Source organism: Streptomyces sp. NPDC028314 (genome assembly GCF_055565795.1).
This window is the reverse complement of record NZ_JBVHTP010000001.1, coordinates 278007-334289: the sequence shown is the minus strand read 5'-3', so window position 1 is coordinate 334289 and position 56283 is coordinate 278007. Positions and strand designations below refer to the sequence as shown.

Below are 56283 nucleotides of genomic sequence, written 5' to 3'. Positions count from 1 at the left end.
GCGCAGCCGGGACGCGTACCCGAACAGCTCGGCCAGCGGAACGGCGGCGGTGATCGCCGTGGTCCCGGTCCGCGTGGCCGATCCCGACGCGCGCCCGCGCCGCGCCGCCAGATCGCCGAGCACACCGCCGACCGCCTCGTCGGGGACGGTCACCACGACCTCGGCCACCGGCTCCAGCAACTCCATCGCGGCGGCGCGCAGGGCCTCGCGCAGCGCGAACCGCCCCGCCGCCCGGAACGCCATCTCCGAGGAGTCCTTGGGGTGCGTGGCTCCGTCGGTCAGGGTGACCCGCAGCCCGGTCACCGGATGACCACCGAGGGGCCCCTCGGTGAGGGCGTCCCGGCAACCCGCCTCCACCGCGCGCACGTACTCCTGCGGCACCCGGCCGCCGACCACCGCGGACCGGAACACGAAACCGTCGCCGTCGCCGTCGCCCTGGATGCCGAGAGCCTCGACATCCAGGACCACATGGGCGAACTGGCCCGCGCCGCCGTCCTGCTTGACGTGCCGGTACACCAGCCCGGACACCCCGCGCGCCACCGTCTCCCGGTAGGCCACCCGAGGGCGGCCCACGTCGACGTACAGCCCGTGGCTGCGGCGGATCTTCTCCACCGCCACCTCCAGATGCAGTTCGCCCATCCCCGACAGCACCGTCTGGCCCGTCTCGGGATCCGTCCGTACCGCCAGCGACGGGTCCTCCTCGACCAGTCTGGCCAGCGCCGACGAGAGCCGGCCGACGTCCACCCTGCTGCGCGCCTCGACCGCCACGGACACCACCGGCGCGGCCACCGTGGGCGGTTCGAGGACCAGTGGTGCGTCGGGTGCGCACAGCGTCGCCCCGGCGCGGGCGGACTTGAGCCCGACCACGGCGACGATGTCCCCGGCCACCGCCTGCTCGACCTCGGCGTGCCGGTCGGCCTGCACCCGCAGGATCCGGCCGATCCGCTCGGTGCGGCCGGCGGTCGCGTCCAGCACGGTGTCCCCCTTGCGCATCGTTCCCGAATACACCCGCAGACAGGTCAGCCGTCCGGTGGCCGTCGCGTTCACCTTGAAGGCGAGCGCGGCGAACGGCGCCGCCGGATCGGCGGTACGTTCCTCCGCCGGCCCGCCACGGATCCCGCGGATCCCGCGCACCGGCGGCATGTCGGCGGGGGAGGGGAGGTAGGCGACCACGGCGTCGAGCAGCGGCTCCACCGCACGGTTGCGGTACGCGGAGCCGCACAGCACGACCACGCCCTCACCACCGCGCGTCACCTCGCGCAGCGCCGCGACCAGCGTCGGGGTGGAGAGCGCCGACGTCGCGCAGTACTCCTCCAGCGCGGCCGGATGCAGCTCGGCGACCTGCTCGTCGAGCAGCCGGCGACGCCGGAGCGCCTCTTCGAGGAGGGCCTCGGGCACGGCTCCCACCTCGAACGCCTCGGGACCGACGTGCTCGCCCCAGACGAGCGAGCGCATCCGTACGAGATCCACGACCCCGGTGAAGCCGTCCTCTTGCCCGATGGGGAGCTGGACCACCAGCGGAACGACGTGGAGCCGGTCCCGCACCGAGGCGACGGCCGAGTCGAGGTCGGCGCCGATCCGGTCCATCTTGTTGACGAACGCGATGCGGGGCACCTTGTGCCGGTCTGCCTGCCGCCACACGGACTCGCTCTGCGGTTCCACCCCCGCGACGGCGTCGAAGACCGCGACGGCGCCGTCGAGGACGCGCAGCGACCGTTCCACCTCGTCGGAGAAGTCGACGTGGCCCGGCGTGTCGATCAGGTTGATCCGGTGACCGTCCCAGGTGCAGCTGACCGCCGCGGCGAAGATGGTGATCCCGCGATCGCGTTCCTGCGGGTCGAAGTCGGTGACGGTGGTCCCGTCGTGGACCTCGCCCCGCTTGTACGTGGCGCCGGTGGTGTAGAGGACGCGTTCGGTGAGGGTGGTCTTCCCGGCGTCGACGTGCGCGAGGATGCCGAGGTTTCGGACGGTGGTCGTGGTGTTGGTGCGCATGGCCCAGGGCCTTTCTGGCGGCTTGGTCTTCAGGGCGGCGCGATTTCGGGACGGCACGGCGGTGACTGCCGTGTCCGACCTGCCCGCGGCGGCGACAGCGCCGCCCGGGTACGCAAACGGACGGGCAGGCAGACGGCGGGGCAGGCAGACGGACGGGCTGGCTCAGGACGCCGCGCGACCGCCCGCGGCCGGGACGTGCCCGGGCAGGCGGCTGGGTCGGCGGGCTGACCAGCCGGAAGGCGGGTTCAGGTCCGCTTCGTCGCTTCGTCTCGGACATCCGGTGACGGCCGCGCAGCGGTCACCGGGAAACCGAAGACACCAGGATCACGTCGTACCGCGACCGGGGAACGCAGACGGCGATGCGGTAACACACGGCCCGGCTCCCCTCGTTCGGTTCGTTCGACGAAACGCGTACCGTGATCGGTCGCGGCACGCAGGAGCGAGTGTAGGGACCCCGGCCGGGACACGGCATCGGATTTTTCCCGCTTCCGTCGGTACGCCCCCGCGCGGTGCGCCGGCCCCGGCATGGGCGACCTGGCCGCGGGGCATCAGTACCGGGTGAAGTCCACCGTGTACTGGGGGCGTTGGTACGAACGGCCGCTGTCGGTGTGGTTGCGCGCGCTGGTCGTCCTGGCCGCGGGGCTCGGTCTCCTCCTCGCCGCGCAGCCCATCGCGGACGGCTACCGGGCGACCGTCGTCTACCGGCACGCGCCCCTGTGCGACGGCGAGGGGTGCGTACGCGCCGAGACGGGCGAGGTCCGCGACCGGAAGACCGGCGAGCACTGCACGTCGACCGGCACGGGCGGCAGCGCGGCGGGCGGCGCTCCCGTGACCATCGGCGGCGGAGCCGGCGGAGCCGGCGGCGCGGGCGGCATCGGCGGGGCTCCCGTGACCATCGGAGGCACCGGCGGGTACGCCGGCGGAACCAGTTGCACGACCTACTTCAGCCTGAGGGTCGCCTGGAGCGGCGGCTCCGACTGGTTCGACGTCAGCCGGAAGGCGTACGAGGAGGCCAAGGCGGGTGACCCCGCCCGGTTGCGCACCTGGCGGGGCCAGGTCGTCCGCCTGGAGGCAGCCGGACAGACCAGTACGTACGCGCCCGCGTCGCAGACGGGCATGTGGCCCTGGATGGCGCTGGGCTGGTTCCTCCTGTGCGCCGCGGCGTGGGCGCTGGTGAGCGGCAGGCCGACCGCGCTCGCGGCCTTGGCCTTCGCCTGGCTGTTGCTGGCCTTCCTGATCTCCTTCGCCGGCCCGGCCGTCCTGGTGTGGTCGCCCGCCGTCTTCTGGGGCGCGCTGTCCGTCATGACGATCGGCATGGCGATCGGGGCGCGGGCGGTCGACGGGTAGTGACCGCGGCTACGGCCTACGGGACAGCCCTTAGGTTCCGGGCTTGCGGCCGTAGACATAGACGTCGTCACCGTTCTTGAGCATGTTCCAGTACGCCTTGGCGTCCGCGGGCCGCATGTTCACGCAGCCGCCGGACCCCGGCGGGTTCCACATGCTCTTGTCGACGGAGTGGAACGCGATGCCGCCGTCGAAGAACTGGGAGTAGGGCATGGCGACGTTGTAGATCGTCGACCAGTGGTTGATGTTCCGGTAGTAGATCTTCTTCAGGCCGGTCCGGGTCTCGGTGCCGTCCTTCCCCGTGCGCACCGGGACCGGCCCGTAGACGAGCTTCCCGCCGTCCTGGACCCAGCTGAGCTGGCGGGTCAGGTCGACGCAGGCGATCCGGCCCAGGTTGACGGGGCATGTGCCGTCCCTGTTCGGGGTGTTGCCGGCCGCCCGCTGGTCCAGCATCGTGCTCATCGTCTGCCAGGTGAGCGGCCCCGCGTACCCCGCGGTCGGGGTGATGCCGTGGGTCGCCTGGAACGCTCTGATGGCGTTGCAGTCGGCCGCCGACTGCCGGCCGTCGACCGGTCGCCCCAGGAACTGCTCGACCTGGCGCTGGTAGGGCCCGGTGGTCACATTGCAGGAGTCGGCCTGCGCCGTCCCGCCCCCGGCGACCACCAGCGGCGCCGCCAGCGCCACCGCCGCCCCGACCACTGCCGCCGCCCGCCGCCTCGTACGTGTCCGCATGCTTTTCAAGTCCGCCTCCCGAAGGGGTTCTTCCCTGCCGGGAGGCGGAATGTGCCGGATTCCGTGCCGGGTTGGGCTCGGGGTTCCGTAATTCACCTGGTACCGATGTCGTAGGTGCCGGTCCTCGGCGGGACTGGAATCTGCCGATGCACGGACAGCCCTCAGGTGGCTCGAACCCGTCCGAGGAGTACCGGGCGGCCCGGGGAGGAGACGGCCTAGGAGGGGCTCCCGGCGGGCGCGGTGATGCGGCGGACGGCTTCCACCACCGCCGCGCGGTGCCGGGCGAGCCGGTCGTCCGCCCAGTCCGTGCCCGGGCCGCCCGCGGCGGGGCCGCCCACCGCCCCGAACCAGGCCTGGGACAGTCCCATCACCAGCGTGAGGATGTCGGCGGGGTCGATCGCCGGGTCGACGCGGCCGGACTGCTGGGCCTCCGCCACCACCGCGATCTTGCCGCGGTAGGACTCCGCCTCCGCGTCCGTGACACCGGGGCGTTCCAGTTGCTTCCACAGCACGAGCCGCATCAGAGCCGGCTGCTCCACGAGGTGGTCGAAGACGGCGCCCGCGTAGCCCGGCAGGTCGTCGGCGCTGAACGGCACGGACTCCGAGCCCGTCTCCAGTGCGCGCTGGAGCACCGCGTCGAAGAGCTGCTCCTTGTTGCCGTAGTAGACGTAGATCAGCCGTTTGTTCGCCTGGGCGGCCTCGGCGATGCGGTCCACCCGCGCGCCGGCGATGCCGTGCGTCGCGAACTCGGAGAAGGCCGCGTCGAGCAGACGTGCCTTGGTTGCGCTGGAATCCCGTGCCATGCCCGGCAGCCTAACAAGTAACTATCTGGTTATTGACAAGCGGCGCGGGTGCGGTGCATGGTGAATCTATCCAGTTAGTTACTTACCGAGGAGTACTTCATGGAGATCCGCGCACTGGGCGGTCAGGGACTGAAGGTCGGCGCCGAGGGCCTGGGCCTGATGGGCATGAGCGCCCACTACGGAGCCACCGACGAGGCCGAGTCCCTCGCGACCATCGACCGGGCCCTGGAGCTCGGCGTCACCCTGCTCGACACGGCCGAGGGATACGGGCCCTTCCGCAACGAGCAGCTCCTCGGCAGGGCCCTCGCCGGGCGCCGCGGGGCGGCCGTGATCGCGACGAAGACGGGCGTCGAGTTCAGCGACGAGGGTGCTTTCCTCGGCCACAACGCGACCCCCGAGTACATCCGCCGGTCGGCCGACCGCTCCCTGCGCCACCTCGGCACCGACCACATCGACCTGTACTACCTGCACCGCGTCGACCCGAACGTGCCCATCGAGGAGAGCATGGGCGCGATGGCCGAGCTCGTCACGGCGGGCAAGGTCGGGCACGTAGGCCTGTGCGAGGTCGCGCCGGCCACCATCCGCAGGGCCCACGCCGTCCACCCGCTGGCCGCCGTGCAGACCGAGTACAGCCTCTTCGAGCGCGGCATCGAGCACGACGGCGTCCTCGACACCCTGCGCGAGCTCGGCATCGGACTCGTCGCCTACTCCCCGCTCGGCCGCGGCTTCCTGTCCGGCGCCATCACCAGCCCCGACGACTTCGAGGCCGATGACTTCCGCCGTACGGACCCCCGCTTCCAGGGCGCGAACTTCGACCGCAACCTCGCCGTCGTCCAGCAGGTCCGCCGACTGGCCGCGGACAAGGGCGTGACGCCCTCGCAGCTCGCCCTGGCCTGGACGCTGCGGCAGGGCGCGGTACCCATCCCGGGCACCAAGCGCCGCCGCTACCTGGAGGAGAACGTCGCGGCCACCGCCGTGACGATCACCGACGCGGACCTGGCCGGCATCGACGCCGTGGCCCCGCACGGCGTGGTCTCGGGCGACCGGTACGCCCCGGAGCTGATGGAGGCGCTGAACGGCTGAACGGCTGAACGGCCGAACGGCCGAACGGCCGGCCCGGCCCCCGGGGCTTTCCGTACCGCCCGCCCGGGCCCCGTCGCGCGTCCCCGCCGCTACGCGTCGGGCCCCGCCGATCGACGGGGCCCGACTGCGGTGTGCCCCGGGGACGGCGCCCGCTGCGGCGGTGGCCGGGGCACGGCGCCCCTAGGGTCTACTGCTTCTTCTACTGCTTGTTCTTGGCGAGGTCTTCCTGGAAGGCCTTCGCGCACGTGGGGCCGTTGTCCGTGGCGATGAACGTGACCATCTCCAGGACGCCCGACTTGCCGTGGTGGCTCGCCTTGATGCTCCAGCCGCTCTTGTCCAGCGTCTTGATGACCGACGCCTGCTGGTCGAAGGTCCGCGACTCCTTCCAGCCGCCCTTGGTCAGGGCGGAGACGGTGTCGTCGTAGGACTTCTTCGAGTCCGTGACCTTCTTGGTGTCCGCGGTCCACGAGACCATGCAGGACTTGAGGGTCGCCGGCACGTCATCGCCGGGCTTCTCGGCGAAGCCGGCTCCCGTGGCAGCGCCCTCGATCTCCTTCTTCACCGCGGCGGCATCCAAGGTGCCCCCGGAACCCTTCCCCGCTGCCGGGGCCGAGGATCCGGTCTTGGGCGCCTCGCCGCCCTTGCCCTTGTCCGTACCGGCTTCGCTGCCACAGCCCGCGACCAGCAGCACCACACCGGCAGCCACGGCCGCCCACTTCGCCTTGCGCACTACTCTCCCCATTGCAGACGCACGCGGGCCCGATGCCCCCGTGCTGATCAAGAGGGCAGTCTGTCAGAGCGCGCTGACAGTCGAGCCGCGGCGCGGCGCGCGCACCGCCGGCACCCAACCTCCCGCGCCTCGGCCGACGGTGACCTTCGCGATGCCGACCCGGGGAGATATGGCCATCGGTCACGACCGGCCACTCCATACCCTTCGTGCCCGGTCGCCCTGCCGGTAGCGTCATCCGGTACGCGGCTCCTGGGAGGGGTGTTGGAAGGATCTGTGGGTACCGAGCCAGGCGCAGCGGCGCGTCCCGGCGCGGCTTTCGGCGATTTCTACCGGGCCGAGACCGCGCCACTGGTCGTCCTCCTGTGGGTCCAGGGCGCAAGTCCGGTGAAGGCGGCGCGCGTTGCTCAGGACGCGATGGCGGCCGCACGGTACCTGACCGACCGCCTCGACGCCGGTGCGCACGCTCCGGACCTGCGGACGTGGACGTACCGGGCCGCTGCCGCGGCCCTGGAGCGGTCCGCCGCGGCCGGTGCGGAAGGGGCCGAACCGCCGAACGCCCTGCTTCCCTCGGGGATTCAGGGCGAACCGGACCGGGGCCGATGGCCGGACGTGCGTGCCCGGCTGGCCGAACTCAACGCACGGCAGCGGCGCGTGGCGGCGTTGATGATGCTGGCCTGCCCTCCCGGTGAGATCGCCTACGAACTCGTTCGCCCGATGAGCCGGGTCCACCGCACGGTGCGCTATGTGGGCAAGGTGTTCGCGGACGTCGACAGCGGAGCGCCGGACGGCCGGCTCGGCAGCCTGCTGGAAGGGCTGGCGGCAGCGCTCGAAGGCGCCCTGGACCTGGACGCCGGGCTGGCCGGGACCAGCGGCTCCGGTGCGCGCGGCGGACTCGCGCGTGTCCTTCCCCGTCGCTGGGGGCTCGATTCCCGCTTCCGCGTGCCGCCGTACGGGGCGCCCGCGCTGCCCGCCCTGGCCGGCCTCGCCGGTCCCACGGCCTCGGAGCTGCGGACCTGCGCCGCGGACTTGGCAGCCCGTGACGCCCCGTTCCGGATGGCGGCGCGCAAGGCGGTCCCCATGGCCGAACTGGCCGCCGTCCGCCTCGGCGCGCTCCTCGCCCTCCACACCGACCGGTTCCGCCAGGATGCCGAACGGTCCGGGTACCGCTCTTCCGGCGTCGAGTTCCCGGCCGCCGACGCCCAGGCGTTCGCCGCGGCTCTCGCGCGGGACACCGCCCGTGCGACGGCGATGTTCCACGCCGATCCGGGACCGGGTTCCGAGGCCCCGCGCAGAGCCGCAGGCCTCGGGTCCTGGCTCGACGACGACGAGCCGTTCTCCAACGAGGTCAGCTACGCGGGCATCGAACTGGCCGCGGCACTGGCGCAGTTCCGGCGCCAGACCCTGTCCTCGGCCCTCCGGGCGGACGGCCCGCCCGGCGGCGGCAGCTCCGGACTCCGGCAGGCACTGGAGGGCGCGGAGATCACGGCCCACCGGGCCGTCGTACAACTGGATGCGCTGCGCAGCGACCTGTCCGCTGCCGAGTCGACCCTCCCCGAGGGCGTCTACGTGGACATGGCCCGTGACTTCGCCGAGCACGGGGCCTTCGCGCGCGACCTCGTCGAAGGCATCGACGCGGTGGAGGAGGTCCTGTCCGATGCCGTCGCCCTGGACCTCGGCTCGAGCGATCTTCGCGGAGTCCCGCTGGACGGGCTGAGATGGTCCGAAGCCACCCGGTGGCCGAACGGCTGGGAGGAGAGGATCCGGCTCAGTTCCGTACGCACGGCCGCCGACCGCTTCACGGTCCTGTCAGGCCCGTGGGCTGCGGGTTCCGGCTGATGCGACGCGGCGGGCCCGACGCCGGGAGCGGGGCCGGAGCGACGGGCACCGGACGACGCCCTCGAAGAACGGGCCCGGCTCACCGGCCAACACGCCCGACGCCGGGGCCCGTGCCTTGTAGTATCGGTGCCCATGTCGAAGCCTGACGACTTGCTCGTCGCCATCGCCGCCGCGGTGGAATCGGAGCAGACCAATCAGATGTCTCTCACCGTCCTGGTCCAGGGCGCCGTCATCACCGGGCGCCTCGCTCCCGAGACCGTATGGCGCCGGCGCGTGGCCGAGGTCCTCACGGACTCGGACCGGCTCAGCCCGTTCGCGGGGCTGTTCGCGGACTCCGAAACCGCGGACGGCTCCCCGCGCCGTGAGCCACCCGCCTACCTGCACTTCCACGTCGCCAGGATCCTCCAGGGCACCGTGGGCATCCCCGAGACCGGAGGGATGTACCGGATCGCCATCAAGGACGTCAGCGCATGGAGCATGGGTGACTTCAGCTATTCCGAGACCTGACCGCAGCTACTCCGAGACGGACCGCGCGGGCCGCTGACCCGCGGTGCGGTCCCTCGGTCCCTTCCCCGGCCCTCGGGTGACCGGCTTCCCCGGCCCTCAGGTGACCGGTTCGGGAGCCGGCACCGGCCCCGGCAGCGGGCCGGGCTCGGGGTGCGGATCGGGCCGCGGCCCGGGCTCCGGACGAGGGTCCGGCTCGGGCTGCGGGGGCGCCGGCGGCACGGGATCGGGCCCGCCGGGCCCGGGAACCGGGCCGGGAAGCGGCCCGGGCTGCGGTCCCGGACCGGGCCCCGGTGCGGGGGTGGGGTTGGGGGGTACCGGATCGTTGGGGGGCGTACCCATGTCTCCTCCTCGTAGGGCCTCGTGTCGGGTAAGGGCCCTTTCCCGGCGGCTACCCGCGCGAGGCCGGGCGACACGTCAGGCGCGGTTTCGGCCCGGCAGGGCCGAGCGCACGCGCTGCGTCACGCGGTGCAGCTGCGGGTACCGCTCGCGCTGCAGACGGGAGTGGTTGTCGAGCTCCTCCATGAGGCGCTGGGACCGCTTGTCCACGCCGAGTTCGTCGAGCACCCGGTCCGCCTCGGTCAGCAGCGCGCCGTACAGCTGCCACAGCCCGGGGTGGACGAGGGACTGCTCCGCCAGCAGGACCCCGAGTCGGTCGCGGCTCTGCCGGGCCGTCTCCAGCTCCCGCGTCAGCCTTGCCTCGGCCTCCTCGGCGTTGGCGCTGACCTGCGCGGTGATCAGTACGGCGAAGCTCTCCACGGCGATGGCCAGGTGGCCGTACAACTCCTGCAGGGCCAGCGTGACGGGCGGCGGGAAGAGGGTCTGCGTGGTCCGTGCCTTCGCGAGATCGGTCAGCGTCCGGCAGGACACGCGCAGCACCACCGCGCAGATCTCCAGGGTGTCGAGCCCGGTGCGCAGCACCAGCCGGAAGAGAAGCCCCTCGCGCACCCTGGGGTTCAGCCGCAGGCTGTCCTCGGCCTGCCGGAGCGCGCCGTCGACCAGCGCGATGTCGTTGTCCAGGCGGCGGGCCTCGTGCAGGCGGGCGGCGGCCTTCTCCACCGTTGCGGGCCCGTCCAGTTCGTCGCAGATGTGGGCCAGCAGGGTACGCATCCGCCCGGCGAGCCCGGTGATCGCCTCGGAGGCGGGCCGGACCCACACGGGCGGCACGAGCAGGACGTTGAAGAGCAGCCCGACGGCCGCGCCGATCAGCGTCTCCAGCACCCGGTCCCAGGCCGTGTCGGCCACCCGCGTCACGCCGAGCACCAGCATCGCGCTGATCGCCACCTCGGGGACGAACTCGCCCGCCTTCACCACCCGGCCGATGACGAGCGAGGCCAGGATGATCAGCCCGAGGCTCCACCAGGTCAGCCCGACGAGCACACTGAAGCCGATCGCGATCAGCACTCCCGCGACGACCGAGTTCACCCGCCGGATGCCGGTGGTCAGCGTGGAGTAGAGCGTGACCTGGACGACCAGGAGCGCGGTGAGCGGAGCCGTCAGGGGGGCGGGTTCGTCGCTGACGGCCAGGGCGACGACGTACGAGACGACGGCAGCCGCGGTCGAGCGGACCGCCTGGACCACCGCGGGTTCCCGGTAGCGGTTCACGAGCCGGCGTAGTGGTGTGATTGCCAGTGTCATACGCACGCACCTTCCCCGTCCGGAGCGTGATCAACAGGCGGGATGATCTCTCCGTCGGCAGCGTACCGACGCGGGACGGCCGCAACCCTCAGGCGGGGTGGCCGGGGAGAGTTCCTCAGGCGGGGTGGCCGGGGGAGAGGTCCTTGACGTCGCTGTACCGGAGCAGGGCGAGGGGGCGCGGGACCGGCGGGGACTGCACGGTGGGGGCCAGCAGGTGGCCGACGTGGTCACCGCCGGGGATCCTTTCCTCGATCCGGCCGACGAACCACGCCGCGGCATCGTCCAGCACGGGACTGCCGCCGTCGCTCGGCCGCCAGGCGATCCGCTCGAACTTGTCCACCCGGTCTCCGGTCTCGCTGCCGAAGAGCTCCGCGAGCCCCCGCTGGTCCCGGCCCAGTACGTGGACCGCCAGGTGCGAGGAGCCGCGGGCGACACGGAAGGTGTGGTTGGCGGTGGACAGCCACACCATGAAGCGCGACGGATCGATCGAGCACTGCGAGGCGAAGCCGACCAGGCAGCCCGACTGCTCGCCGTCGGCAGCTGCCGTGACGATGTAGACGGGGCCGTCGAGTACGTCGAGGAACGCGTCGGGTTCCAGAGCTGTCATGGCCAGGCCTTCCCTCCGGGTCGTCGCCCCGGCGGGCGGTTACCCGGGACCGCGGCGGCGAATCGGACTGCTTGAGGAGCCTGCGCATGGGCAGGCGCAGGGCGGGAAGCCTACGGGACCTCGTACGGCCGCCCCGTACGACGACCCGTACGGACCCCCGTACGGCCGAGCGCGGCGATGACGCGGAAGATCGCGGAAGAAGGCGAGGCGAAACCCCATGGAACGGCACACCGACCCGCAGCGGGACGGACGGGAAGCGGATCGACGCGATCCGGACGGGCCGGGGACGGAAGCACCGGCCCCGACCCCGGAGAGCTCCGACCCGGTGCCGAGGGATCCGGGCTCTCCCGGGCCGGGGGAGCAGGGGGACGCGCCGGACCTGCCGGGGCCGGATTCCGACCCCGGACCCGATTCCGATCCCCCGCCCTCGCCCGTCGATCGCCCGGCGGCGCAGGAGCCGCCGGACTGAACCCGGCCGCGGCCGTGGCACCGGCAAGGGGGAAGCCGAGGGAAGCCGAGGGAAGCTCCCCAACCGGGTGAATCCACATTGCGGGCCGACATGCCACCGGAGGAGTGCCGGGCACAGGAGGTCAGGCCGGTACGGTCCGGTGCGTTTCCAGCCCCCGGTGTTCGGGGGCCGGACCCTTTTTCGGTGCATCGAGGACGAGGAGGGCCACCGTGGCCATCGCAACGGTCAACCCCGCGAACGGCGAGACGCTCAAGACGTTCGACGAGCTGGGCGACGAGCAGATCGAGGAATGCCTGGCGGCTGCCGCGGAGGCCTTCCGGCACCACCGCCGCACGGAGTTCTCCGAGCGCTCCCGCCTCCTCGAACGCGCCGCGGACCTCCTCGACCAGGAGCAGGACGACATCGCCCGGACGATGACCCTGGAGATGGGCAAGCCGCTCGCAGCCGCCCGCGCGGAAGCGGCGAAGTGCGCCAAGGCCATGCGCTGGTACGCGCGCAACGCGCAGGAGCTGCTGGCCGACGAGCACCCCGCCGACGCCGATGTGGCGGATGCCGGAGCCTCCCGCGCCGTCGTCCACTACCGGCCGCTCGGCGTGGTCCTGGCCGTCATGCCGTGGAACTTCCCCCTCTGGCAGGTCGTCCGCTTCGCCGCTCCCGCGCTCATGGCGGGCAACGTCGGTCTGCTCAAGCACGCCTCGAACGTGCCCCAGACCGCGCTGTACCTGGGCGACCTCTTCCGGCGCGCAGGATTCCCCGCGGGAGTGTTCCAGACACTGCTCGTGCCGTCCCGTGCGGTCGAGGGCATTCTGCGCGACCCGCGGGTGGCCGCCGCTACGCTCACCGGAAGCGAGCCCGCGGGCCGTTCGGTCGCCGCGATCTGCGGCGACGAGGTCAAGAAGACCGTACTGGAGCTGGGCGGCAGCGACCCGTACGTGGTGATGCCCTCGGCCGACGTCGAACGGGCCGCACAGGTCGCGGTGACGGCCCGGGTGCAGAACAACGGGCAGTCCTGCATCGCGGCCAAACGCTTCATCGTGCACGCCGACGTGTACGACGAGTTCACCCGGATCTTCACGGCCCGGATGGCCGCGCTGACAGTCGGCGACCCGATGGAGTCGTCCACCGACGTCGGCCCGCTCGCCACGGAGCAGGGCCGCACCGACGTGGAGGAGCTCGTCGACGACGCCGTCCGGCGCGGCGCCACCGCGCTGTGCGGGGGACAGCGGCCGGACGGGCTGCCGAAGGGCTGGTTCTACGAACCGACCGTGCTCACCGGGATCACCCCCGACATGCGCATCCACCACGAGGAGGCGTTCGGGCCGGTGGCCACCGTCTACCGGGTGCGCGACCTGGACGAGGCCGTGGAACTCGCCAACGACACGCCCTTCGGCCTGAGTTCCAACGTGTGGACCCGGGACAGGGCCGAACAGGACCGGTTCGTACGGGACATCGAGGCCGGCGGTGTCTTCTTCAACGGCATGACCGCCTCCCACCCCGCGCTGCCCTTCGGCGGGGCGAAGCGCTCGGGCTACGGGCGCGAACTGTCGGGCCACGGCATCCGTGAGTTCTGCAACGTCACGACGGTGTGGCACGCGGCCGACCCGGGCGCCGGCGCCTGACCGTCGCCGGGAGCCGGGGCCGAGGTCAGGCGGTGGGGCGAGGCCGTCACCCCTGGGCAGCCCACCCCGCGACCGTCGGCAGTACGGTCTCGGCGATGCGCAGCACCACCGCGTCGTCCGGGACCCCGCCGTCCGCGCGCCACAGGACCACCTCGAAGGAGCCGCCGCTGTCCTTCGCGTCCTGGGCCACGGACAGGACACGGGCCGGGACGCCGGGGCTGCTGGAGGAGTCCTTCCCGTCGAGGCGGAAGCTGAGTCTGATGGTGCGGTCCGAGGAGAAGACCGCCGGGCGGCCCTGAACCGTCGACTCCCTTGCGGCTGCGCCGAGAAGCGCGCCCGACCCGGCCACCGGACGCCCGTCGTAGGTGGCCGACAGGGTCACGGTGTAGGTCCCGATCTCGACCCGGGCCGAGGGAGTGGCGGTCTCCTCGCCGCCGGCATACCTGACGGAGCCGTCACTGCCGTGGGCGCTCTTGGCGATCTCCCCCGGCGTTCCCAGCAGTTCAGCCAGATCGGGCCGGTTCAGCGCCTTGCACAGTTGGTCTCCGGAGACGCGCGGGGGCGTCTGCCCGGTCTTCCCGGGCGTCTTCTCCGTCTTCCCGCTCCAGCACGTGGCGGGCTGCGGGCTGCTGACCGAGGACGGATTCTGCGCAAGCGTCCAGAAAGCGAAACCGAGCCCCCCTACCAGCGCCACGGCCGTGAAGGCCTGCCCCCATGCGCCCGCGCCCTTCGCGAACGCGTCGACGTCCTCGGCCATGTCCCCCGCCTGCGGTGATTCCCCCGATAGATGCCCGGGGACCATAACCTGTGATCATCGGGCGGACAAGGAGATCGGCCCGCCGGAGGGGAGACGGGTGTGATCATTGCCCAAGAGGCCGAGTTCGACCCGCAGGAGATGTTCGAGCTCTACGACTCGGTCGAGTGGGAGGGCTACACCAGCGACGTCGGCAAGCTCTGTCGCGGACTGTCGAACTCACACCTGGTCATCACCGCCCGGGACGAGACGGGCACGCTCCTCGGGCTGGCCCGGACGATCTCCGACGACGAGAGCGTCTGCTACGTGCAGGACCTGCTGGTCAACCCCAGGTTCCACCGGCAGGGCATCGGGCGGGAGCTGCTGGAGTACCTGAAGGGCCGCTACGCGCACTGCCGCTTCTTCCTGTTGTCCACCGATCACGAGTCGACGCCCGAAGGCAAGCGCAACCACGCCTTCTACCGGTCGCTCGGGTTCCTTTCCTACGAGGAGAAGCAGATGTCGGCGTTCGGTCTGCCGAGGGTTCGCTGAACCGAGCCGGCTTCGCTCCGCCCCGAGCGGCAACCGCCTGGTCAGCGGGTCGGAGTATGACCGAACGGTCACAGGATTCCGAACGTGGAACGCCTCGGGCACGGTCGGCATCTAGCCCTGCGGCGGAGCCTTCGGGGCTCCGCCGCAGAGACGGTATCGGCGAAGGCCGGCGGACGTCCGGTCACCGCGAGGGTGGCGGGGGCGGCCGTCGGAGGCGAGTACAAGGCGGGGCGGACATGAAGGCGGTATCGGCGGTTGAGGGCGGTTCCTCGGACTCCGAGGAGGCACCGGAGACTTCGGTGACGGCCCCGAAGGGGGAACCGGACGGCTCCGGGACGACGACCGAGGCGGTACGGCAGCCGGCCGCTGCCGGGGAGCAGGGCCCGGACGAGACCGGGGCCGACGCGGAGCCGGAGGCCGGCCGGGCCGACGAGGCTCCCGTGTCGGACGCCGCTGACACGGCAGGGGAAGAGGCGGACACCGCGCCGCCGTCCCCGGCGCCGGCCGGACACCCGGACGCCGAACCGGCAGTGGCTCCGCGGTCCACCGCGCCCGAACCGTCCCCGGCCGACCAGCAGCCGGACGGCGCCCGTGCTGCGCAGGGGACTTCGGTCGACGCGGATGCGGATGCGGATGCGGACTCGGGCGCCGACGCGGGCGCCGACGGGGATGCGGATGCGGACGGGGAAGCCGACGCGGGCGGGGGCGCCGACGCCGACGCGGGCGCGGACCCCGACGGTGTGCGCGCGCCGGCAGCCGGTGAGGACAGCGGCCGGACCGGCACGGGCACCGGCCCCGGCACGGGCACGGGCGCCGGCACGGGCACGGGCGCCGGCACGGATCCCGGCGCCGCCCCGGATGCCGGCGCCGACCCGGGTCCCGGCGCCGCCCCGGATCCCGGCACCGACCCGGGTCCCGAGGTGCCGGCACGTCGGGGGAGCGCAGCGGCGCGGGTCCCGTCGTGGGCGCGTACCGGCGAGGCCGACAGCGAGCAGACCAGCGAGTTCGTCGCCCTGAAGCCCCTCGACGCCCGCGCCCCGGCCCCCGCCCCCGCCCCCGCGCCCGTCGCCCCCGTCGTCGAGCCCACCCGCGAGGTCCCGCAGCCCCCGCAGCCGCCGCTGGACCTGCTGGCCGAGCTCACCAACACCCCGCCTCCGACGGAGACCCCGCGCCGGACCGCCCTGCGCCGCGTCAAGGTGTGGACGCCGGTCGTGCTGCTGCTCGCCGGCTGCTTCACCGGCGCTCAGCTGCTGCGCCCGCTGCCCGAACCGAAGCTGGTCGGCGCCGAGACCGCCCACGTACTCGACGGTCAGTTCTCCATCCCCTGGCCCGCGAAGGGCCAGGGGGCCGTCCGCATCCCCGGTTCCGGCGACATCGCCGTCTTCGGCGAGCAGAAGCCGGTCCCGACCGCGAGCGTGGCCAAGGTGATGACCGCCTACGTGATCCTCAAGGGGCACCCCCTGGCCAAGGCGACCGACAAGGGCCCCGACATCGTCGTGGACGCGCAGGCGGTGTCGGAAGGAGACTCCGATCACGAGTCCCGGATCGAGGGGCTCACGGAAGGAAGCAAGTACAGCCAGCAGGACATGCTCAAGATGCTCATGATCCCTTCGGCCAACAACGTGGCCCGGCTGCTGGCCCGTTGGGACGCCGGAACCGGCTCCCAGGACGCGTTCGTCGCGAAGATGAACGCCACCGCCCAGGAGCTCGGCATGAAGGACACCGTCTACACGGATCCCAGCGGCCTGGACAAGGCCACCGTCAGCACCGCCGTCGACCAGCTGAAGCTCGCCGAGGCGGTGATGAAGAACGAGGCGTTCCGGGCGATCGTCAAACTGCCCAACGCCACCATCCCGGGGCTGCCCGAGCGGATCTACAACAACAACGACCTGCTCACGGCAGCCGACCTGAGCGTCAAGGGCATCAAGACCGGGTCGAGTTCGGCCGCCGGCGGCACGCTGCTGTGGGCCTCGTTCAAGTCGGTCGGCGACGAGACCCCGCTGATCCTCGGCACGATGATGGACCAGCACGCGGGCGGCCCGGACCTGGACGGGAGGGACAGCCTGAAGCTGGTGAAGGAGAACTGCCGGAAGGTGATCGAGGCGGTACGGGGCGCGGTGGCCTCGGCGCCGGTCATCCGCAAGGGCCAGACGGTCGGATACGTGGACGACGGGCTCGGCGGCCGTACGCCGCTGGTCGCCACGAAGGACCTGAAGGCGATCGGTGTTCCGGGCCAGCGGCTGCGGATCGCACTGGACGCCGGCGCCTCCCGGGTGCCGCACTCCGCGAAAGCCGGAACCGAGGTCGGCGTCCTGACGGTGGGCGACGGCGAGGGGGCCAAGACCGTGCCGGTGGCGGTGGGCGACGACCTGGCCGAGCCCTCGTTCGGCGCCAGGATCTCACGCCTCGGCTGAACGGCGTGGCGGGCATGCCACCGGCCGCCGATTGGCTCGTGACCCCGGCGCGGCCCGCCTGAAAGGCTTGGACGTACCGTTCCGACGTGAGGGAGTTGTGATGCAGGTAGCCGTGGTCACCTTCGACGGGTTCAACGAGCTCGACAGTTTCATCGCCTCCGCGCTGATCAACCGGTGCCGGAAGGACGGCCTGGAGGCCTTCATCACGACGCCGACGCCGGTGGTCACCTCGATGAACGGGGTCGAGGTGACCGGCCAGCGCCCGATGGAGTTCGTGACCGAGGCCGACGTCGTGCTGATCGGCAGCGGAGTGAAGACGCGCGACGTGGTCGCCGACGACCGGCTGCTCTCCATGCTGCCGCTCGACCCTTCGCGACAGCTCGTCGGTTCGCAGTGTTCCGGCGCGCTGGTCCTCGCGCGGCTCGGGTTGCTGGGCGGCATGCCGGCTTGCGCGGACATGACGAGCCGGCCCTTCGTCGAAGCCTGCGGCGTCACCGTGCTGGACACGCCCTTCCACGCCGAGGGGAACATCGCCACGGCCGGCGGCTGCCTGGCGTCGCAGTACCTCGCCGCATGGGTGATCACCCGTACGCTCGGCGAGGATGCCGCGCGCGGCGCCATCGGTTACGCGGCTCCCGTCGGCGAGCAACAGGAGACCGTGGAGCGCGTCATGGGCGCCGTCCACGCGGGCGAGGCCGCACTGCGCTGACGCCCCGCGGTGGCGGTTCCGCTCCCCGGAGCGGAACCGCCACCGCGGGGCCGACCGGTGGGCGTCACTCTTCGGAATGCGGGGCGGAGGCGCCGCCGTGCGGCTTCGCGCGTACGTGCATGCGCTCGCCCTGCCTTCCGAAGAGGCTCAGGAGCTCGACGGGACGCCCGTCCGCGCTGCTGAACCAGTGGGGGAGGCGCGTGTCGAACTCGGCGACCTCACCGGGGCCGAGGACCAGGTCGTGCTCGGCGAGGACGAGCCGCAGCCGGCCGTCCAGGACGTAGAGCCACTCGTAGCCCTCGTGCGTCCGTAGATCCGGCTCGGCACCCCGGTCCGTGATGATCAGTTTGTACGCCTGGAGGGGGCTCGGGGTCCTGGACAGGGGGACGAAGACGCCTCCGTTCGGCAGGTTCCGAGGTGTCAGCCGTACCCGGGGATCTCCCACTTCGGGTGCGCCGACCAAGTCGTCCAGCGGGACGTGGTAGGCGCCGGCGAGCGGGAGGAGCAGTTCCAGGCTGGGGCGGCGCTGCCCGGACTCCAGCCGGGACAGCGTGCTCTTGGAGATGCCGGTCGCCTCGGAGAGCGCGGCCAGGGTGAGCCCGCGCTTGGCTCGCAGGCGCCGGAGCCGGGGGCCGACCTCTTCGAGGACGCTGCGGTACGGCTGTGGTTTTTCCATGCGGGCATTCCATCCCGTCGTCCCGGAACCGGCAACACAAGTTGCCCACGGAATGCGGCGGGCCCAGGCTCCTCGCCATGAGACCACACAGTGATTCCGGACCCGCACGGCACCGCACGGTGCGCTGGGCGCTGGCCGCCCTCTCGCTCTCCGTGCTGCTGTCCTCGCTCGGCACCAGCATCGCCAATGTCGGCCTGCCGACCCTCGCCCAGGCGTTCACCGCCCCCTTCCAGCAGGTGCAGTGGGTCGTCATCGCCTACCTCCTGGCCGGCACCACCCTGGTCGTCAGCGCCGGACGGCTCGGTGACATCGTCGGCCGCCGACGGCTGCTGCTCGCCGGAATCGGGGTGTTCACGGTGGCCTCGGCGCTGTGCGGTGTCGCGCCCACGCTCTGGCTGCTGATCGCCGCCCGGGCGGCGCAGGGCCTGGGCGCGGCCGTCATGATGGCGCTCACCATGGCCTTCGTCGGGGAGACGGTTCCGAAGGCGAGGACCGGCGGCGCCATGGGGCTGCTCGGGACCATGTCCGCGATCGGCACCGCGCTGGGTCCCTCGCTCGGCGGGCTGCTGATATCCGGGCCCGGCTGGCGGGCGGTCTTCCTCGTCAACGCGCCACTGGGTCTGCTGGCGCTCGTTCTCGCGCACCGCCACCTTCCCCGGGACCGGCAGACGCCGAAGACCGAACGGCCCGGGTTCGACGTCGCGGGCACGCTGCTGCTCGCGCTGTCGCTCGCGGCCTACGCCCTCGCCATGACGGTGGGGCGCGGCGACTTCGGTCCGCTCAACGCGGCCCTGCTGCTGGCGGCCGGATCGGGCGTCGCCCTCTTCGTACGCACCGAGAGCAGAGCGCCGTCACCCCTGATCCGCCCGACGGTGTTCCGCGACCCCGTGCTCGGCGCGAGCGTCGCCATGAGCGCACTCGTCTCCACGGTCATGATGGCGACCCTGGTGGTCGGCCCCTTCTACCTCTCCCGTGCGCTCGGGCTCGACGCAGCCCTCGTCGGAACGGTCATGTCGGCCGGCCCCCTGGTCGCCGCGCTGACCGGAGTTCCCGCCGGTCGCATCGCGGACCGGTTCGGCGCCCGGCCCATGACCCTGGTGGGGCTCATCGGCATCGCGGCGGGCTCCGTCGCACTCGCCGTGCTGCCGGTGTCGCTCGGCGTCGCCGGGTACATCGCTCCCATCGTGGTCGTCACCGCCGGATACGCCGTCTTCCAGACGGCCAACAACACCACCGTCCTGGCGGACGTCCCCCCGGACCGGCGGGGCGTCGTCTCCGGCATGCTCAACCTCTCCCGCAATCTCGGGCTCATCACCGGTGCGTCGGTGATGGGCGCCGTGTACGCGTTCGCGTCGGGGACCACCGAGGTCACGGCCGCGCCCCCGGAGGGGGTCGCCGACGGCATGCGGATCACCTTCGCGGTGGCGGCGATCCTGATCGTCGTGGCACTCGCCGTCGCGCTGGGAAGCCGTACTCCCGTGCGACGCGCCCCGGGTGAACGGGCGGACGGGTCTCCCGTACGGCAACACCCCAGCACGCACGAGGAGGTCGGCCGGCCCTGAGCCGTGCTGCCCGATCGCAGATGCGAGACCATCGCACCTGGTCACGGGGTGTACGACGGCTGTGGCTGCAATCGGGTCGCTGTGCCATGGTGGGGTCATGGTGCGGAAGCGGCACACCCACACGGACACCCACCGCCACACCCATAACCACGCTGACGACCACTCCCACGCCCACGACCGCGGCGACCGGCACCGGCACGATCGGGGCGGCTCCCGCGCGGCACGCCTGCGGCACCGGCTGACCCACCTGGTCCGGCCGCACAGCCACGAGCCGATGGACAAGGTCGACTCGGCCATGGAGACCTCGCGCGAGGGCATGCGCACGCTGTGGCTCTCCCTGCTCGTCCTCGGGGCCACGACCGTCGTCCAGGCCGTCATCGTCGCCCGGTCGGGGTCGGTGGCGCTGCTCGGCGACACCGTCCACAACGCCACCGACGCGCTGACGGCCGTCCCGCTCGGCATCGCGTTCCTCCTCGGCCGGCGGGCGCCGAACCGCCGCTACACCTACGGATACGGCCGCGCCGAGGACCTCGCGGGCATCCTCATCGTCGCGACCATCGCCGCCTCCGCGGCGCTGGCCGCATGGGCGGCGGTCGACCGGCTGCTGAACCCCCGCGACGTCACCCACCTGTGGGCGGTGGCCGCGGCCGCGCTGGTCGGGTTCGCCGGCAACGAGTGGGTGGCCCGCTACCGCATCCGCACCGGCCGGAAGATCGGCTCCGCCGCCCTGGTCGCCGATGGCCTGCACGCCCGTACCGACGGCTTCACCTCCCTCGCGGTCCTCTTCGGCGCCGCCGGTGCCGCGCTCGGCTGGCAGGCCGCCGACCCGGTCATCGGGCTGCTCATCACCGTCGCGATCCTGTCCGTCCTGTTCGGTGCGGCCCGTGAGGTCTACCGGCGCCTGATGGACAGCGTCGACCCCCGCCTCGTCGAGACCGCCGAGACCGCGCTGCGCGGGGTGGACGGCGTGCGGGGCGTGGGGCAGGTGCGGATGCGCTGGATCGGCCACGTCCTGCGTGCGGAGGCCGACATCGTCGTCGACGCGCACCTGACCGTCGTACGGGCTCACGCACTGGCCGCGGCGGCCGAGCACGCGCTGATCCACGCCGTGCCCCGGCTGACCGCCGCGACCGTCCACACCGACCACACACCCTCCGGCGAGGACCCGCACGCCGCCCTCGCCCACCACGCCGGGCACCCGGCCCGGCTCCCCGCCTGACCGCTCGTCAGGCCGTCGCCAACTGCGGGATCAGGCGCAGTGCGTTGTCGTGGTAGATCGCCTGGAGCTGCTCGGGGGCGAAGGCCGGGTCGGCGTCGAGCGCGGGGATCGCGAGGTCGGTCACCGTGTCGGCGGGGGCGGCCGGCCAGTCCGTGCCGAAGAGGATCCGGTCGGCGGGCACCTGGGTGAGCAGGGTCGCGGCCGGAGCCATGGGACCCGCAGTGTCGTAGTAGAAGCGGCGCAGGTGGTCGCGGACGGTGGCGGGCTCGACGGGCGGATCGCAGAACCGTCCGAGGGCCTGCATGCGCGTCGCGATGTACGGGAGGAAGCCGCCGGCGTGCGGCAGGATCACGGAGATGTCCGGGAAGCGGTCCAGAGTCCGCTTGGCGATCATGTTCACGGCGGCCCGCGTCGTGTCCAGCAGGAAGTCGCACATGAAGTTCGGGATGCCCGGGACCGTCACCGCACCGGGCGGCCCGCCCGGGAGATGGTGCGGATGGGTGTCGACCACGGCGGACGCCTCGTTCAACTCGGCGAACACGCGGTCGTAGGAGGCGTCTCCGAGGTACACGCCCCCGTAGTTGGCGGTCACGTTCACACCGACGGCGCCGAGCTGCCCGAGTCCTCGGCGGATGGCCCAGGACGAGGAGTCGGGGTCGTCCAGGAACAGGGGCACGTAGAAGAGGAACCGCCCCGGGTGCGAAGTCGCCACCTCGATCATCGAGCGGATCGTGATGTTGATCGCTTCACGGAGCTGCGCCGAGGACCGGTAGCGGGCGGGCAGCATCGGCTTGAGCACCGCTGTCGTGATCCCCGCCCGGTCCATGAACCGCACCGCGTCCTCGGAGTCGAGCTCCGCCCACCGAGGCAGCTGCCCCGGCTTGATCAGCTCGTGGTGCTCGGCCCACTCGCGCCATTCCGGGGCGCAGAAGTGATGGTGCATGTCGATCTTCTGCTGGGACCCGAGACCTTGTCCCGGTCCGGACCCCGGATGGAAATCGCCCGCGGGGTCACGGACGAGCTCACCCGGGACCAGAGAGGGGATCTGCAGCCCGTCCGCAGGCGCTCGTACGAGGCGTAGACCGGAGGTGGTGCTCGCGGATTCCTGCACGCCCATTCACCATCCCTCTCGTCGGGTTACTTTCCGGAGACCACTGAGGTCACAGGGTTCACGGCCGTCACGGGGGTCGGCTTGATCTTCGAGGCCGGCCGCGCGGGCTCCAGTACGAGCCGGAGCCGCTCCAGGCCCCGGAACGCCGCCACCGGCCCCTTGAGCCAGGCGCCCTTGCTCTCCTCCTCGTCCGCCAGCTCCATCTCCGGGAACTCCCGCAGGAGACAGGAGAGCGCGATCTCGAGTTCGAGGCGCGCCAGCGGCGCGCCCAGGCAGTAGTGCGTGCCGTGCCCGAAGCCCAGGTGCGTTCCCTGGAGTCCCTCGCGGGTCACGTCCAGCACATCAGGGGAGTCGAACTTCCCGGGGTCCCGGTTCGCCGAGGAGATGGCGATCTGGACGAGCGAGCCCTTGGGGATCACCGTCCCCCGGATCTCCGCGTCCTCCGTCGCGTACCGGAAGGTCGACGTCTCCACCGACCCGTCGAAGCGCACCATCTCCTCGACGGCCCCCGGGATCAGATGCGGCTGCCGGCGCAGCATCTCCAGCTGGTCGGGGTGGAGGAGGAGGTCGAGAACGCAGTTCCCGATCTGGAAGGCGGTGGTCTTGTGGCCGGCGAAGAACAGGACCCACAACGACGAGACGAGTTCCGAGTCGTCCAGCGCCTCGTCCGCCGTGATCAGGTCGCCCAGGAAACAGTCCGAGGGATTGGCCCTGCTGTGCGCGACGAGCTGCGCCAGCCGGTTCTGCAGCCACTGCTCGGCCGCCTTCAGCTCGGCCTTCAGCTTGGGGTTGAACCTGGAGCGCGTCACCACCGCGAACTGCTCCATGATCTCCGGCCGGTCGTCCTCCGGAATGGTCATCAGGTCGCACAGGACCGCGATGGGGAGCGGGAACGCGAACTCGGACATCAGGTCGACCGGGTCGCTCTTGCGGCATGCGCCGAGGAGGTGCTCCGCGATCTCGGTGATGCGCGGCCGCATCTCCTCCACCCGCCTGGGGGTGAAGGCGCTCCGCAGGACGCGGCGCAGCCGGGTGTGCCGCGGTGGGTCCGAGAAGAGGACGTTGTCGTCCAGGGCGTCGAAGGTGTCCCCGAACACGGCGTGGTAGATGTCCATGGCCCCGCGCATGTTCTTGCTGAACCGCGGGTCCGACAGGGCGTCCCGGGCATCGTCGTAACGGGTGATGAGGTACGTGTCGACGCCGTGCGGAGGCGTCAGCCGGGCCACGGGGGCCTGCTCGCGGAGGCCGGCGTACACGGGGTGGGGACACGAGCGGTACTCCGGCGCGCCCCTCGATACGGCTGACACCAGGTCGTGCAGTGCTCCGCCGCTGCCCGGCGTCCCGTTCTCCTGCGTCATGTTCCGCACCCTCCGTGACACTCGCGTTCCGTGGACACAGCGGTTCCCCGATGGGCGCGATCGCAAAACGGTGCTTGGTCCCTTCGAGTCAGACCCTTTCGGCCCGCCGTGCGCCCCGATGCCGGGCTCCGGTCAGCCGGATGGCCGTCAGCCGACCGCCCCCGCCGCGTGGCGGGCCCGGCGGACCCGCGGACATGCTGCTCCCGGAAGCCAGCCCGCCACCGAGGAGTCCGCGCATGGCCCGCAGCAACGCCCTGGTCCTCATCACGGCCACCACGCTCGCCCTGACGGCCGCCGCCGCCCCCACCGCCGCGTCCGCCGCGTCCGCCGCGGACAACGGCCGGGCAGCGGCCGCCCGAGCGCTCACCTACCGGGCGACCGCCCCCTTCCAGCGGCACTCCAGTGCCGTGAAGGCGGGTTACGTACCGGACAAGTACTGCGTCGCCGATCCGGCGGGCTCCGGCGCCCTCGGCTACCCGCACTTCAACCACGCGTACGACAACTCCGTCGATCCCGCGAAGCCCGCCGCGCTGTACTACGAGGACAACGGGCGCGGCGGCAAGCGCCTCGTCGGCGTCCAGTGGCTGGTCTACGACAAGGACCAGGACATGGCGACGGACGACGACCGCCCGTCACTCTTCGGGAAGCCCTTCACCGGACCCGTGCGCGGCCACTTCCCCGGTCAGCCCGTCCACTACGCCCTGCACCTGTGGCTGTGGAAGGACAACCCCAGCGGCACCTACGCGACCTACAACCCGGCCGTGACCTGTCTGCCGGGCACCACCCGCCCGAAGCCGCAGAGCTGACCCCGCCCGCCACCGGGCGGGGCCGCCGGGCGCCGGGGGCTCACGCGTAGTCGACCGTCACCTCCCGGAAGCCGAGGGAGCGCAGGAGGCCCTCCAGCATGGCGGCGGTGTTCTTCTCGGTCCGCTCCGCGAGGCCGCTCTCGCGCGCCGCCTCGGTGATGTGCTGTACGGCCAGGCGCTGTACGGCCTGTTCGCCGGCGGGGTTGTCGGAGAACAGGTCGCCGAGCCGGTCGAGGAGTCCGCGCTGCTGGGACACCGCGTACGAGCGCTCCAGGTCGAGCGCCGCCGTGCCCAGGACGGCATGGGGCAGCCGGAGCGTCGCCTTCGTGCGGTCCTCGTTCACGGTGACGCTCTGCTCCGTGAGCCGGCCCAGATCCACGTAGCCGCTGACGGCGCCCGCCCCGATGTACAGGGTCCGGGTTCCGCGGATGGAGTCCGGCAGGAACGGGGCGTCCTTCTCCAGGTCGACCACCACCTGGAAATTGCCCGCGGCGCCCTCGTAACGGTGCATGTCCTGGATCGACTTGAGCAGTACGGGACCCGAACGGTCCACGGTCTTCTCGTGGAAGAGGTCTCCGAAGCCGGGTATCAGGCTGAACCGGCCGGCCAGCACGAGCAGCAGGGCCAGCACCGCCAGCGCGCCGATGGTCCGCCCCCACCACGCGAGGCGGCGGGGGCGCCTTGGCGCGGCCTCGCGCTCCGAACCGAGCGATGAGTTGTCCATGCCATGCTGATGCCCCCGAATGGCCCTGCCTCACCGCCCCGAGGGCCGCGGGGTGGCACGGGCCGAGGCCAAGGGGACGGCCCTAGCGGTCCCGAGGCGGACGGTGGGCCCACGGGTGGCGCAGGCGGATCCAGATGTCCCTGGCGTGCCTGCCCTCCGCCGCGCGGCTGTGGGCCACCAGCCTCTCCGCCTCCCCGGCGGTCTCGACCATGGGGCCGGACCCGCGGAGCGGCTTGCCGGCGGTCTCGTGGAGGAACAGCGTCGAGACGAAGCCGATGACGCCGGCCGCCATGAGGTAGTACGCCGGGACCATGTCGTTGCCCGTCGCCTCCACCAGCGCCGAGGTGAACAGCGGCGTCGTACCGCCGAACAGCGAGACGGAGATGTTGAAGGCGATGGACAGGGCGCCGTAGCGCAGACGGGTGGGGAACAGCGCCGGCAGCGTGGAGGCGGCGGTACCCGCGAAGCAGACGAGCAGCAGTCCGAGCACGGCGCAGCCGACGGCGGGCAGCAGGACGCCGCCCTCGCGGATCAGCAGGAACGCCGGGACGGCCAGCAGGACCAGGGCGACACTGCCTGCCAGGAAGACCGGCCTGCGGCCCCAGCGGTCCGAGGTGCGGCCCACGGTCGTGATCGTCAGGACCACGAGCAGCATGGTGCCGAGGACCAGCAGTTGGGCCGTGGTGTCGTTCCCGCCCAGGGTGACGGTCATGTAGGTGGGCAGGTACGAGGTCACCATGTAGTTCGTGACGTTGTAGAGGAGGACGAGCCCCATGCAGATGAGCACGGCGTGCCAGTGCTGGGTGAAGATCTCCTTGAGGCGTCCCTTGCCCGACTCGCGGGCGTCGTCGCCGGGCTCCGCGGCCTCCTCGCCCTCCGCCACCGCGTAGGCGGCCTCCTTCTTGAACGCCGGGGTCTCTTCGAGCTTCAGCCGCATGTAGAGGCCGATCAGGCCCAGCGGGCCCGCGATGAAGAAGGGGATGCGCCAGCCCCAGTCCTCCAGGCCCTGCGTGCCGAGCGTGAGGGTGAGGATCGTGACCAGGCCGGAGCCCATGGCGTAGCCGACGAAGGTGCCGAAGTCGAGCCAGCTGCCGAGGAAACCCCGTCGCCTGTCGGGCGCGTACTCGGCGATGTAGGTGGTGGCGCCGGCGTATTCGCCGCCGGTCGAGAAGCCCTGGACCAGGCGGCAGAGGAGGAGCAGCAGGGGAGCGACGAAACCGACGGAGGCGTAGGTCGGCAGGAAGCCGACGGCGAACGTGCTCGCCGCCATCATGATCATGGTGGCGGCGAGGACCTTCTGCCGGCCGATCCGGTCGCCGAGCGGCCCGAAGACCAGACCGCCGAGCGGCCGGACCAGGAACGCCGCGGCGAAGGTGGCGAAGGTCGAGACGACCTGGGCGCCGGGGGAGCTCGACGGGAAGAAGACCTTGCCCATCGTCCCGGCCAGATAGGCGTACACGCCGAAGTCGAACCACTCCATGGTGTTGCCCAGCGCGGCGGCGGTCACGGCCCGGCGTACCTGCGGCCGGTCGGCCACCGTCACGTCCGCGCTGCTGAGCGCCTTCTTGCGGCGGCGGAGCAGGGTGCGCACCATCCGGTCGGTCGACGCGTGTCCGCGGCGCGGCGGCGGGGGGCGGCGAGGTGCTCCTGCCATGGTGTCGGCCTCTCTGCCTGGATGCCCCGGTACTCCGGCGACCTCTGATTCTTCGGGGCGGGGTGGGCCCCGGCATGTCGGCGGGCCCATCCGTGTGACCGCCGTTCCGGCCGCCGCCGCGCCGCCGACACGGCGGCTACGCGGGCTCCGGCGGCCCGGACCCCGCCGGAAGGCGGCCGGAACCGGCCGCGCGAGCGGCGGCCGCGGCGTCCGTCACGTCCAGGAACACCTGGTCGAGCTCGGGCCAGCGCCGCTTCAGCTCCTCGCGGATGCGCACCATCGCGTCCTCGATGGTCTCGCTGTCGTAGCCGGCCGTCAGATCGATGCCGGCGGCCAGCAGCACCGACTCCGGTCCCAGGCGCATCGTCAGCAAGGCGGTCACCGAGTCGATCTCGGGCTGCTGCCGCAGCAGGTCGTGCACCTGGCGCTGCAGGACCGGGTCCGCCGCCTCCCCGATCAGCTGGGCCCGGGCGCCCTTGCCGAGCGTGTAGGCCACGTAGACGAGCAGGACGCCGATGAGGATGGAGGCGCACGCCTCGTACGCGACCTCCCCGGTCGCCATGTGGAGGGCCATGCCGGCCATGGCCAGGACGACGCCCACACAGGCCGTGCTGTCCTCGGCCAGGACGGTGCGCAGCGCCGGATCGTTGCCCTCGCGGACCTCCTCGGCCGTACTGCGCCCGGCGGCCCGCGCCGCGCCCTGTACCTGGCGGACGGCCCGGACCAGCGAGGCGCCTTCGGCGAGGAGGGCCACGAAGAGCACGATCAGGCCGATCACGTACCCGCCGTGCGACTCGGCACGGTCCGAGCGGAAGGCCTCGATGCCCTGGAAGACCGAGAAGCAGCCTCCGGTGACGAAGATGCCGACAGCGGCCAGCAGGGACCAGAAGAAGCGCTCCTTGCCGTAGCCGAAGGGGTGCCGCTCGTCCGCCGGGCGCTTGCTGCGGCGTACCGAAGCGAGCAGGAACACCTCGTTGAGGCTGTCGGCCACCGAGTGGGCCGCCTCGGACAGCAGGGCCGGTGAGGCCGCCACGACGCCGCCGATGCCCTTGGCCACGCAGATGGCCAGGTTGGCGGCGAGGGCCACCCAGACCGTGATGCGGGTCTGCCCGTCCTGGTCGCCCGCCGTTTCGCCGTCCTGGCCGGGGACCGCGTCGGCGGACGTCATCCCCGTACGACGGCCCGTACGTGCTCGATGCTTCCGCAGTCCGACGCCAGCTGCCTCTCCCGCTCGCGCAGGAACGCGGCACCCAGCTCGGCCCGGCGCTCATCGGGCACGTTCTCCCTGGCACCGTTGAGGATGGTCCGCTCCTCCTCGTCGATGTGGTGCGACACCGCCTTCGCCAGGTCCTCCAGGCGCGCGTCCCATTCGTCGGAGCCCACCTCGGAGACCTCGAGCAGCGCCAGCAGGGCCTCATTGCCCTCGGCGTGCTCCTCGGCCCCGTGCTCCACCTCCTCGTCGTCCACGTTCTTGAACCGCTTCAGCGCCCCGTACACCTCGGTTTCCTCGGCCTCGCCGTGCGCGATGAGCAGTGCGGCGAACTTCTTGAGGGCCTGGGCGCGGTCGGCTTCCACGCTCCGCATCCGCCGGAACAGGTCCTCCATGGTGCGGTGGTCCTTGAGGATCACCGCGACGACATCCTGATCCACGCTCATGGAGTACTCCTTCTCGTTCTTCTTCTCGTTCTTCGTTTTCGCCGGCGCTAGCGCCGGCGGCTTCCGCCGGATACCAGCCGGTATACGAGCAGCAGGATCATCGAGCCGACGACCGCGGCTATCCAGGTCGAGAGTTCGAAGAATCCGTCGATCGAATCGACCCCGAACGCGACCTTGCCCAGCCAGCCTCCGAGGAGGGCGCCGGCGATTCCGATCAGGATGGTGACGATCACACCACCGGGATCCCTGCCGGGCAACAGGGCCTTGGCGATCATTCCCGCCAGCAGGCCGATGACGATCCAGGCGATGATTCCCACAATGTCTCCTCAGCGGGTCGTTCAGTTCCTTCCCTCCGTCGGGTGCTCACCGCATCAGAATTCAAACCCGGGCGGCCGACCGCGCGCCCAAAGCGTGCTCTCGGCAGAAGTGGGCAGGCGGCAGGGGCCGGACGAGTGACAACCGAAAGCGAAAGGGACCGTATGCGCAGTGTCGGGGTGGAGGAAGAACTCCTGCTGGTCGATCCGCGGACGGGTGAGCCGGCCGCATCCGCCGGAGCGGTACTGGCCTCGGCCATTCGGTCCAACGGCCGGGCGGCGGGAGTCGGCGGTGAGATCCCGCTGGAAAAGGAACTGCACAAGGAGCAGGTCGAATTCGCGACCCGGCCCGTGACGGAAATGGGCGAGCTGGACGAAGAGATCCGCCGCTGGCGGGCGGAGGCCGCCAGGCACGCCGAAACCGCCGGCGTGGTGGTGGCCGCACTCGCCACCTGCCCGTTGCGGGTGGAGCCCTCCCTCAGCGTCGGCGAGCGGTACCAGTGGATCGCCCGGCAGTTCGGCCTGCCCGCGCAGGAACAGCTGACCTGCGGCTGCCACGTGCACGTGTCGGTGGACTCCGACGAGGAGGGGGTGGCGGTCCTCGACCGGATCCGGCCCTGGCTGTCCGTCCTCACCGCTCTCAGCGCGAATTCACCCTTCTGGCAGGGCGAGGACACCCGGTACGGCAGCTACCGCAGCCGGGTCTGGAACCGCTGGCCCTCGGCGGGCCCGGTGAACGTCTTCGGTTCGGCCGACCGCTACCACGAGCGGGTCCGGGCCATGGTCGCGACGGGTGCGCTGCGCGACGAGGGAATGATCTACTTCGATGCCCGGCTGGCCGCCTCCTACCCCACGGTGGAGATCCGCGTGGCGGACGTGTGCCTCGACGCGTCGACTCCGGTGCTGCTCGCCGCACTGGTACGGGGCCTGGTGGACACGGCCTCCCGCGCCTGGCAGGCCGGCGAACCGCCGTCCCTGGTCGACACGGGCCTGCTCCGCCTCGCCGCCTGGCGGGCGGCCAGGTCGGGAATCGACGGACCGCTGATCCATCCGGCCACCATGCTGGAGGACGCCCCCGAGTCCGTCGCCTGGGCGCTGTACGACCACGTGCGGGACGCCCTGGAGGAGAACGGGGACGCCGAACTGGTGAAGGCCGGCCTGGTGCGGCTCCTGACCCGGGGCAACGGGGCGCGCATCCAGCGCGGCCTCCTGAGCGAAGGGGGCGACCTGGCGGCCATGGTGGCCCGGTGCGCCCGCATCACTCTCGGCAACTGACCGCGAAGGGCGGCCCCTTACCCCTACTGTGGCGGCAGCACCGAAGCGGGGGAGCGCGGCATGTCCACGTGGAACGGGATCGGCACGAAGTATCTCGGCTTCAGCCACAAACGCCCCGACGGCACCCATCACGCCACCGAGTGGTTCGTCCTGAACCACATGCCCGTCGTACCGCTGCGCCGGTACCGGCTACTGGTCGGCCGTACGACGTACACGACGGACGCCGCAGGCGGCAGTACGTCGACCACGGCCTACCAGATGCTGGGCCGTTCTCCGCTGCGCGTGGTCGAGGTACTGGCCACCTACCTGACGTGGTGGGTCGCCGGGCCGGCCCTCGTGCTCGCTCCGTTCCTCCTCCTGGCCTGGACGAACCCCGATTTCGGCCGGGGTTCGACCTTCTGGGGCTGGGTGATCGTCATCGGCGGACTGGCGTGGCTGGTCGGGCTGCCGCTGGTCCTCATCTCCCGCTCCAGGCGGTGGCGGGGGCTGCCGCCCGGCTGAGGGGCCGGGTACGCCGGTGGCCGCACGGGCCGTGCCCGACCGGCGGAACACCCCCTAAAATGCGTGGGTCCGGCAGGACAGGATCGGGACAGCGGGGGTTCGTGCAGTGAACGCGTACGGCAGTGGTGGGTACGGCGAGGCATCCGGCGTCGGCGGAGGTCCGCCGCAGCCCGGCCCGCCGCCGCAGGGTCCGTACGCACCGCAGGGGTACCCGCCGTACACGCCGCCCCCGCAGGGATATCCGTCCGCGCCGCCGCCCGGTTATCCGCAGGGGTACCCGTCCCCGCAGGGGTACCCGTCCCCGCAGGGGTACTCGTACCCGCCGGGGTATCCGGCACAGCCGGGGCCGGGGTACCCGTACGCGCCGTCGTATCCGTATGCGCCCCCGCCCGTCCCGCTGACCCGGCGACAGAAGATCGTCCGCGGCGTCTTCAACCCGTTCTACGCCGCCCAGAGGGTCTTCCGCCCCTCGCGCCCCGGCATCGTCGAGGACCGCGAGGTCCGCAAGCTCCAGCTGTGGCGCACGGTGCTGGGCCTCGCGGCCTGGGTGTCGCTGATGGTCACCTACAACGCCGTCAGCAGCGCGGCGGACGTCGAGGCCGCCGCCGCCGACCGCTTCGACCAGGGCTGGTCCAGTGTCCTGGTGCTGACCTGCACCTTCCCCGTGGTGGTCGGCGCCTTCGCGGCGGCCGCCCGGGGCCACTTGCGGCGCGTCTACCTGCGGCGGGCCCTGCGCCCGCTCGGCGCGGTGCTGGCCCTCATGGCCGCCATGTTCACCTCCGCGATCGCCATGGCGCCGGAGCTGGGCGGACTGCGGGACGCGGTGGGACTGCCCGGAAAGATCGTCATCGGGGTGCTGTGCCTGTGGTCGGTCGGCTTCGCCCTCTACGGCATCGGCCTGTCACTGGTCCACGTCTTCCGTACCGCCGACATCCACGAGCTGGTGCCGCCGGTCCTCGCCACCGTCCTGGTCTGGGAGATGGCCCTCATGGACGTGATCACCGGCGCCTATCCGCAGGTCCCGCCGGGTGTCCGGGCGGTCTTCATCCTGGGCGCCCCCGTCACCGTGACGGCCCTGTCCTGCTGGGAGCTGTACCGGCTGCGCCGCCGCCACGGCCTGACCCTGCGCGGGGCCCTGCGCCCCTGACGCCGGGGGAGTACGGGCGGCCCGTACCCCCTCCCGGCGGAAGGATCAGCGGTAGTCGTCCGGGTGGCCCTGCATCCAGGTGTTGATCTTGTCGCGGGTTCCGGTCAGTTCGCTCTGGTGCTCCTTCAGGTTCGGGAAGGAGCGGTCACCGTCGAGCTGCTTGTCGAGCTTCGCGATGAGCGCGATCGGCTCGGGGAAGTGCCCGGGCCCCTTCGGGTCGGCCTTCATCGCCCGGTCCATGCGGTGGAGTTCGTCGTAGACCCGCCCGAGGAAGTACGCGCAGTCCGTCGCGCAGGAGTCGCCCAGCGTCGCCTGGAGCCCGGCGAAAGCGTCCCGCACCTTCTCGGCCGGGAGCGCGCTCGACGAGGGCGCGGCCGCCCCGGACGAGGCCACGCCCGGAGCCGACGGCGTGCCCGCGGACGACGGCCCGGCCGCGGACGACGACCCGCCCGCTGACGGGGACGCGACCGGCGAGGAGCCCGTAGGCGCAGCCGGGGAGGAAGCCGCGGACGGCGGGGCGGCGGGATCCGCGTCGCAGGAAACCGTGAGCGCGGCCAGGGCGACGGCAAGCACCGCGGCGCCGCGGAAGGTGGAACGGAACATCGAGAACCCCCATGATCGTTTGAGGCGGTCACCCTACAGATGCCGCGGGGCCCACGCGCAGCCGGGGGCCTCCGACGCTCCCGGTACGCGGCCCCGGCGCGTGCCGCGCCCCCGGGATGGGGCCGGCGTGGCAGAGTGGACGCATGTGTGGCCGCTATGCCTCCACCCGCGCTCCGGCCGACCTCGCCGACCTGTTCGAGGCCGGCTGGGACGGCCGCGAGGCGCTGCCCGCGAGCTGGAACGTGGCTCCCACCGACCCCGTGTGGGCCGTCCTCGAACGCGCCGACCGGGAAACCGGCGCGGTGGAACGGCGACTGCGCGCCCTGCGCTGGGGCCTGGTCCCGTCCTGGGCGAAGGACCCCGGCGTGGGCTCCCGGATGATCAACGCCCGCGTGGAGACGGTCCACGAGAAGCCCGCCTACCGCAAGGCGTTCGCCGGACGGCGGTGCCTGCTCCCCGCCGACGGCTTCTACGAATGGCAGCCCGTCCCCGCCACCGGCACCGCGAAGGCCTACAAGCAGCCCTACTTCATCACCCCCGAGGACGCCACGGTGATGGCCATGGCCGGGCTGTACGAGTTCTGGCGCGACCCCGCCGTGCCCGACGAGGACGATCCGGCGGCCTGGCTCACCACGGCCACGATCATCACCACCGAGGCCACCGACGCGGCGGGCCGGATCCACCCCCGCATGCCCCTCGCCCTGCACCCGGACGACTACCAGGCCTGGCTCGACCCCACCCATGAGGACACCCACGCCCTGCGCGCCCTGCTCCACACCCCGGCCGACGGCCGGCTCCAGGTGCGGGCGGTGACCACCGCGGTCAACAGCGTCCGCAACAACGGCCCCCACCTCCTCGACCCCGCGTCCTGAGGCCGGACCAGCCAAGTGCCGTGCCAGTGGAACGGTTTGCCCCGAACAGCGCTCTAGCGTGGTGCGCACCGGTTGGCGGTGCTCTGGACCGTTGCGTCCAGGCTGAACGTCGCAGAGGAGTCACCGATCCATGGGTCTGACGAGTACCACGCTCCTGACGTGCGTCGTGCTGTGCACGGCGCTCGTCTCCGCGGCCACGGTGTGGGCGTGGCCGAGGCTGGCACGACCGGGCTGGAGGGCGGTGTCGGGGCGGGTGGGAGTGCTCGTCGTCATCCAGGTGTTCCTGTTCGCGTCGGTCGGGCTCGTGGCCAACCGCACCTTCCTGCTCTACGACTCGTGGGCCGACCTGGCGGGGAAGAAGCGCCAGGTCGCGGCGGCGCCGGGAGGCGCGGCCGTGGAGGTCCTCGGACGCCAGGCTCCCGAGGTGCCCGGCGGCAGGGACCCGCGGGCGGGCGGCGTGATCGAGTCGGTCATGGTGCACGGCGAGCGCTCCCGGGCCGCGGCCCAGGCGTACGTCTACCTGCCGCCGGAGTACTTCCAGCAGGGCAACGAGCAGCGCCGCTTCCCCGCCGCCGTGGTCCTGACCGGGTTCCCGGGGATGTCGGAGAACCTGGTCAAGGGGCTGCGGTACCCGAGGTTCGCCTGGACCCAGGTCAAGGAGAAGAAGGCGCGGCCGATGATCCTGGTGATGATGCGGCCCGTCATCGGGCCGGCCAACACCCAGTGCGTGGACGTCCCCGGCGGCCCGCAGAGCGAGACCTTCTTCGGCACGGACGTCGCCAAGGCCATATCGCGCTCCTACCGCGTCCCCGACTCCCCGCGGAACTGGGGGATCATCGGCGATTCGACGGGAGGTTACTGCGCGCTGAAGATGACGATGCAGCACCCGGAGACCTATGCGGCCGGAGTGGGCCTGTCGGCGGACTACAAGCCGGAGATCGACGGGGACTCCGGCGACCTCTTCCACGGCAACAAGGACGAGGAGAAACGATCCGACCTGCTGTGGCACCTGGACAACCGGCCGCAGCCCGCGTCCTCGTTCCTGGTCACGACCTCCGCGCAGGGAGAGTCGAACCTCAAGGCGACCCAGCAGTTCATCAGCAAGGTCAAGGGTCCCGCGCGCGTCTCGTCCATCACGCTGGACGTCGGCGGCCACGGCTTCAACACCTGGCGCCGGGAGATCCCCCCGGCCCTGGAGTGGATCAGCGGCCGTCTGGGTGATCCCCAGCAGTAGCCCCGCCCGCCCCGCCCGCCCCGCCCCGCCCGCCCCTCCCGCCAGGAGCCGGGCGGGCGGGCCAGGCCGCCGGGAGCGGCAAGGTGAACAGCTCCTCCGGGAGGGGGCCCAGGCCCAGCAGGCCCAGGGTCGTGCTCGTCGTGATCCTGTGCCACGCGTCCGCCTGACGCAGCATCGCGTGCTGTCCCCCGGGCATGACGATGCCCGCGGCCCGCACGCCCCGCTCGCGGGCCCGCCGGAGGTACTCCCAGGTCGCCCGGGCGTCGGTGACGCGGTCCGCTTCGTCGTGCAGGAGGAGCACCGTCGTGTCCTCGAGGTGCTCCACCGGCTCGCCGGGCGGGCACCAGGGTGCGAGCCCGACCACCGCGCGTACCGTCGGCGCGGCCGCGGCGCGCAGCGCGGCCCGGGCGCCCATGGAATGCCCGACCAGCACCACGGGTACGGCTCCCGCCACCCGGCGCAGCTCGTCCAGGGCCCGCACGGTGTCGCGTACGGGGTCCTCGCGGGCGCCGTTCCAGCCGCGATGGCGGTAGCGGACCTCGGCCACGACCACCCGGTCCAGCGCGGTGGCCCGGCCGATCGCCCGGGTGAAGGCCCGCATGCGCAGCCGGGGGAGGCTCAGCGCGGGCGGCGCGGCCAGGCCGTCCGCGCGCCCGCCGTGCAGCACGAGCACCGCGGCCGCCGGGCGCTCCGGCAGCCGGTGGAGCGACAGCGCGGCCGGGACTTCCCCGGCCTGTGCTGCCGAAGGGCGCGGAGACCTGGGCCTCATCCGGGGTTCCTTCCCGTCGGGGGGATGTGTCGGAGTCGGGAGACGGCCGCACCGCCCGGGAGCGGCCGTCCACCCTCGATTCGACACCGGAGCCCCGCCGGATTGGCGCGGATCGATCAGCGCACCTGTACGCCGACGAGGCAGGTGTCGTCGTCCGTGTCCGACCTGCTGTACGTCAGGAGGCGGTCGAGCCGGCTCTCCAGCGACGGGGCATCGCGTCCGGCGAGGCCGAGCAACTGGGACAGGGACTCCATCACCGAGGTGTCCCGCCGCTCCACGAGCCCGTCGGTGTACATCAGTACGGTGTCCTCGGCTTCGAGCTGCACTTCCTCCTCGACGTACTCCGCGTCCGGCACGGCTCCGAGCAGCAGACCCTGGCTGAGCGGGAACGCCGTCGCCTTCGCACCGCGCACCAGAATGGGCGGCAGGTGCCCGGCCCGCGCCCAGCGCAGTACCCGCCTCTCCGGATCGAAGAGCCCGCACACGGCGGTCGCCGTCAGATCGCCGGTCAGGTGGTGGGCGACCGCGTTCAGCCAGGTCAGCAGCTGAGCGGGACCGGCCCCGGTGACCGCCAGACCCCGCAGGGCGTTGCGCAGGACGACCATCCCGGTGGCCGCGTCGATGCCGTGCCCGGCCACGTCGCCGACGCACAGCAGCACCTGCCGGTTCGGCAGGACGACCGAGTCGTACCAGTCACCGCCGATCAGGGCCTGCGACTCGGCCGGCCGGTAGCGCACCCCGATGCGGATGCCCGGTGCCTCCAGGGGCGCGGGCGCCGGGGGCATGATGGCGTGCTGCAACTGGAGGGCGAGCCGGCTGCGTTCGGCCGACTCCGCCTCGGTGTGCGCCAGCTGGTCGCGGGTGGCGGCGAGCGCCACTTCGGTCCAGTGCTGCGCGGAGATGTCCTGATAGGCACCCCGCACGGAGTACAGCGACCCCTCGGCGTCGAGGACGGGCTCCGCGACGATGCGTATGTGCCGGGTGACACCGTCCGGGCGCTGGAGGCGGAAGGCCACGGAGGCGTCGCGCTGATAGTGCAGCAGCGTCCGCAGGAACCGGCTGATCGAGGTCACGTCGTCGGGATGCGCGAGCCCGGGCAGTTCCTCCAGAGGCACCGGAGCGGCGCCCACGGGCCGGCCGTACAGCGCGAAGAGCTGCCCGTTCCAGGTGATCTCGCCCGTGGCGACGTTCTCCTCGAACCCGCCGATCCGGCCGAGCCGCTGCGCGTGCTGGAGCAGGCTGGCCAGCCGCGCCGTCTCGTCCTCGATCCGCCAGATCAGCAGGAGCACGGCGCCGTGACGGGTGATGCTGACGTCCGCCACGGCCGTGAGCGGGACGTCGTCGATGAAGGCGGTCAGCGTCATCCGCTGCGTCTGGAACGACTCCCCGGTCGCGTAGACCCGCTCCAGCTTCTCGAAGAGTCCGCTGTCCTCGGCAGCCATCGGATAGGCCTCGAGGAACGACGATCCGTTCACGGCACTGCGCGGCCGGCCCGCCGGGTCGGTGAAACGGTCGTTGACGTGGTGGATCCGGAAGTCCGTCAGACCTCCGGCGGGGCCGAGGACCGGAGTGAGGACCAGCGCCGGATCGTGCAGATGATCCGCGAGCTCGGTCAGTTCGGCCACACCCGCCTGCGGCGGACCGGGCACCGAGGGGGTCCCGGCGCCCGTGGGATCCTCCAGGGTGTGGGCGCACAGCTCGGCCAGCGCCTCGATCTGCCGGACGATCTGAGGTGGCTGAGGCGCGAGCGGCTGCGGCCAGCTCACCTCCAGGACCCCGTGGATACGGCCGCCCGTTCCGGCCGGCACCGCTATCCGCCCGCCGTGCGGGTGCTGGCGGCGCCCGATGGAGGGCATCCCGGAGTCGGAAAGGCGGGAGACGAAGGCCGGCCCCCGCTCGATGAGTGCGAGCCGCGCACAGGTGGCGACCTCGGGCGGGACGTAGCGCCAGCGGCCCGCCTCCTCCTCCGTGAACCCGGCCTGACCGGCCAGGGTGAGCGAGGAGTCGGAGCCGGCGATCCAGATGGCCACGCCGTGCGCCCCGAGCGGGGCCAGCGCGTTCTCCAGGAGGGCCACCGCCACCGCCTGGGCGTCGCCGGCCGACAGCAGGCGGCTCTCGGCCGTGCGCAGCCGTACGGCCGTCGCTTCCTCCGGGCCTGCTCCCGGCTCGCCCGCGGCGCGGTCCAGGAACTCCGCGGCCACGTCGCTGACCCGGTCGCGCGCCGCCTGGTTGATGATCTCCACGGAGAGCTCCAGGACGGTCGTGCCCGACTGCCCCGCCAGCGTGGCCAGCTGCCGCGCCGCCTCGGTCGGGCCACAGCCCAGCCTGCCGACCAGTACGCCCTTGGCCATCTCGATCAGGGACCGGCCGTCCGCGGCCGACTGCGCCGCGCGGACCTCCCGGCGCAGCCGCTCCACGGTGGCCGCCAGCCGCCCCACGTCGCCGCCGTCGACGGCCGCCGTCTGCCGCGCCACCGCGCTCGCGTCCCAGGGCGGGGACCGGCGGGCAGCCGGTACCGCACGGTCCGCCGCTTCCCCCGCGGGCGCGTCGCCGTGCGGGCCGTGCTCGTAGTGGGGACTGTTCACCGTGCGTCCGGCTTCCTGAGGTGAGTACGACGGGAACGGGTGCGGTCAGGCATGCGTGGCGCCCGCGGCGTCCTGCGGCAGGAGCCAGTGCCGGACACGTGCCATGAGGTCGTCGGCGTCGACGGGCTTGGTCACGTAGTCGCTGGCCCCCGATGCCAGGCTCTTCTCCCGGTCGCCGGGCATCGCCTTGGCGGTGACCGAGATGATCGGCAGGTCGGCGTAGGCCGGCATGCGACGGATCTCCGCGGTCGCCGCGTAGCCGTCCATCTCGGGCATCATCACGTCCATCAGAATCAGGTGGATCCCCGGATGGCCGGTCAGCGCCTCGATGGCGGCGCGGCCGTTCTCCGCGTGCACGACCTGGATCCCGTGCAGTTCGAGGATGCCGCTGATCGCGTACAGGTTCCGCGCGTCGTCGTCGACCACCAGGACGGAGCGGCCGGCCAGCCCGTTCTCCAGGAACTGGGGGGCCGTCGCGGGGGAGTCGTCCGGGCGCACCAGGGACGGTACGTCGCCCGGCTCCTGCGCGGAGAGGTGGAGCGCGATCCGCTCGCGCAGCTCGTCCAGACTGGACAGCACCTCCAGCGGCTGCGCCGCCGTGTGCTCGTCCAGCTCCCGCTGCTGCGCGGCGTCGAGGCGGCGGTTGTCGTGCGCGAGCACGGGGAGCGAGGCCAGCGCCGTGTCACCCGCCAGGGCCCGCAGGAAGCGCAGCGCCTCCCCGTCGTGGCCCAGTTCCAGGACGACGCAGTGGAAGGGCGTGCCGGCGAGGACCGTGGCGGCCTCCTGGGCGCTCACGGCCGTCACCACCTCGACGCGGTCCTCGGCCGCGAAGGCGGAGCGGCCGAGCGTGAGGTCGTTGGCGGCGCTCTCGGCGACGAGGGTCAGCAGCCCGTTGCTGCGCTCCTCGATCACCAGCAGCCGCCGCCGGCGCCGGTCGGCAGTGGGCGCCGGAGCGGCCCCGGGCTGCGCGTCGGCATCCGACTGCGCCGCCGGTTCGGGCCTGGGGCCCGGCAGGGCGGGATCGGCGAAGTCGGTCCGGGCGACCGGCAGGTAGAGGGTGAAGACGGATCCCTCACCCGGCGTGCTGACCGCGGTGACGGCGCCGCCGAGCAGCTGGGCGATCTCGCGCGTGATGGACAGACCGAGGCCGGTGCCCCCGTACTTGCGGCTGGTAGTCCCGTCGGCCTGCTGGAAGGCGGCGAAGATCGACTCGAGCTGCTGTTCCGCGATGCCGATGCCGGTGTCCTTCACGCGGAAGGCGACCATCGACCCCGAGTGGCTCAGCCCGGCCGGCAGATCGGCGGCGGACACGGGCTCGATGCGCAGCTCCACCCGGCCGTGCCCGGTGAACTTCACCGCGTTGGAGAGCAGGTTGCGCAGGATCTGGCGCAGCCGCGAGTCGTCGGTGAGAAGGTCGACCGGCACCCCGGGGGCGGTGGTGATCCCGAATTCGAGGCTCTTCTGGCTGGTCAGCGGCCGGAAGGTGGCGTCGACGTAGTCGAGGAGCTGCTTCAGCGGTACTCGCTCGGGGTTGATGTCCATCTTGCCGGCCTCGACCTTGGACAGGTCGAGGATGTCGTCGATCAACTGGAGCAGATCGGAACCGGCCGAATGGATGATGCCCGCGTACTCGACCTGCTTCGGGGTGAGATTGCGGCTCGGGTTCTGCGCGAGCAACTGGGCCAGGATGAGCAGGCTGTTGAGCGGGGTGCGCAGTTCGTGGCTCATGTTGGCCAGGAACTCCGACTTGTACTTGGAGGCCAGGGAGAGCTGCTGGGCGCGGTCCTCCAGCTCCTGACGGGCCTGCTCGATCTCCAGGTTCTTCGTCTCGATGTCGCGGTTCTGGCTGGCGAGGAGGGCCGCCTTCTCCTCCAGTTCCGCATTGGAGCGCTGCAACTCGTCCTGCTGTACCTGGAGTTCCTCGGACCGGGCCTGCAGCTCGCCGGTCAGCCGCTGTGATTCGCCGAGCAGTACGTCGGTGCGCGCATTGGCCACGATCGTGCTGACGTTGACACCCACGGTCTCCATCAGGCGGCCGAGGAAGTCGCGGTGGACGGCGGTGAACTCCTTGAACGAGCCCAGCTCGATGACACCGAGGACCTGGTCCTCCACCACGATGGGCAGCACGATCAGACCGGCGGGCGCGGAGCGGCCCAGTCCCGAGGAGATCAGGTAGCCGGCCGGCACGTCCTCGGCGACGATGATGCGGCGGCTGCGGGCGGCCTGCCCGACCAGCGTCTCGCCCAGCGCGAGGCGGGTGCCCTCGGACTGGCCCGAGGGGCGTCCGTAGGAGCCGATGAGGGTGAGCCAGGTCTGGCCGTCCGACTCGTCGGCCAGGTAGAAGCCGCCGTAGCTGGCGTCGACCAGCGGGGTGAGCTCGTCCATGACCAGCTCGGCGACGACCGCGAGGTCGCGGTGGCCCTGCATCAGGCCGGAGATCCGCGCCAGATTGGACTTGAGCCAGTCCTGTTCCAGGTTGGCGCGCGTCGTCTCGCGCAGCGAGCCGACCATCGAGTTGATGTTGTCCTTGAGCTCGGCCACCTCGCCGGACGCGTCGACCGTGATGGAACGGGTCAGGTCCCCCTCCGCGACCGCGCTCGCCACCTCCGCGATGGCCCGCACCTGGCGGGTCAGGTTGCCGGCGAGCTCGTTGACGTTCTCCGTCAGCCGCTTCCAGGTCCCCGAGACGCCCTCCACCTCGGCCTGGCCGCCGAGGCGCCCTTCGCTGCCGACCTCGCGGGCGACGCGGGTGACCTCGGCAGCGAAGGAGGAGAGCTGGTCCACCATCGTGTTGATGGTGGTCTTGAGTTCGAGGATCTCCCCCCGGGCGTCCACGTCGATCTTCTTCGACAGGTCGCCGTTGGCCACCGCGGTCGTGACCAGGGCGATGTTGCGGACCTGGCCCGTGAGGTTGTTGGCCATCGAGTTGACGTTGTCGGTGAGGTCCTTCCAGGTGCCCGCCACGTGCGGGACGTGCGCCTGCCCGCCGAGGCGGCCCTCGGTGCCCACCTCGCGTGCCACGCGGGTGACCTCGTCGGCGAAGGCCGACAGCGTGTCCACCATCGTGTTGATCACTCCGGCGAGCGCGGCCACCTCGCCCTTGGCCTCCACCGTGATCTTCTGCGAGAGGTCGCCCCTGGCCACGGCGGTGGCCACCTGGGCGATGGACCGCACCTGCCCGGTGAGGTTGGACGCCATGACGTTGACGTTGTCGGTCAGGTCCTTCCAGGTGCCCGATACACCGCGGACCGTGGCCTGGCCGCCGAGGTTGCCCTCCGTCCCGACCTCGCGGGCGACGCGGGTGACCTCGTCGGCGAAGGCGGACAGCTGGTCGACCATCGTGTTGATGGTCTCCTTCAGCTCCAGGATCTCGCCGCGGGCGTCGACCCGGATCTTCTGCGTCATGTCGCCCTGGGCCACCGCGGTGGTCACCTCGGCGATCGACCGGACCTGCGCGGTGAGGTTGTCGGCCATGAAGTTCACCGAGTCGGTGAGGTCGCGCCAGGTGCCGGAGACGCCCTTGACGTCGGCCTGGCCGCCGAGGCGGCCCTCGGTGCCCACTTCGCGGGCGACCCTGGTGACCTCGTCGGCGAAGGCCGAGAGCTGGTCCACCATGGTGTTGATCGTCGTCTTGAGTTCGAGGATCTCGCCGCGGGCGTCGACCCGGATCTTCTGCGAGAGGTCGCCCTTGGCCACGGCCGTCGCCACCTGGGCGATGGAGCGCACCTGGGCCGTGAGGTTGCCGGCCATGAAGTTCACCGAATCGGTGAGGTCGCGCCAGGTGCCGGAGACGCCCTTGACGTCCGCCTGGCCCCCGAGGATCCCCTCCGTGCCCACCTCGCGGGCCATCCTGGTGACCTCGTCGGCGAAGGCGGACAGCTGGTCGACCATCGTGTTGATGGTGTTCTTGAGCTCCAGGATCTCGCCCCGGGCATCGACGGCGATCTTCTGCGAGAGGTCGCCCTTGGCCACCGCCGTGGTCACCTGGGCGATGTTGCGGACCTGGTCGGTGAGGTTGCCGGCCATGAAGTTCACCGAATCGGTGAGGTCGCGCCAGACGCCCGCCACCCCCGGCACCTCGGCCTGCCCGCCGAGGCGGCCCTCGCTGCCGACCTCGCGGGCGACGCGGGTCACCTCGTCCGCGAAGGAGGAGAGCTGGTCCACCATCGTGTTGACGGTGTCCTTGAGCTCCAGGATCTCGCCGCGCGCGGCCACGTCGATCTTCTGGGACAGGTCCCCGCGGGCCACGGCCGTCGCGACCTGGGCGATGTCCCGCACCTGGGTGGTGAGGTTGCCGGCCATGGCGTTCACGGAGTCCGTCAGATCGGCCCAGGTCCCCGAAACGCCGGGGACCACGGCCTGCCCGCCCAGCGTGCCCTCGGTACCCACCTCGCGGGCGACCCGGGTCACCTCCGAGGTGAACAGCGAGAGCTGGTCGACCATGCCGTTGAAGACGGTCGCGATCTCCCCGAGCAGTCCGTCCGCCTCGTCGGGGAGCCGGGTGCCGAAGTCACCGTCGCGCACGGCCGTCAGCCCGGCCAGAAGTTGCCGGAGCTCAGGCTCTCCCACCACCCCCGGTACGTTCGCCTCCACGTTCGGGCGCGCGTCCGCTGCCTTGGCCATCTGTCCCCCGCTCAGTTCCCGGATCCCGCGGTGCCGTTGACGGGGCGATGCGGTGCTGCCCCTGTTCCGAGCGCCCGTTCCCAGTGGCCCGGGCGGTCGGCAAATAAGGTGAACACTACCCCCCGCCACATGTTCCGCTTCCCCCTTCCCGCAGACGCCGATCAGGGCCGGACCGGGGGCGATGGCGTGTGTACGGCCGGGAAACGGGGGCAGGCGCGAGGCACGATCGCCCGGCTTCCAGAAAGGTGTCACCCATGCTGATGGCCCACCCGGCTGTCCTGTCCGGTCTCGTCGAGCGCTACTGGGCCCTGTCGGTCCTGGACGCGGACGGAGGCAGCCCCGAGGTCCGCAGCCGGCTGGAGGACGTCACGTACACCCTGTGCGTCGCGACGGGAACCTCGAACGTGGACGCCGCGCTGGCCGCCGCCCGCCTCCGGCTCCCGGGTGCCCGGCCCCTCGACGATTCCGTCCTCGCCGAGTAGGTATCGGGCGCAAACCGATCAGATCAAGCCAAGACTGGCGTGATCTTATCCGTTGGTGACTGTGTAGCCCCCGGATACCGGGGCATGAGCGGGTTCGAAGCCATCCGCTCCAGGGAGGGAAACGTCACCATGCCGCGCTCTGTCACAGCTGTGAGCCCCGCGCGTGAAGCAGCCGCCGAGGTCATTCCTGCGGCCGCGTATCCGGCGGGGGAGTCCTTCACGGAGCTGCCCCCGGTCGAGAACGCCCGCGAGGTCGCTCCCGCCGATGCGCGCGAGTTGTCCAGGATGTTCCTGATCCGGCTGCGCGCCCTGGAAGAGGGGACGCGCGAGTACCAGTACGCCCGCAACACGCTGATCGAGATGAACATCTCCCTCGTCCACTTCGCCGCCCGGCGGTTCCGGGGCAGGACCGCCGGCGGCGGCGGAGTGGAGATGGACGACATCGTCCAGGTCGGCACGATCGGCCTCATCAAGGCCATCGACCGCTTCGACCCCGATCGCGAGGTCGAGTTCTCCACCCTCGCCCTCCCGTACATCTCGGGCGAGATCAAGCGGTACTTCCGCGACACCACCTGGGCCGTGCACGTCCCGCGCCGCCTCCAGGAACTGCGCACGGAACTCGCGAAGAGCCAGGAGGACCTGACGGACGTGCTGGGCCGGGCGCCGACGGTCCGGGAACTGGCCGAACACCTCGAACTCGGCGAGGAGGAGGTCATCGAGGGCCTGGTGGCGGCCAACGGCTACACCAGCGGCTCGCTCGACGCCTCCGCCGACTCCGAGGAGCAGTCGGCCTCCGGGCGCAGGACCCGGCCCCTCGCCGAGAGCATGGGCGAGGTCGACCCCGCCGTGGAGCTCTTCGAGGACATGCACACCCTCGCGCCCCTCCTGGGCCGGCTGAAGGCACGCGACCGTCAGATCCTGCAGATGCGCTTCGGCCAGGAGAAGACCCAGGCCGAGATCGGCGCCGAACTCGGCATCTCCCAGATGCAGGTCTCCCGCCTCCTGTCCCGGATCCTCGCCCAGCTGCGCACCGGCATGCTGACCGCGTGAACGAAACCGCGGGCGGCCCGTGCGGCGGGCCGCCCGCGGCGGCGCACCCGCGTCCGCCGTCCCCGGCGGACGGCTGCGGAAGCGATCCGGCCGCCGTTAGACTTGTGCGTCGGTCCGCGCCGACCGTGCCCGCCTAAGAGGGAAGAGCGTGCCTTCACCCAACCACCACCAGCACCACTGCCCGCCGGGCCCCGGCGGTGAGCACTCGTTCTTCACGTACGAGGACGACGCGGCGTGGGCCGATGCCGTGGTGCGGTTCGTGAACAAGGGCCTGAACAGCGGCCAGCGCGTGCTCTACAGCGCGGACCGTACCGGGCCCAGCGCCGTCATCGACGCCCTGCGCAACGGCGGGATCGACGTGGAGACGGCGCAGCACAGCACCCTGCTGAGCGTCACCAGCGGCGAGGGTTCCTATCTCCACCGGTCCCCGTTCGACCCCGACCGGGTCATCTCGCAGTACCGCACGGCCTGCGCCGAGGCCCTCGCGGACGGACACCAGGGCCTGCGGGTGGTCGGCGAGATGTCCTGGTCGACGACGGACACCCCCGACCTCGACCGGGTCCTGGAGTACGAGCTGCTGCTGGACCAGGAGGTCTACGCGAAGCTGCCCCTGACCGGCCTGTGCCTCTTCGACCGGCGCCTCGTCCCCCACCAGGCCACGGAACTGCTGGCCAGGGCCCACTCCATCCGCAAGGGCGGCCGACGCACGCGCGCGGGCGAGGCCGAGCGCGTACGGGCCACGCTCGCCGCGACGCCCCTGCGGGACCGCCCGGGCGCACGGCTCACCGGCAGCGGCGACATAGACACCGGCCACCTCCTGCACACGGCCCTGGCCGCGGTGACCCGGATGCCCGGCCCGGTCGTCCACCTCGAACTCTCCGACGTGGCCTTCCTCGACATCAACGCGGTCGTCGCGCTGGTACAGGCGTCGGCCGCGCTCAGCGGGCAGGGCCGGCGGCTGCTGCTCCACAACCCGCCCCACTCGCTGCGCAGGGTCGCAGAGCTGTTCCCGGACGAATGCGCCGCGCTGGAGGTCGCAGCATGATCGACACGACTTCCTCCGCGGCCGTCGATCCTGCGGCGTTCGTCCACCCGGCCCTCTTCTACCAGGGCCCGGACGAGTACGCGGCCGGGGTGGGCGGCTTCGTACGGGCCGCACTGGCCGCCGGCGAACCGGTCCTCGTCGCCGTCCCCGGATCGCGCCTGGAGGAGCTGCGCCACGACCTCGGCGCGGACGCCGACGCCATCGACTGCGTGGACATGACGGAGCTGGGCCGCAACCCCGGGCGCATCCTGGCCGCCCTCCAGGGGTTCGCCGACGAGCACCAGGGCCGGGCCGCCCGGATCGTGGGCGAGCCCATCTGGGCCGGCCGTTCGGCGGCCGAGGTCCTGGAGGCCACCCGCCACGAGGCGCTGATCAACACCGCCTTCGCGAACCGGTCCGCGACCATCCTCTGCCCGTACGACACCAGCGCCCTGCCGCCCGAGGTGGTGGCCGATGCCCGGCGCACCCACCCCACCCTGATCGAGAACGGCCTCGATCTCCCCAGCCCCGGCTACACGGACGCGGCGGTCGTCTGCGCGGACTGCGACCTCCCGCTGCCCGAGCCCTCCTCCGAGGCCCTTCTCGTCGACTACGCGGGCGGCCGGCTGGCCCAGGTACGCGAGCACGCGGAAGCCTGGGCCCGCCGGACGGCCCTCGACCCCGCACGGCGCGGCGACCTCGTGCTCGCCGTCAGCGAGGCCGCCGCCAACTCCGTCGCCCACGGCGGCGGGAAGGGCACCCTGCGGCTGTGGACCACCCCCGGCGGTGACGTCGTCGCGGAGATCAGCGACAGCGGCCGGCTGGCCAACCCCCTCGCCGGACGCCGCCGCCCCTCCCTGGCCTCCGGCAACGGCGGACGCGGGCTGTGGATGATCCACCAGCTCTGCGACCTCGTCGAGATCAGGGCCCTCGACACCGGGCTCACCCTGCGCCTCCACATGGCGATCGGATGACCGGGATGAGCGGGTCCCAACCCGACCGGCCCCCTGTAAGGTCGGACGCGAGACAGGCGACGGACACAGTGCATCGGAAGGCTGAAGTGGGAACTCGGGACCAGAAGGACGGCGATGTGCCGCCCGCCGCCGACGCGACGGCCGGGTCGCGCAGAGCGGAGCTCCGCCCCAGCGAGACGGGCGCCGTGGTGTGCGCGCTCGCGGGTGATCTCGACCTGGACGGTCTGAGTGCGGTCCAGCCCGTCCTGGACGAGGCGCTCCGGTCGGGCACGCCCCGCCTGGTGATCGACCTGTCGGGGCTGGGCTTCTGCGACTCCTCGGGCCTCAACCTGCTGCTGAGCGTGCGCCTCGAGGCCGAGCGCGAGGGCATCGCCCTGCGGCTGGCCGCGCCCACCGAGCAGCTGTCCAGGCTGCTGCAACTCACCGGCGCGGACGGCGTCTTCGTCATCGTCCCCACCGTCGCGGACGCCCTCGCCTCGCGGTGAGGCGACGTACCTTCGACTCCTCGGGCCCGCCCTGCGCGAGGCCCGTCCCGTCGGCTCGGCGGCATACCAGGTGTTCTTGGGCACAGGACGGGTATGCGCGGGGTCCGGGACACCGGCAAAGGCCGGATCCGGGTTCGCGCCGGCAGAGCAGCGGGAGCGCGCCATCAACGAGAAGTGCAGTGCCAACGGGGGTGAGACCACAGTGACGTCCATCGGACCGGAGACCGGCGATCCGCTGCGCGGGGATACCAGGGCCTTGACGCAGCGCCGTCGCCTGGCCCTGCGCGGGACCGGCGGTCAGGTCGCCAAGGGACGCGACTTCGCCCGCGAGGCCCTGCGCGACTGGGGATGGGACGGGAGCGAGACGGCCGAGGACGCGCTGCTCGTCGTGTCCGAGCTCCTGACCAACGCCGTGATGCACGCGGGGGGTTGCCACGAGCTCGTGGTCATCGCCGCGGGGGACACCCTGCGCATCGAGGTCTTCGACGGCGCCACAGCCCTGCCCGCCCCCCGCCCCAGGCAGCAGAGCGGTGTCCCCGGCGGCCACGGACTGTACATAGTGAAGCGGCTCTCGGACCGGTGGGACGTCTTCGTCCATCCGCACGGCAAGGCGGTCTGGGCGGAGATCGACGCCGTCCGTCTGACCAGCGGCCTGCCCGCACCGGGCCCGCTGCCGGCGTCCGGCGCCCTCCCGGGCGCCTAGGGAGCCGAGGACCGCCGGAGAAGGGCCGCCTCGACCCGTTTCCCTGCTCAAGGCAGGGGAACACGGCGTCAATGAGTAACCGACGCGGCACATCCGCGAGACGCGGCCGCCTCCTGCTGCTGTTGCCGGTGCAGGTGGTTTCACTGGCCGGGCTGGGCCTCCTGATCACCGTGGTCCTCGCGGACCGGTGGCCCCTGTCGGCCGAGGACGGCGTCAACCGCCTCCTGGCCGAGCGGCGCGGCCCCGCCGCCACGGAGATCTCGGAGTGGCTCTCCCTGCTGGCCGGCACCCAGAGCGTGATCGTACTGACCCTCCTCTGCGTGATCGCGCTGCTCGTGGTGCCACGCGTGTCCTGGCGGCCGGAGGCGGTGTTCCTGGCCGTTTCGGTGGCCGCGCAGTCGGCGGTGTTCCTCCTGGTCACCCTCGTCGTGGAGCGGCCCCGTCCCGACGTGCCGCACCTGGACCTGGCGCCGCCGACCTCCAGCTTCCCCTCCGGGCACGTCGGGGCCTCCGTCGCGCTCTTCGGGGGGCTGGCCACGATCGCCGCCACCCGGCTGCGGGGCGCCCTGCGGTACGCCGTGACCGCCCTGCTGCTGCTCATCCCGCTGGCGGTGGCGCTCTCCCGGGTGTACCGGGGGATGCACCATCCCTCCGACGTGGTGGCGGGCCTGCTCAACGGCGCCTGCACGCTGCTGCTCGTGGGATCCGCTCTCCTGCCGCCGGGCCCGTCGGCCGGGGAGCCCGCGGCGGAGCCCGACGAGGACGCCGCCCCCGGCAGCCTCCCCAAGGCCCGTGGCACCGCGGACGGACCGGCCGCCGGGGGCGGCCACCCCGTGGCGGTCCGCGCCGTGGTGGTCCGCCATCCGCACGGGTGCGGTGAGGAATTGGCCGGGCAGGTGCGCGCCCTCCTGCACCGCCACGGCTACACCGACCAGCAGTGGACGGAAACCACCGCCGAGGACCCCTGCGGCGGCCTCGCCGCGCGGGTCACCGGCGCCGGCGCCGACCTGGTCGTGGTGTGCGGCGGGGACGGCACGGTACGCGCCTGCGCCGACGTACTGGCCGGCACCGGCATCCCCCTGGCGATCACCCCCTGCGGCACCGGCAACCTCCTCGCGCGCAACCTCCGGCTGGACTCCGACCCGCTCGCGGCGCTCGAAGCCGCCCTGTCCGGGGAGAGCGTCGGCATCGACGTGGGCCGGGTGCGCGGGGACGGCCTCGCGCCCACCCGCTTCACGGTGATGGCCGGCGCCGGACTGGACGCGGCCATGGTCCAGGACGCCTCCGCCCGGCTCAAGGAGCGCCTGGGCTGGCCCGCGTACGCCGTCTCGGCGGTGCGCCACCTCATGGACCCCCGGATGCGGCTGTCGATCCGGCTCGACGGGGGAGCCGTGCTGGAGCGCCGGGCCCGCATGGTCGTCATCGGCAACGTCGGCACCCTGCAGGGCGGCCTGCCGCTCCTGCCGGACGCCCGCCCCGACAGCGGACGGCTGGAGGTGGTGCTGCTCGACCCCCGGGGCCCCGCCGGCTGGCTCGCGGCGGCCGGACACCTCGTGTCCCGCCGGGCGGCCGGCGGCGCGCCGGCCACCCCCGGACGGCCGGACCGGCCCGTGGCCGGAGGCGCACTGGAGTACTTCAGCGCCGCGCGGATCGACATCCGCTTCGCCAGGCCGCAGCCGCGCGAGCTCGACGGCGACGTGGTCGCGGCCGGCCACCGGCTGACCGCCGAGGTCGAGCCGGGCGCGCTGCTGCTGTGCCTGCCCCCGCGCCCGGCGACCGGCGCGGGGACCGCGCCGCACGCCCGGGCGCAGGGAGCCACCTTCACCGCGGGCGGCTGAGTTCCTCCGCGCGATGCGCGCGCAGACGTAGACGTAGACGTACAAGGGGTTGGGACGCACATGGGCACCGCCACTCGGGTACCGCAACGCAGCGAAGTAAAGGCAGTCGAGGCGGAGTTGGAGGTACAGGGCGAAGAGCTGTCCGGCGAGGAGGCGTGGGCCGCCCTGCGCCGGTACGGAGGCTGGAGCCTCGTCCGGGACGCCTTCGTCAGGTTCCGCTACGCCGACGGCTTCAGCCACTCCAGGGCCCTCGCCCTGCAGACGGTCCTGTCGATCGTCCCGCTGGCCATCGCCGTCATCGGCCTGTCCAGCGTCCTGCACACCGAGGACATCGGCCGGCTCGCCGAACTGACGATCCGCCGACTGGCCAGCGGGCCCAGCCAGGACGTCGTGGACGACGCCCTGGAGCAGACCCGGCGCCGGACCGGGGACGCGGGCGAGGCCGCCCTGTGGCTCGGCCTGCTGTTCTCGATCGTCAACATCACCACCGGCCTGTGCCAGGTGGAGCGCGGCGCCAACCGCATCTACGGGGTCGAGCGCGACCGCCCGTTCCTGCACAAGTACACCCGCGGGCTGGTCATGGCGGTGCTTGCGGGCCTGCCGCTGGGGCTCAGCTTCGCGGTCACCGTCCTCGGCGCCGACCTCAGCCGCGCCCTGGCGGAGGTCTACCACCTCGACCCGGCCACCATCCGGGTGTGGGACCTGCTGCGCTGGCCCGTCGGCGTCCTGCTGGCGATGCTGGCCACGAGTGCCATATTCCGCCGCTCGCCCCGGCGCACGCAGCCCGGATACACCTGGCTCGCGTACGGGGCCACCGTCTACCTGGTGCTGTGGCTGCTGGCCACGTGGGGCCTGAGCCTCTACGTCGGCGCCAGCGGCTCCTTCACCACCGTGTACGGGCCGCTGAGCGCGTTCATGTCCCTGCTGCTGTGGTCCTACCTCACCTCGCTCGCCCTGTTCCTGGGCCTCGCGTTCGCCGCCCAGCTGGAAGCCGTACGGGCGGGCGTGACGGCTCCGGTCATGGCGGATCCAGGCGTCTGACCTGGCCGCCCGCCCCTGCGTACGGCCGCCGACCCCTGCGGACGAGCCGTCACCACCCCCCCATACGAAAGGAGACGCGGCGACGATGGCACTGCGCATCATCCGACTGCGCCGGATCTTCGCCCTGCTCGTGTCCGGTCGCTCCGGGCCGGACACCAGGTTCGGGGTGCGGCTCGTGACGACCGCGGCCGCCACCGCCCTGGTGGCGGTGCCCTTCGCACTGGCCCTGGTGCTCGTCGAGTCCCAGTGGGCGCCGCTGCACCGCCTCGACCAGGGCACGGCCGACCGGCTCCACCGCAGCGCGCTCGGCCATCCCGGCTGGGTACGGGTCCTCGACTTCCTCACCCAGATCGTGTGGGGGCCCTTCACCATGCGCCTGCTCGTGGCCGTGCTGGTGGTGTGGCTCCTCGTACGCCGCGCCCTGCGGCTGGCCGCCTGGGCGGCGGTCACCGCGACGGCCGGGGGACTGGTGGGCCTGCTGGTGAAGAACGCCGTCGAACGGGCCCGGCCCCACCTGCCCGATCCCGTCTCCCACGCGCCCGGCTTCTCCTTCCCCTCCGGACACGCCATGGCAGCCACCACGTCCTGCGCCGTCCTGCTGCTGGTGCTGCTGCCCCTGGTGCCGCGTGCCTGGCGGCCGGCGGCCTGGGCCCTGGCCGCCCTCACCGTGCTGGGCGTGAGCTACACACGCGTCGCGCTCGGCGTGCACTGGGTGAGCGACGTGGTGGGCGGCTGGCTGCTCGGCCTGGCCGTGGTCACCGCGACGACCCTGGCCTTCGAGGCCTGGCGCAGCGACATCGGGCGCGCCCGCACCACACCGGCCGAAGGTCTGGAACCCGAGATCGCGGCGGCCGATCCCGAACCCCCGGTCGATGTGGCGCGGCGGTGAAACCGCCTCAGCCGGCCAGCGCCGCCGACACCACGCTCCGGGCCTCCTCCTGGACCCGGGCCAGGTGCTCGGTGCCGAGGAAGGACTCGGCGTAGATCTTGTAGACGTCCTCCGTGCCCGAAGGACGTGCGGCGAACCAGGCGTGTTCCGTGGTCACCTTGATGCCGCCGATGGGCGCCCCGTTGCCGGGAGCCTCCGTCAGTACCGCGGTGACCTGTTCCCCCGCGAGGGAATCCGCGGTCACCTGCTCGGGAGAGAGCCGGCCCAGTACGGCCTTCTCCTCGCGGCTCGCGGGGGCGTCGATGCGGGCGTAGGCCGGCTCCCCGAACCGCGCGGTCAGTTCCGCGTACCGCTCGCTGGGCGTCTGCCCCGTCACCGCGAGGATCTCCGACGCGAGCAGCGCCAGGAGGATGCCGTCCTTGTCGGTGGTCCAGGCCGAGCCGTCGCGGCGCAGGAACGAGGCCCCGGCCGACTCCTCGCCCCCGAATCCGAAGGTGCCCGCGGCCAGGCCGTCCACGAACCACTTGAAGCCGACGGGTACCTCCACCAGCTCCCGCCCGAGGTCGGCGGCGACCCGGTCGATCATCGCCGAGGACACCAGGGTCTTGCCGACGGCCGCGTCCGCGGGCCACTCCTTGCGATGGGCGAAGAGGTAGGCGATGGCGGTCGCGAGGTAGTGGTTGGGGTTCATCAGCCCGCCGTCGGGCGTCACGATGCCGTGCCGGTCGGCGTCCGCGTCGTTGCCGGTCGCGATCTGGAACCGGTCCGCGCGCTCGATCAGCGATGCCATCGCGTAGGGGGAGGAGCAGTCCATGCGGATCTTGCCGTCCCAGTCCAGCGTCATGAACCGCCAGGTGGGGTCGGTGAGCGGGTTGACGACGGTCAGGTCGAGGCGGTGCTCCTCCGCGATGCGGCCCCAGTACGCCACGGAGGCGCCCCCGAGCGGGTCGGCTCCGATCCGCACGCCCGCGGCGCGCACCGCGTCCAGGTCGAGCACGGACGGCAGGTCGTTCACGTACGTACCGAGGAAGTCGTACCGCGCGGTGGTCGGCGCGGCCATCGCCCGCGCGTACGTCACCCGCCGTACGTCCTTCAGGGCGCCCGTGATGATCTCGTTGGCGCGCTCCTCGATCCAGCCGGTGGCCGAGGAGCCGGCCGGGCCGCCGTGGGGCGGGTTGTACTTGAAGCCGCCGTCGGCCGGCGGGTTGTGCGAGGGGGTGACGACCACGCCGTCGGCGAGGGCAGAGGAGCGGCCCCGGTTGTGGGTGAGGATGGCGTGGGAGACGGCGGGCGTGGGGGTGTATCCGTCGGCCGGGTCGATGAGCACGGTGACCCCGTTGGCGGCGAACACCTCGAGGGCGGTCACCCGGGCCGGCTCCGACAGGGCGTGGGTGTCGGCGCCCAGGAAGAGCGGACCGTCGATGCCCTGGCGGGTCCGGTACTCGCAGATCGCCTGGCTGGTCGCGGCGATGTGGTCCTCGTTGAAGGCCGTCGCGAGCGAGGATCCGCGGTGCCCCGAGGTCCCGAAGCTGACGCGCTGGGCGGGATCCGCCGGATCGGGGCGCAAGGCGTAGTACGCGGTGACCAGCCGGGGGACGTCGATCAGATCGTCCGGCTGTGCCTGCTGGCCCGCTCGCTCGTTCGGCATCCGCCGGCTCCTCCGTGGCTGGTCGAGGGAACGACACGGGTGGGGGTCACCCGGTCCGATGACCCGGCCGGCCCGCGGTGCACGGGTGCGGCCGGCCGCGCCATCGTCCGCCCAGCCTTCCCCGCAGCGGCGCCGCCCACTCCTGGGGGCGGGGGAGTCCCGCCGCCGCGCCCGGCGGCCGTCCGGGATTCCACCGTCCGCAGGGCACCCGCCCGGCCCAAGGGGTCAGGGGATGTCCTGTCCGGTGGTCCACGGCGCCGGGCCCGTCCCGGCGGACCAGTCGGCCAGCGCCTGCCCGTCGAAGCAGAGGATCCCGCACTGCTCGGCGTACTCGGCGGCCGGCCGGGTGAAATCGCCCGTGGTCACGACGGCCGCGATCTGGGCCTCGTGCACGGCGTAGCAGGTGCCGCCGAAGCGCTGGACGTCCTGGGAGCCGACCTTGTTGGTGGGTCCGTAGCGCTTGCACTGGATGACGACCCGGCGGCCGTCCGGGGCGGTGGCGAGGACATCGGCGCCGAGGTCCCCGGCGCCGCCGACGACGCGTACGTCGCGGCACCCGTCGCGTTCGCACAGATCGGCCACGGAGCGCTCGAACGCGTCGGCGTCGAGCCGGTCGTAGTCGACCCGTCCGGCCTCTGCGTCGACCCGTCCGGCCTCTGCGAACCGGGGCTCGGGCTCCGGTTCCGGCTCCGCCGCTGCCCGTACCGCGGTATCGGCCGCGCACTGGAGGGCCCGGGCGGTCCGCCGTGCGGCCCTGCGGACCCGCAGGCGGCGCCCGGCGCGGCCGGAACAGCCGGCGAGTACCAGAGCGCCCAAGGCGGCCAGGGAGGCGACGGCGGGATGCTCGCGGGCCGCTTCGGCCAGTACGCGCACGGTGAGGGCCGCGCCGTACACCACCAGGGCGGCGATGACGAACCACCACGCGGTGGTCCGCGTGCTGAACGCGCGCCGGCGTCTCGCCGGGCCCGTGCCTCGGGCCGAGATACTCATGTGTGTGGACCCCCCACGTCAGTCTCAAGATCGTTCCTGACGTGTGCCCCCGAGGGGCCCCTTCAAGCGGTCCGCACCGGATCACGCCCTGTAGCAGGCCCTGTCCGCGGGCTGCGGAGCGATCCGTCCCGGCCGCCGTCAGCGGGGGAGCAGGGCGTGGATGGTCTTGCCGGTTCCCGGTCCGGGGGTGATGGCCACGACCGGGGCGAGCCTGCGCACGATGTGCCACCCGAACCCGCCGGCGCCTCCGATCAGGTCCGGGCGACGCTCCTGAGGCAGGGCGGGGCTGGGATCGCTGACGGCGACACGGACGGACTGCGGGCTCGCGCTGAGGCGCAGGGTGTAGTGGCCGCCGCCGTGCCTGAGCGCATTGGTGGCGAGTTCGCACACGATGAGCGTCAGGGCGTCGGTGTCCGGTTTGGGATCGAGGGTGTCCGCGAAGGCCCGCGCGATGTCGCGGGCGCGGTGGACACCGGAGAAGCTGTCGTCGTCGATGACCAGGGTCTGGCCGTCCTCCGGCCGTGGCGCCATGTCGTTCATGCGCCCACACCCCGTCCAGGGACCGTGACGAGGATGGGCACCGCGGCGAGGTTCATGTTCCTGCCTTCCGTCTCGGGTACCGGTCGGGTACTGACTGCCTGTCACTACGTCGTGTAACCGGCATTCCGGGCAGTAAACACGGTGGGTGATAGCCACCTGGAGACCCGCCGGGACGGCCGGTAGGGGCGCGGCATCCCACTAGGGGAGGGGTGTTTGAACGATCAAAGTGGCGGGGGGTTAGCATATGAGCGCCGCCTAGCTCGAAAGATAAACCTGTGACTGTCAACGAAGACTCGTTCACCAATTGGACCCACCGCGAGGAGATCGCGGAGTCGATGATCCCGATCATCGGGAAGCTGCACCGGGAGCGGGATGTAACGATCCTGCTTCACAGCCGCTCCTTGGTGAACAAGTCGGTGGTCAGCATCCTGAAGACCCACCGATTCGCCCGGCAGATCGACGGCGAGGAGCTCTCGGTCACCGAGACCCTGCCGTTCCTGAACGCGCTCACCACGCTCGACCTCGGCCCCTCCCAGATCGACATCGGGATGCTGGCCGCGACGTACAAGAGCGACGAGCGCGGTCTCTCGGTGGAGGAGTTCACCGCCGAGGCCGTCGTCGGCGCCACGGGTGAGAACAAGATCGAGCGCTGCGCCCCGCGCGACGTCGTCCTCTACGGATTCGGCCGCATCGGCCGCCTCGTCGCCCGCCTCCTCATCGAGAAGGCCGGTTCCGGCAACGGCCTGCGACTGCGCGCCATCGTGGTCCGCCAGGGCGGGGACCAGGACATCGTCAAGCGCGCCTCGCTGCTGCGCCGCGACTCCATCCACGGCCAGTTCCAGGGCACGATCACCGTTGACGAGGCGACCAGCACGATCATCGCCAACGGCAACTCGATCAAGGTGATCTACGCCAACGACCCCTCCGAGGTCGACTACACGGCGCACGGGATCAAGGACGCCATCCTCATCGACAACACGGGCAAGTGGCGCGACCGCGAGGGGCTGTCCAAGCACCTGCGCCCCGGCATCGACAAGGTCGTCCTGACCGCCCCCGGCAAGGGCGACGTCCCCAACATCGTCCACGGCGTCAACCACGACACCATCAAGCCGGACGAGCAGATCCTGTCCTGCGCCTCCTGCACCACCAACGCCATCGTGCCGCCGCTCAAGGCCATGGACGACGAGTACGGCGTCCTGCGCGGCCACGTGGAGACCGTCCACTCGTTCACGAACGACCAGAACCTGCTGGACAACTACCACAAGGCCGACCGCCGCGGCCGCTCCGCGCCGCTCAACATGGTCATCACCGAGACCGGCGCGGCCTCCGCCGTCGCCAAGGCGCTGCCCGACCTCAAGGCGCCGATCACCGGCAGCTCGATCCGCGTCCCCGTCCCGGACGTCTCGATCGCCATCCTCAGCCTGCGCCTGGGCCGCGAGACCACCCGCGAGGAGGTCCTCGGCTACCTGCGTGACGTCTCGCTGCACTCGCCGCTCAAGCGCCAGATCGACTTCACCACCGCCCCCGACGCCGTCTCCATGGACTTCGTCGGCTCGCGCCACGCCTCGATCGTCGACGCCGGGGCGACCAAGGTGGACGGCGACAACGCCATCCTCTACCTCTGGTACGACAACGAGTTCGGCTACTCCTGCCAGGTCATCCGGGTCGTCCAGCACGTCTCCGGGGTCGAGTACCCGACCTACCCGACTCCGGCGGTCTGACCCCGGCAGTCACTTCGCAGCGCAGTCCCGGAAGGCGGGGCGGCGGTGGGCGGCGATCGACCCCTCCGGGGGTCCGGTCGCCCGCCCGCCGCGGCCCCGCCTTCCGGCGTCCCGGGCGGGGGACTCAGCCGAGCGCGTCGAGCAGCTCGCGCTCGCGCTTCGCGCTCAGACCGGCCCGCCTGTCCCGGTCCAGACCCTGCTCGCGCTCCCAGCGCAGGGTGTCGGCCACCAGCTCCGCGCGGGGCCGGTGGCGGAGCCCCGCCGCGCGTGCGGCGGACCCGCTCCGGGCGGAGGCCCCCTCCCACCCCGGTTCCACCAGCCACATCGGCAGCGACCCGGTTCCCATGTATTCGGCAACGCCCTTGGCCAGCAGCCAGGCCGAGTCGGCGGCGACCACGGGACCGGTGTGCCCGCCCGCGGTGCGGGACAGCTCGATCCACTCCC

49 protein-coding genes (2 of these 49 running past the window's edge) are annotated in these 56283 nt (G+C 72.2%); 26 read left to right on the top strand and 23 right to left on the bottom strand.

Going from position 1 to position 56283, the window contains the following annotated elements; genetic code table 11:
- Positions 1–1992, bottom strand: partial view of an elongation factor G gene (gene fusA / locus ACZ4TG_RS01565; RefSeq protein WP_468159289.1) — the 5' portion only. It extends 93 nt beyond the left edge of the window; only the first 1992 of its 2085 coding nucleotides appear in the window; its start codon is at positions 1990–1992; its stop codon lies off the left edge, out of view.
- A gap of 525 nt (positions 1993–2517) precedes the next feature.
- Between fusA and ACZ4TG_RS01560 the strand changes: the two genes are divergently transcribed.
- Positions 2518–3339, top strand: a complete 822-nt coding sequence (locus ACZ4TG_RS01560; protein WP_468159288.1) for a hypothetical protein — start codon at positions 2518–2520, stop codon at positions 3337–3339.
- Positions 3340–3369: 30 nt separating this feature from the next.
- On the opposite strand, the gene ACZ4TG_RS01555 is transcribed toward ACZ4TG_RS01560, so the two are convergent.
- Together ACZ4TG_RS01555 and ACZ4TG_RS01550 are read right to left on the bottom strand one after the other, a co-directional pair.
- The gene (locus ACZ4TG_RS01555; RefSeq protein WP_468159287.1) at positions 3370–4068 is read right to left on the bottom strand and encodes a L,D-transpeptidase family protein; all 699 of its coding nucleotides are present in this window, start codon (positions 4066–4068) and stop codon (positions 3370–3372) included.
- 215 nt (positions 4069–4283) lie between these two features.
- On the bottom strand, positions 4284–4871 hold the full coding sequence (locus ACZ4TG_RS01550; protein WP_468159286.1) for a TetR/AcrR family transcriptional regulator: 588 nt from the start codon (positions 4869–4871) through the stop codon (positions 4284–4286).
- 99 nt (positions 4872–4970) lie between these two features.
- On the opposite strand from ACZ4TG_RS01550, the gene ACZ4TG_RS01545 reads away from it, so the two are divergent.
- Entirely contained in the window at positions 4971–5954 is a 984-nt protein-coding gene (locus ACZ4TG_RS01545; RefSeq protein WP_468159285.1) for an aldo/keto reductase, read from the top strand.
- A 199-nt stretch (positions 5955–6153) separates the two neighbouring features.
- Here the strand turns inward: ACZ4TG_RS01545 and ACZ4TG_RS01540 are convergent, their stop codons facing one another.
- The gene (locus ACZ4TG_RS01540; RefSeq protein WP_468159284.1) at positions 6154–6684 is read right to left on the bottom strand and encodes a hypothetical protein; all 531 of its coding nucleotides are present in this window, start codon (positions 6682–6684) and stop codon (positions 6154–6156) included.
- A 273-nt stretch (positions 6685–6957) separates the two neighbouring features.
- Here ACZ4TG_RS01540 and ACZ4TG_RS01535 point away from each other — a divergent pair, with 273 nt between their 5' ends.
- On the top strand, positions 6958–8520 hold the full coding sequence (locus tag ACZ4TG_RS01535; protein WP_468159283.1) for a hypothetical protein: 1563 nt from the start codon (positions 6958–6960) through the stop codon (positions 8518–8520).
- 132 nt (positions 8521–8652) lie between these two features.
- Positions 8653–9027 carry a hypothetical protein gene (locus ACZ4TG_RS01530; RefSeq protein WP_468159282.1) on the top strand — a complete coding sequence of 125 codons (375 nt, stop codon included), beginning with the start codon at positions 8653–8655 and terminating at the stop codon, positions 9025–9027.
- 414 nt (positions 9028–9441) lie between these two features.
- On the opposite strand, the gene ACZ4TG_RS01525 is transcribed toward ACZ4TG_RS01530, so the two are convergent.
- Together ACZ4TG_RS01525 and ACZ4TG_RS01520 are read right to left on the bottom strand one after the other, a co-directional pair.
- On the bottom strand, positions 9442–10662 hold the full coding sequence (locus ACZ4TG_RS01525; RefSeq protein WP_468159281.1) for an FUSC family protein: 1221 nt from the start codon (positions 10660–10662) through the stop codon (positions 9442–9444).
- A 115-nt stretch (positions 10663–10777) separates the two neighbouring features.
- Positions 10778–11269 carry a flavin reductase family protein gene (locus ACZ4TG_RS01520; RefSeq protein WP_468159280.1) on the bottom strand — a complete coding sequence of 164 codons (492 nt, stop codon included), beginning with the start codon at positions 11267–11269 and terminating at the stop codon, positions 10778–10780.
- A gap of 678 nt (positions 11270–11947) precedes the next feature.
- On the opposite strand from ACZ4TG_RS01520, the gene ACZ4TG_RS01515 reads away from it, so the two are divergent.
- Positions 11948–13357, top strand: a complete 1410-nt coding sequence (locus ACZ4TG_RS01515; protein ID WP_468159279.1) for an NADP-dependent succinic semialdehyde dehydrogenase — start codon at positions 11948–11950, stop codon at positions 13355–13357.
- Between the two features lie 46 nt (positions 13358–13403).
- On the opposite strand, the gene ACZ4TG_RS01510 is transcribed toward ACZ4TG_RS01515, so the two are convergent.
- Entirely contained in the window at positions 13404–14114 is a 711-nt protein-coding gene (locus ACZ4TG_RS01510; RefSeq protein ID WP_468159278.1) for a DUF6215 domain-containing protein, read from the bottom strand.
- Between the two features lie 99 nt (positions 14115–14213).
- On the opposite strand from ACZ4TG_RS01510, the gene ACZ4TG_RS01505 reads away from it, so the two are divergent.
- The 3 genes from ACZ4TG_RS01505 to ACZ4TG_RS01495 all read left to right on the top strand — a co-directional run bounded on the left by ACZ4TG_RS01505 (position 14214) and on the right by ACZ4TG_RS01495 (position 17765).
- Positions 14214–14642, top strand: coding sequence for a GNAT family N-acetyltransferase (locus tag ACZ4TG_RS01505; RefSeq protein ID WP_468159277.1), 429 nt, complete (start codon positions 14214–14216; stop codon positions 14640–14642).
- A gap of 236 nt (positions 14643–14878) precedes the next feature.
- Positions 14879–17056: a D-alanyl-D-alanine carboxypeptidase family protein gene (locus ACZ4TG_RS01500; protein ID WP_468159276.1), complete on the top strand. Its 2178-nt coding sequence runs from the start codon at positions 14879–14881 to the stop codon at positions 17054–17056.
- Positions 17057–17156: 100 nt separating this feature from the next.
- Positions 17157–17765 (top strand): DJ-1/PfpI family protein, encoded by a 609-nt coding sequence (locus tag ACZ4TG_RS01495; RefSeq protein ID WP_468159275.1) that lies wholly within the window; start codon positions 17157–17159, stop codon positions 17763–17765.
- Positions 17766–17829: 64 nt separating this feature from the next.
- Here ACZ4TG_RS01495 and ACZ4TG_RS01490 read toward each other — a convergent pair whose 3' ends face one another.
- Complete coding sequence (locus tag ACZ4TG_RS01490; protein ID WP_468159274.1) at positions 17830–18441, bottom strand: helix-turn-helix domain-containing protein; 612 nt, start codon at positions 18439–18441, stop codon at positions 17830–17832.
- A gap of 77 nt (positions 18442–18518) precedes the next feature.
- Here ACZ4TG_RS01490 and ACZ4TG_RS01485 point away from each other — a divergent pair, with 77 nt between their 5' ends.
- Both ACZ4TG_RS01485 and ACZ4TG_RS01480 read left to right on the top strand, forming a co-directional pair.
- Positions 18519–20003 carry an MFS transporter gene (locus tag ACZ4TG_RS01485; protein WP_468159273.1) on the top strand — a complete coding sequence of 495 codons (1485 nt, stop codon included), beginning with the start codon at positions 18519–18521 and terminating at the stop codon, positions 20001–20003.
- Positions 20004–20100: 97 nt separating this feature from the next.
- Complete coding sequence (locus tag ACZ4TG_RS01480; protein ID WP_468159272.1) at positions 20101–21222, top strand: cation diffusion facilitator family transporter; 1122 nt, start codon at positions 20101–20103, stop codon at positions 21220–21222.
- 7 nt (positions 21223–21229) lie between these two features.
- On the opposite strand, the gene ACZ4TG_RS01475 is transcribed toward ACZ4TG_RS01480, so the two are convergent.
- Both ACZ4TG_RS01475 and ACZ4TG_RS01470 read right to left on the bottom strand, forming a co-directional pair.
- Entirely contained in the window at positions 21230–22165 is a 936-nt protein-coding gene (locus ACZ4TG_RS01475) for an amidohydrolase family protein (protein ID WP_468159271.1), read from the bottom strand.
- 194 nt (positions 22166–22359) lie between these two features.
- Positions 22360–23691 carry a cytochrome P450 family protein gene (locus ACZ4TG_RS01470; RefSeq protein WP_468159270.1) on the bottom strand — a complete coding sequence of 444 codons (1332 nt, stop codon included), beginning with the start codon at positions 23689–23691 and terminating at the stop codon, positions 22360–22362.
- 236 nt (positions 23692–23927) lie between these two features.
- Between ACZ4TG_RS01470 and ACZ4TG_RS01465 the strand changes: the two genes are divergently transcribed.
- On the top strand, positions 23928–24497 hold the full coding sequence (locus ACZ4TG_RS01465; RefSeq protein WP_468159269.1) for a hypothetical protein: 570 nt from the start codon (positions 23928–23930) through the stop codon (positions 24495–24497).
- A gap of 40 nt (positions 24498–24537) precedes the next feature.
- On the opposite strand, the gene ACZ4TG_RS01460 is transcribed toward ACZ4TG_RS01465, so the two are convergent.
- The 5 genes from ACZ4TG_RS01460 to ACZ4TG_RS01440 form a co-directional block, all read right to left on the bottom strand.
- A complete protein-coding gene (locus tag ACZ4TG_RS01460) occupies positions 24538–25221 on the bottom strand; it encodes a DUF4230 domain-containing protein (RefSeq protein ID WP_468159268.1) in 684 nt (227 codons plus the stop codon).
- 82 nt (positions 25222–25303) lie between these two features.
- Complete coding sequence (proP, locus tag ACZ4TG_RS01455; RefSeq protein ID WP_468159764.1) at positions 25304–26815, bottom strand: glycine betaine/L-proline transporter ProP; 1512 nt, start codon at positions 26813–26815, stop codon at positions 25304–25306.
- A gap of 196 nt (positions 26816–27011) precedes the next feature.
- Positions 27012–28043, bottom strand: coding sequence for a cation diffusion facilitator family transporter (locus ACZ4TG_RS01450; RefSeq protein ID WP_468159267.1), 1032 nt, complete (start codon positions 28041–28043; stop codon positions 27012–27014).
- Positions 28040–28531, bottom strand: a complete 492-nt coding sequence (locus ACZ4TG_RS01445) for a hemerythrin domain-containing protein (RefSeq protein WP_468159266.1) — start codon at positions 28529–28531, stop codon at positions 28040–28042. The genes ACZ4TG_RS01450 and ACZ4TG_RS01445 overlap by 4 nt, the downstream gene beginning before the upstream one ends.
- A gap of 47 nt (positions 28532–28578) precedes the next feature.
- Positions 28579–28848, bottom strand: coding sequence for a GlsB/YeaQ/YmgE family stress response membrane protein (locus tag ACZ4TG_RS01440; RefSeq protein ID WP_468159265.1), 270 nt, complete (start codon positions 28846–28848; stop codon positions 28579–28581).
- Positions 28849–29010: 162 nt separating this feature from the next.
- On the opposite strand from ACZ4TG_RS01440, the gene ACZ4TG_RS01435 reads away from it, so the two are divergent.
- The 3 genes from ACZ4TG_RS01435 (at position 29011) to ACZ4TG_RS01425 (ending at position 31768) form a co-directional block, all read left to right on the top strand.
- The gene (locus tag ACZ4TG_RS01435; protein WP_468159264.1) at positions 29011–30120 is read left to right on the top strand and encodes a glutamate--cysteine ligase 2; all 1110 of its coding nucleotides are present in this window, start codon (positions 29011–29013) and stop codon (positions 30118–30120) included.
- Between the two features lie 60 nt (positions 30121–30180).
- Positions 30181–30621 carry a hypothetical protein gene (locus ACZ4TG_RS01430; RefSeq protein ID WP_468159263.1) on the top strand — a complete coding sequence of 147 codons (441 nt, stop codon included), beginning with the start codon at positions 30181–30183 and terminating at the stop codon, positions 30619–30621.
- Between the two features lie 106 nt (positions 30622–30727).
- Positions 30728–31768, top strand: a complete 1041-nt coding sequence (locus ACZ4TG_RS01425) for a hypothetical protein (protein ID WP_468159262.1) — start codon at positions 30728–30730, stop codon at positions 31766–31768.
- 45 nt (positions 31769–31813) lie between these two features.
- Here ACZ4TG_RS01425 and ACZ4TG_RS01420 read toward each other — a convergent pair whose 3' ends face one another.
- Positions 31814–32371: a hypothetical protein gene (locus tag ACZ4TG_RS01420; RefSeq protein WP_468159261.1), complete on the bottom strand. Its 558-nt coding sequence runs from the start codon at positions 32369–32371 to the stop codon at positions 31814–31816.
- Positions 32372–32514: 143 nt separating this feature from the next.
- Between ACZ4TG_RS01420 and ACZ4TG_RS01415 the strand changes: the two genes are divergently transcribed.
- Together ACZ4TG_RS01415 and ACZ4TG_RS01410 are read left to right on the top strand one after the other, a co-directional pair.
- A complete protein-coding gene (locus ACZ4TG_RS01415; protein ID WP_468159260.1) occupies positions 32515–33243 on the top strand; it encodes an SOS response-associated peptidase in 729 nt (242 codons plus the stop codon).
- Between the two features lie 130 nt (positions 33244–33373).
- Positions 33374–34477 carry an alpha/beta hydrolase gene (locus ACZ4TG_RS01410; RefSeq protein WP_468159259.1) on the top strand — a complete coding sequence of 368 codons (1104 nt, stop codon included), beginning with the start codon at positions 33374–33376 and terminating at the stop codon, positions 34475–34477.
- Here ACZ4TG_RS01410 and ACZ4TG_RS01405 read toward each other — a convergent pair.
- From ACZ4TG_RS01405 to ACZ4TG_RS01395, 3 genes are all read right to left on the bottom strand, one after another.
- Positions 34446–35246, bottom strand: a complete 801-nt coding sequence (locus ACZ4TG_RS01405) for an alpha/beta fold hydrolase (RefSeq protein WP_468159258.1) — start codon at positions 35244–35246, stop codon at positions 34446–34448. The genes ACZ4TG_RS01410 and ACZ4TG_RS01405 overlap by 32 nt on opposite strands.
- Before the next feature lie 116 nt (positions 35247–35362).
- A complete protein-coding gene (locus tag ACZ4TG_RS01400) occupies positions 35363–37831 on the bottom strand; it encodes a SpoIIE family protein phosphatase (RefSeq protein ID WP_468159257.1) in 2469 nt (822 codons plus the stop codon).
- A gap of 45 nt (positions 37832–37876) precedes the next feature.
- On the bottom strand, positions 37877–42454 hold the full coding sequence (locus ACZ4TG_RS01395) for a HAMP domain-containing protein (protein WP_468159256.1): 4578 nt from the start codon (positions 42452–42454) through the stop codon (positions 37877–37879).
- 254 nt (positions 42455–42708) lie between these two features.
- Here ACZ4TG_RS01395 and ACZ4TG_RS01390 point away from each other — a divergent pair, with 254 nt between their 5' ends.
- The 9 genes from ACZ4TG_RS01390 (at position 42709) to ACZ4TG_RS01350 (ending at position 50940) form a co-directional block, all read left to right on the top strand.
- Positions 42709–42936 (top strand): DUF5133 domain-containing protein, encoded by a 228-nt coding sequence (locus tag ACZ4TG_RS01390; protein ID WP_468159255.1) that lies wholly within the window; start codon positions 42709–42711, stop codon positions 42934–42936.
- Between the two features lie 129 nt (positions 42937–43065).
- Complete coding sequence (locus ACZ4TG_RS01385; RefSeq protein ID WP_468159254.1) at positions 43066–43986, top strand: SigB/SigF/SigG family RNA polymerase sigma factor; 921 nt, start codon at positions 43066–43068, stop codon at positions 43984–43986.
- A gap of 148 nt (positions 43987–44134) precedes the next feature.
- Complete coding sequence (locus ACZ4TG_RS01380; RefSeq protein ID WP_468159253.1) at positions 44135–45031, top strand: MEDS domain-containing protein; 897 nt, start codon at positions 44135–44137, stop codon at positions 45029–45031.
- The gene (locus ACZ4TG_RS01375; RefSeq protein ID WP_468159252.1) at positions 45028–45984 is read left to right on the top strand and encodes an anti-sigma factor RsbA family regulatory protein; all 957 of its coding nucleotides are present in this window, start codon (positions 45028–45030) and stop codon (positions 45982–45984) included. Before ACZ4TG_RS01380 ends, ACZ4TG_RS01375 begins: the two co-directional genes overlap by 4 nt.
- 86 nt (positions 45985–46070) lie before the next feature.
- Positions 46071–46469 carry an STAS domain-containing protein gene (locus ACZ4TG_RS01370; RefSeq protein WP_468159251.1) on the top strand — a complete coding sequence of 133 codons (399 nt, stop codon included), beginning with the start codon at positions 46071–46073 and terminating at the stop codon, positions 46467–46469.
- Positions 46470–46671: 202 nt separating this feature from the next.
- Positions 46672–47172 (top strand): ATP-binding protein, encoded by a 501-nt coding sequence (locus ACZ4TG_RS01365; RefSeq protein ID WP_468159250.1) that lies wholly within the window; start codon positions 46672–46674, stop codon positions 47170–47172.
- A 71-nt stretch (positions 47173–47243) separates the two neighbouring features.
- Positions 47244–49010, top strand: coding sequence for a bifunctional phosphatase PAP2/diacylglycerol kinase family protein (locus ACZ4TG_RS01360; protein WP_468159249.1), 1767 nt, complete (start codon positions 47244–47246; stop codon positions 49008–49010).
- A gap of 60 nt (positions 49011–49070) precedes the next feature.
- Positions 49071–50051: a YihY/virulence factor BrkB family protein gene (locus ACZ4TG_RS01355; RefSeq protein WP_468159248.1), complete on the top strand. Its 981-nt coding sequence runs from the start codon at positions 49071–49073 to the stop codon at positions 50049–50051.
- Positions 50052–50136: 85 nt separating this feature from the next.
- Complete coding sequence (locus ACZ4TG_RS01350; RefSeq protein ID WP_468159247.1) at positions 50137–50940, top strand: phosphatase PAP2 family protein; 804 nt, start codon at positions 50137–50139, stop codon at positions 50938–50940.
- Positions 50941–50947: 7 nt separating this feature from the next.
- Here the strand turns inward: ACZ4TG_RS01350 and pgm are convergent, their stop codons facing one another.
- The 3 genes from pgm to ACZ4TG_RS01335 form a co-directional block, all read right to left on the bottom strand.
- A complete protein-coding gene (pgm, locus tag ACZ4TG_RS01345; RefSeq protein WP_468159246.1) occupies positions 50948–52588 on the bottom strand; it encodes a phosphoglucomutase (alpha-D-glucose-1,6-bisphosphate-dependent) in 1641 nt (546 codons plus the stop codon).
- A 225-nt stretch (positions 52589–52813) separates the two neighbouring features.
- Positions 52814–53578, bottom strand: coding sequence for a restriction endonuclease (locus ACZ4TG_RS01340; RefSeq protein WP_468159245.1), 765 nt, complete (start codon positions 53576–53578; stop codon positions 52814–52816).
- Between the two features lie 138 nt (positions 53579–53716).
- Positions 53717–54118, bottom strand: coding sequence for an ATP-binding protein (locus ACZ4TG_RS01335; protein WP_468159244.1), 402 nt, complete (start codon positions 54116–54118; stop codon positions 53717–53719).
- Between the two features lie 275 nt (positions 54119–54393).
- Between ACZ4TG_RS01335 and ACZ4TG_RS01330 the strand changes: the two genes are divergently transcribed.
- Entirely contained in the window at positions 54394–55839 is a 1446-nt protein-coding gene (locus ACZ4TG_RS01330) for a glyceraldehyde-3-phosphate dehydrogenase (protein ID WP_468159243.1), read from the top strand.
- Positions 55840–55963: 124 nt separating this feature from the next.
- On the opposite strand, the gene ACZ4TG_RS01325 is transcribed toward ACZ4TG_RS01330, so the two are convergent.
- Positions 55964–56283: the final stretch of an NAD-dependent epimerase/dehydratase family protein gene (locus ACZ4TG_RS01325; protein WP_468159242.1), read on the bottom strand. It continues 667 nt past the right edge of the window; only the last 320 of its 987 coding nucleotides appear in the window; the start codon falls outside the window, past its right edge; the stop codon is at positions 55964–55966.

Excerpts from the sequence above, each read along its gene's own strand:
- ACZ4TG_RS01560 (WP_468159288.1), top strand. The coding sequence starts at position 2,518 with ATGGGCGACCTGGCCGCGGGGCATCAGTACCGGGTGAAGTCCACCGTG.
- ACZ4TG_RS01555 (WP_468159287.1), bottom strand. The coding sequence starts at position 4,068 with ATGCGGACACGTACGAGGCGGCGGGCGGCGGCAGTGGTCGGGGCGGCG.
- ACZ4TG_RS01550 (WP_468159286.1), bottom strand. The coding sequence starts at position 4,871 with ATGGCACGGGATTCCAGCGCAACCAAGGCACGTCTGCTCGACGCGGCC.
- ACZ4TG_RS01545 (WP_468159285.1), top strand. The coding sequence starts at position 4,971 with ATGGAGATCCGCGCACTGGGCGGTCAGGGACTGAAGGTCGGCGCCGAG.
- ACZ4TG_RS01530 (WP_468159282.1), top strand. The coding sequence starts at position 8,653 with ATGTCGAAGCCTGACGACTTGCTCGTCGCCATCGCCGCCGCGGTGGAA.
- ACZ4TG_RS01525 (WP_468159281.1), bottom strand. The coding sequence starts at position 10,662 with ATGACACTGGCAATCACACCACTACGCCGGCTCGTGAACCGCTACCGG.
- ACZ4TG_RS01520 (WP_468159280.1), bottom strand. The coding sequence starts at position 11,269 with ATGACAGCTCTGGAACCCGACGCGTTCCTCGACGTACTCGACGGCCCC.
- ACZ4TG_RS01510 (WP_468159278.1), bottom strand. The coding sequence starts at position 14,114 with ATGGCCGAGGACGTCGACGCGTTCGCGAAGGGCGCGGGCGCATGGGGG.
- ACZ4TG_RS01500 (WP_468159276.1), top strand. The coding sequence starts at position 14,879 with ATGAAGGCGGTATCGGCGGTTGAGGGCGGTTCCTCGGACTCCGAGGAG.
- ACZ4TG_RS01495 (WP_468159275.1), top strand. The coding sequence starts at position 17,157 with ATGCAGGTAGCCGTGGTCACCTTCGACGGGTTCAACGAGCTCGACAGT.
- ACZ4TG_RS01490 (WP_468159274.1), bottom strand. The coding sequence starts at position 18,441 with ATGGAAAAACCACAGCCGTACCGCAGCGTCCTCGAAGAGGTCGGCCCC.
- ACZ4TG_RS01485 (WP_468159273.1), top strand. The coding sequence starts at position 18,519 with ATGAGACCACACAGTGATTCCGGACCCGCACGGCACCGCACGGTGCGC.
- ACZ4TG_RS01480 (WP_468159272.1), top strand. The coding sequence starts at position 20,101 with ATGGTGCGGAAGCGGCACACCCACACGGACACCCACCGCCACACCCAT.
- ACZ4TG_RS01475 (WP_468159271.1), bottom strand. The coding sequence starts at position 22,165 with ATGCACCATCACTTCTGCGCCCCGGAATGGCGCGAGTGGGCCGAGCAC.
- ACZ4TG_RS01470 (WP_468159270.1), bottom strand. The coding sequence starts at position 23,691 with ATGACGCAGGAGAACGGGACGCCGGGCAGCGGCGGAGCACTGCACGAC.
- ACZ4TG_RS01465 (WP_468159269.1), top strand. The coding sequence starts at position 23,928 with ATGGCCCGCAGCAACGCCCTGGTCCTCATCACGGCCACCACGCTCGCC.
- ACZ4TG_RS01460 (WP_468159268.1), bottom strand. The coding sequence starts at position 25,221 with ATGGACAACTCATCGCTCGGTTCGGAGCGCGAGGCCGCGCCAAGGCGC.
- proP (WP_468159764.1), bottom strand. The coding sequence starts at position 26,815 with ATGGTGCGCACCCTGCTCCGCCGCCGCAAGAAGGCGCTCAGCAGCGCG.
- ACZ4TG_RS01450 (WP_468159267.1), bottom strand. The coding sequence starts at position 28,043 with ATGACGTCCGCCGACGCGGTCCCCGGCCAGGACGGCGAAACGGCGGGC.
- ACZ4TG_RS01445 (WP_468159266.1), bottom strand. The coding sequence starts at position 28,531 with ATGAGCGTGGATCAGGATGTCGTCGCGGTGATCCTCAAGGACCACCGC.
- ACZ4TG_RS01435 (WP_468159264.1), top strand. The coding sequence starts at position 29,011 with ATGCGCAGTGTCGGGGTGGAGGAAGAACTCCTGCTGGTCGATCCGCGG.
- ACZ4TG_RS01430 (WP_468159263.1), top strand. The coding sequence starts at position 30,181 with ATGTCCACGTGGAACGGGATCGGCACGAAGTATCTCGGCTTCAGCCAC.
- ACZ4TG_RS01420 (WP_468159261.1), bottom strand. The coding sequence starts at position 32,371 with ATGTTCCGTTCCACCTTCCGCGGCGCCGCGGTGCTTGCCGTCGCCCTG.
- ACZ4TG_RS01415 (WP_468159260.1), top strand. The coding sequence starts at position 32,515 with ATGTGTGGCCGCTATGCCTCCACCCGCGCTCCGGCCGACCTCGCCGAC.
- ACZ4TG_RS01410 (WP_468159259.1), top strand. The coding sequence starts at position 33,374 with ATGGGTCTGACGAGTACCACGCTCCTGACGTGCGTCGTGCTGTGCACG.
- ACZ4TG_RS01405 (WP_468159258.1), bottom strand. The coding sequence starts at position 35,246 with ATGAGGCCCAGGTCTCCGCGCCCTTCGGCAGCACAGGCCGGGGAAGTC.
- ACZ4TG_RS01395 (WP_468159256.1), bottom strand. The coding sequence starts at position 42,454 with ATGGCCAAGGCAGCGGACGCGCGCCCGAACGTGGAGGCGAACGTACCG.
- ACZ4TG_RS01390 (WP_468159255.1), top strand. The coding sequence starts at position 42,709 with ATGCTGATGGCCCACCCGGCTGTCCTGTCCGGTCTCGTCGAGCGCTAC.
- ACZ4TG_RS01385 (WP_468159254.1), top strand. The coding sequence starts at position 43,066 with ATGCCGCGCTCTGTCACAGCTGTGAGCCCCGCGCGTGAAGCAGCCGCC.
- ACZ4TG_RS01375 (WP_468159252.1), top strand. The coding sequence starts at position 45,028 with ATGATCGACACGACTTCCTCCGCGGCCGTCGATCCTGCGGCGTTCGTC.
- ACZ4TG_RS01360 (WP_468159249.1), top strand. The coding sequence starts at position 47,244 with ATGAGTAACCGACGCGGCACATCCGCGAGACGCGGCCGCCTCCTGCTG.
- ACZ4TG_RS01355 (WP_468159248.1), top strand. The coding sequence starts at position 49,071 with ATGGGCACCGCCACTCGGGTACCGCAACGCAGCGAAGTAAAGGCAGTC.
- ACZ4TG_RS01350 (WP_468159247.1), top strand. The coding sequence starts at position 50,137 with ATGGCACTGCGCATCATCCGACTGCGCCGGATCTTCGCCCTGCTCGTG.
- pgm (WP_468159246.1), bottom strand. The coding sequence starts at position 52,588 with ATGCCGAACGAGCGAGCGGGCCAGCAGGCACAGCCGGACGATCTGATC.
- ACZ4TG_RS01340 (WP_468159245.1), bottom strand. The coding sequence starts at position 53,578 with ATGAGTATCTCGGCCCGAGGCACGGGCCCGGCGAGACGCCGGCGCGCG.
- ACZ4TG_RS01335 (WP_468159244.1), bottom strand. The coding sequence starts at position 54,118 with ATGAACGACATGGCGCCACGGCCGGAGGACGGCCAGACCCTGGTCATC.